Here is a 55,670-nt window from a genome sequence, read left to right as displayed (position 1 = left end):
GCACGCTGTCGACCAGGTCGCCGGCGGTGACCACGTGCGGACGGACGACGACTGATGGCAGTCGTCCACTGGCCGGTGGAGCTGCAGCACGGACAGGTCGGGCTGCGGCCGCTGCGGTCCGGTGACGGCTCCGAGTGGAGTGCTGCACGGCAGCGGAACATCAGCTGGCTCCGGCCGTGGGACGCCACCCAGCCGCCTGGTGCGGACGACGGCGCGCGCACCTTCCGGGCGATGGCTCGCGACTGGAACCGGCAGGCCCGGTACGGGCGGATGCTGCCCTTCGTCATCACGTACGGCGGGGCAGCGGGCGCCGGTGCCCGGGCCAAGTGGCCGCTGGTCGGCCAGCTGACCGTCTCCGGGATCACCTACGGGTCGGCCCGCTGGGCGAACCTCGGCTACTGGGTCGACGAGCAGTACGCCGGGCGCGGGATCGTCCCGACGGCCGTGGCGATGGCGGCCGACCACTGCTGGTTCACGCTCGGGCTGCACCGGCTGGAAGTCGCCATCCGGCCGGAGAACAAGGCCAGTCTGCGCGTGGTCGACAAGCTCGGCTTCCGCTACGAAGGGGAGCGGCCGCGGTTCCTGCACATCGACGGCGAGTGGCGCGACCACCGGATCTTCGCGCTCAACGCCGAGGAGGTCGGGCCGGGTCTGGTGGCCCGGTTGACCTGATCACGCTGCGTGGTTGTTCACACCAGTCACACGAGTCTTCTTGCGACACACCGTCCCACGTACCCCACCTGACCCTTCCGGGGTCTTAGCGTCGTCGCATGGGGACGACAGGACTGATCTATGTGGCGATCGTCGCCGCGTGGGCTGCCTACCTCGTCCCGATGATGCTGAAGCGCAACGACGAGGCGAGCAGGCGCCGCTCGGCGGAGGCGTACTCGTCGTCCGCGGCGCGGGTGCTGTCGCGGACCGACGGAGGCTACGCCGTACGGGCTCCCGGTACGGGAGTGACGACGCAGGCCGGGACAACAGTGACCGGTACGTCGGCGCACGGTGCCACCGTCACCACGACCGGAGCGCCGCAGGCCGAGCCGCCGCCGCCCCGCTACGTCCCCAACCGAGCCCGCCGGGTGGCCGCCATGCGCCGCCGGCGGGTGCTGTCGATCCTGACCCTTTCGCTGCTGTCGATGACGGCACTGGCCGGGCTCGGGATCCTGCTGTGGTGGAGCGTGTCGATCCCGGCCGGGCTGATCGTGGCGTTCGTCGTACTGACTCGCGTCCAGCTGCGCCGTCAGGCGCGGGAGCGTGCGGCCTTCGTCGCCGAGCGCCGGGCGCGAGCCGCTGCTCGCCACGACCGAGGGCCGGCCGTCGCGCCACCGTCGTCGCCGGACAACGAGATGACGGTCGAGGTCAAGCTCCCGGTCGCCGAGCCCGCCAAGCCCGAGCCGAAGCCGATCTCGTCCGAAGGCCTGTGGGACCCGGTGCCGGTCACGCTGCCGACGTACGTGCTGAAGGAGAAGGCTCCCGACCGGACGGTCCGCACGATCAACCTGTCCGGCCCCGAGGTCTTCTCGTCGGCCCGCATCGTCGAGCCGGAGCCCGTCGCCCCGCCGATCGTCCCCGACGAGGTCGTCGAGGAGCCGGTCGTCGAGCCGGAGATCAAGCGCGCCGTCGGCGACTGATTCCTGCTCTCGCCCGGCCGTCCGACACCCTCGCGAACACCCTGCCCGCCGCCTCCCCGCGGCGGGCAGTCGTGTGTCCGGCCCCACCCCGAATCCGATTTCAACTCCAGCGCGTCACCGTGTTAGAGTTTCGCGGTCGCCAGGAACACCGGCGACGTGGTCTGGGGCTGTGGCGCAGTTGGTAGCGCGTCTCGTTCGCAATGAGAAGGTCAGGGGTTCGAATCCCCTCAGCTCCACGAGTGCGATGGGCGATCTGTGTCCGCGGAAAACGCGGACCGGGTCGCCCTCGTCGTTTTGTGCGGCTGCGCTTCGCTTGCCGCGGGCGGGGGCTTTGCCACCCGCACCCCCTGTTTGGTCTGGCCCGACGAGCTGGGCTCCTGCGTTGGCTAGGTGAGCAACGTGATGACCACCTGGCCGGCTGGAATCGTGATCGTCGTGGCGCCCTGGCGGAAGACGGCCGTGCCGTTGGCTGTGCCCAGGCAGTGAAGGTCAGGGGAGTTGAGAGCGGCGGGGCGGGTCTCGGCGGAGCCGAGCCATTGGGCGGTGCAGGGGCGGGACTCGACGTCCAGCACGCGGAGGCCGAGGAAGGTCAGGGGGCGGACCACTCGGCCGGTGGCGGCGGAGGTGGCGGCTCTGTCGACCATCGTCCACGACAGGCGCAGGATGAAGGCCAGGAACAGCAGCGAGAGCAGGCCGGCGAGGATGGCCGAGCGTTTGCGGCCGATGCTCATCGAGGGGCGTTCGGTGAGGGTGGCGCTGATCAGCGCGCCGGCGAACCGGCTGTGGCGGCGGAGTTTCTCGAGGTCGGGCTTGGAGTGCGGGAAGGCCTTCTGGAAGAAGTGCTGTGTCCATCGCTGGACGACGAAGCTGTACGCCAGCAGGAGCTGCGAGTACACGACGCCGACGACGAACAGCGTGCAGATCAGGGCGACCACACCGCCCACCGCGCGGGAGATGACGGCGGTGCGGTCGAGGCCGACGTCGCTGGGCTCGATGCCCAGGCGGGAGTAGAACTTGTCGTAGTAGATCGACAGGATCACGTAGAGCACGGCGGCTGCGGCACCGCCGGCTTCCAGCAGCGAGCGCAGGCTGACGCGCCCGCCGGTACCAGCGGGCGCGGTGCGTGGGCCGCGGCGGCCTGCGATGGCCGGTGCGCTGCGAACGGTCATGGTGGATCCCCCCTTGTCGTCGGCGGCGTCCCACCCCAGGACGGTCACCAACAGTCACAGCGGCAGCGTGACACGACCCGGCGTACGGCGGAAGAGGTCGCCTCCGGCGCAGGTCGGAAGATGTTGCTGACGGCAATGGCTAGGAGTGGTTCTGCCACGGGGTGAGATGGCTGCGGCCGGTGTGTTGGACGGGCGGGGGCAGCTGGGGGCGGTGGAGCGAGCCGAGCGGGTGGTTGTCCGTCGTGGCGCTCGGGTCGCGGAGGACGGCCCAGTTGATCCGGTCGCCGTTGCGGGTGGGGGAGGAGCCGCAGGCTTTGGCGAGTTCGGAGAGGATGCGGATCCGGATCGGGTCGACGGGTGGGCCGCCGGGGAGAGTGGGGACGTCGGGCGGGTCGGGGCAGTCGTCGGTGACGGCGACGGTGAGGAGGCCTCGGCGGAGCTCGAGGCGGAGGATCAGGTCGCCGGCTGAGCGGTGGAGGGCGGTGCAGACGAGCTCGTTGGCGACCAGCACGGCGTCGTCGAGGAGAGTGGTGCAGCCCCACGTCGTACAGACGTCGGTGACGTACGTGCGCGCGGTGTGCGGGCTGGCCTCGGACGGCGGGAGGATCATCACCGCGAGCCGGCGCAGTGGTGCGCGGCGGGCGGCCACTCGGGCTTGCGTCAGCGTCGGGCAGATGCGGACGAACCGTCCGAGCGTCCGTGCGGCGACGCTCAGCCCGCCGTCGAACGCGGCGCCCGACACGAGGATGAGCTGTACGCCGGACCACAGCGCCGCGCGGCGGGCGACCATGCTGAACACGTTCAGGACGTAGGCCTGCTCCAGCCGCGCCAGGCTCAGGTCGACGACGATCGAGGACGGCTGCTCGGCGATGCACTTCATCAACGTGTCCCGGATCCGCGGCACCGCCGACAGCGACACCGCGCCGGTCAGGGTGACCACCGCGATGCCCACGGTGGAGTCGTCCACCGCGATCATCAGACCGGCCCCACCCGCACTGATCAGCTGTTCCGGCACGCCATGATCCACGGCGAGTCACCCCCGGGCGTTGTCCGCCGGCGTCGTACGGCGCCAACGTGTGAGCCACGTTACACCTGATCAAATCTCAGAGGTTCCCCTGAGTGCGGATCGGCTTGCGGTCCGTGGCGATCTGTCAAAGGCTCGTCAGGTGACGCGAGGCGCAGGCGTGGATGCGGCGGGCTGGGGGTGGCGTGTGCCAGGGTAGGGGCGGATTGGGTGGGCGCGTGGAGGTGAGTGGCGTGAGGCAGCGCGTGGCGGCGGGGCTGTTCGTGGTGGCGTTTGCGATGGCGGGGGTCGCTGCGGGGCATGGCAACGCGGTGGAGGATCGCGTTGAGAGCAAGGGGTGTCAGCTGCTGATCGAGGGGGCGCCGCCGGAGGCCGGGCGGGGGGACGGCGAGGAGCCGCCGTTGATGGTGACGAAGGAAGCGTCGGGGCTGGTGAAGGGGTACGTGTTCACGCCGGCGGCGTTCCTGATGGCGAAGTCGACCTGCCCGGACGCGGGGATGTGGGAGAGCTGGCAGGGGAGTCAGCATCTCGACGGGGTGGAGTTCAGCGGGTCGGATCTGGCCAAGGTGCACGTGTACGACGGGGACCCGATGGGGTTGCGGACCTGGCGGGGGCCGCAGGGCGTCGAGTCGACGCCGGTGGACGTGGACATCCGGCTCGGGACCGACATCCAGTCGATCGCCAGCATCCCGCAGGACGACGGCGGGGTGGAGGCGACGTACGTCGTACTGCGCTACTCGCCGGAGGCCAAGGGGCTCGTTCCGTACGGCGGGGTGGGCGTGACCGTGGAGAAGCGGTGCGGCGACCAGTGGTCGGAGCTCGCGAAGACCGGGACCGATGCCGAACGCGGTGAGTTCACGGTCGCCGTACCGGCGGGGGAGTGTGCGGACGAGCTGCGGGCGACCGCCGACGACGCCGACGACACCTGGGGCCGGCCGATCGTGCTGACCAATTAGCTCCTGATGGATTCGGCCCGGACACCCGTCGACTAGCTCGAGGGGAAGTCGTCGGGGTCGCCGAGGGTGATGCCGAGGGCCGAGGCCATCGCGAGGGTGACGGCGAGCGCGTCGATCGGCGAGGAGTTCGCGATCGTCGCGCCGCCGAGGTTGGCGATACCGCGGGTGCCCTCCCAGGTGCAGTCGACGAAGACGGCGCCGTTCGCCTTCACCTGGGAGAACTCGGCGCCGGTCAGGTCGCAGTGACGGAAGACGGTGCCGGACAGGTCGGCGGAGACGAAGTCGGCGCTCTGCAGGCGGCAGTCGGTGAACTCGGCCCGGACGAACTTGGCGAACCGGAACGAGCTGAAGTCGAGAACGCTGTCGCGCACGGTCACGTGCTGGAGGTTCAGTGCCGGCCCGGCGAACCCGGTCAGGCGGGAGGAGTTGATCTGTACGCGCGTGGCGGAGGCGTCGGACCAGCGGGCGTTGGCGAGATCGCAGTGGTCGAGCACGAGGTCGACCAGGATCGCCTTCTCCAGCTCGGAGCCGCCGAGATCGCACCGGGTCAGCCGGCAGCCGCTGATCTCCAGGTGCTCGGCCTCGAGGTCCCGGAGGTCCACCTCCTCCAGCAGCAGATCGAGCAACCGGTCCTCGTCCTCGATCTCCGCCACGGACGGAGCAGCCGCCGAGAGGTCGTTCCGCAGGCGAGGTGTTGCGATCTTCAGTCCGCTCTTGGTCACCGGCTCACGGTATCCGCCCCCTCGGACAGCTCAGGAAACAGCTCGGACCGCGGTGCCGATGATGGCTGAGTGCTCGGTGTCCTCGGTGACTGTCACGTCGAAGTCGAAAACCTGGCTGACCAGGTCGAAGGCGCCGGAGATGGAGCCGCCGAGGACCGCGCGGGTGGCGCCGAAGCGGGTGAGCCAGGGGGTGAGGGCTTCGGCGAGGACGGTGAAAGCGTCGACCAGGACCTGCTGGGCTCGAGGGTCGCCCGCCCGGGCGGCGTCGGCGACTTCCTTCACGCCGGGGGCGTCGCCGTACGCGCGGAGGATGGCTCGGGAGGAGATCCAGTCCTCGAGCGGCTTGCCGGCGACCGACGTGCGGTAGAGCTCGCCGCCGGGCGGGACCGAGTCACCGGAGCGGACGACCCGGCCGTCGAGCAGGAACGCCGTGCCGATACCGGTGCCGATGGTGACGCCGCAGCAACGCTCCAGGCCCAGCAGCGTCCCGGTGGTCCACTCGCCGACGGTGAAGGCCTCGGCGTCGTTCACGAAGACGACGCGATCGAGGTCGAGCAGCGAGCGGAGCCTTGCGCCCAGATCGAAGCCGTAGAGCGAGTCGAACTTGTCCACCCCGCGGTACCAGGCAACGCCGGTGGCGTAGTCGAACGGCCCCGGCATCGCCAGCGCCAATCCGTTTGCCAACGGCAACTGTGCGGCGGCGGCCGCGAGCTGCTCGACGATCCGGTCGGCCGAGGTCTGCGAGTCCAGCGGCGTCCGCCGAAGCGACGCGACCTCCCACGAACCCGGCGCGACCACCGCCGCGGTCACGTGGCTGCCGCCGACCTCCAGCACGGCGACCCCTGCATCGTTGCTCATGACCCCATCATTCCCGACCGGTCGACGGCGCCAGGCACACTGGTGGGTACGAGCCAGGACGCGCCACCGCGAACTCCGGGCGGCGAGGCTGTGGAACCATGGTTCCCAGGATCGGCCCGGGGTACCGGGGCCGTCCCACCGCCCACGCTAGGAAGTGTGACCGGTTGTGCATGCCGAGCGGACAGCCACGTCCGCGGTCCTGACGCTGAGCGTCGCGGTCGCGGTGATCGGCCATGCTCTCGCCGGCGGAGCCGTCGCGGTCGCTGTCCTGCCGCCGTTGCTCGCGCTGGCGGCGGCGTGCTGGCTGCTCGGTGAGCACCTCGCGCACCGGCAGGAGCTCGCGGTGGTCGTGCTGGCCGCGATCCAGCTGGTCGTCCACTTCTCGCTGGACTCCGCGCACCACATGATGCACGGTGGCCCGGCCGGTTCGCTGACGATGGCGACGACCCACCTGATCGTCCTGCTCGTCGGCATCGGTCTGGTCGACCGCACTCACCAGTGGGTCTCCCGCGTACGGCGTATCGTCGCGCGACTGGTCCCGGCCCTGCCCGCGTCGATCGTGGCGATCCCGGTGAGCGACAGCTCACCGCGCGCCGTGGAAGTCCCGTCGTACGGGCAGCACCGCCACACCTCGAGCGTGTCGCGCCGCGGGCCGCCGGCCGGACGAGCTCTTACCGTCCCGTCCTGAACCGGTCTCGCACGCGCGGGACCGGGGCCCGTGTGTCTGCGAAAGGCTCACCCATGTTCACGAGAGTTGCCCTGCGCGCTGCCGCGATCGCCGCGGCCTCCGCGCTCGTCCTGGTCGGTGCGGCGAACTCCGCCTCGGCCCACGTCGGCGTCTCCTCCCCGGACGCCAAGCCCGGCGGCTACGCCAAGCTGGTGTTCCGCGTCCCGACCGAGTCCGACACCGCCAGTACGACGAAGCTGGTGGTCTCGCTGCCGAAGGACCACCCGTTCGCGTCGGTCGGGGCGCAGGTGAAGGACGGCTGGAAGGTGGTCAAGACCACCGAGACGCTGCCGTCGCCGGTCAAGGTCGGCGACGTCACGCTGACCAAGGCGATCACCACGGTCACCTGGACCGCCACCGGAGCCGGCGTACCGGCGAACGACTTCGACGAGTTCGCGCTCTCGGTCGGGCGGATCCCGGAAGGCGTCGATGCGCTGAACTTCCCGACGGAGCAGACCTACAGCGACGGCGAGGTGGTGAAGTGGGCGGAGATCGCCAAGAGCGACACCGACAAGCCCGAGCACCCGGCGCCGTCGCTGAAGCTGACCGCCGCGATCACGCCGGTCGCCGCCACCACGGACGACGACGATGACGACGAGTCGGGCTCGGACGTCCTGGCGCGGTCGCTCGGTGGGGCCGGCCTGCTGCTCGGCCTGATCGCTCTGGGTCTGGCCGTACGCCGTCCTGGCGCTTCCTCGGGTGAGGCCAAGTAGCCGTGCGTCGCCTACTTGCGGTCCTGGCCGCGACGCTGCTCGTCCTGGTGGGTTCCACCGGGACGGCGGCGGCGCACGCCAAGCTGGAGTCGATGACGCCGGCCGACGGAACGACGATGGCGGTGCCGCCGACGCAGGTGGTGCTGACCTTCAGCGAGCCTGTCGGCAGTACCGGCGCGCAGGTGCAGGTGAAGTCGCCGACCGGTGTGAACGTTGCCCTCGGCGACCTCCAGGTGGTCGACAACACGGTCACCCAACCGGTCGGCGCGATGATCGAGACCGGCCGGTACCAGGTCGACGCCCGGGTCGTCTCCGCCGACGGGCACCCGATCACCGTCACCGGCGCCTTCACCGTGAGCCACGCCGGTCACGATCCCAACAGCCCGGTCACTCCGACGGCGGCTGCTGACGGTGGCAACTCGAACGTCGTCACGATCGTCGCGATGTCCTTGGTGATGCTGGTGGTGGTCGCCCTGGCCATCGTCATCGTCCGCCGCCGCCCGGCCGCATGACCACTACGCCGGCCCCGGCCCGGGAATCGCGCCGGATCGCGGTCGCGGCGGGAATGGTTGCCTTGGGCATCGTCGTCACCGTGGTCGCGTTGCTGGCGGCCGGCGGTGCGCCGAAGCCGCTGCCGGCGGGACTGCACGGAGCCAGCCTGCCCGTGTCCTGGGCGGTTCCGGTACTGCGGTTGCTCGTGGACGGCGCCGCGATCGTCTGCGGTGGTGCGGTGCTGGCTGCTGTCGTGCTGCTGAAGCCGGAGGCGGACGGAAAGTTCGGTACGCAAGGGCTTCGGGCCGTCCAGGACGCGGCCGTGGCGGCCGGGGTCTGGGCGGTCGCGAGCATCGGTGGGTTGGTCGCGACGGCCTCGGTCATCCTCGGGCTGCCGTTGTCCCACCTGGCAGAGCATGCCGAGCTGGCGGGCCAGCTCGATCAGGTGCGCGCGCTGGCAGTCGCCGTAGCGCTGACTGCGGTACTGGCCGTTGTCCTGAGTGGATGCCGGACGATCACCGGCGCGCGGATCGCCTTGGTGCTGACCGCGTTGGCTTTGGTCGGTCCGTTGCTCACCGGGCACGGTGCGATCGAGCGGACGACGTTCTGGTCTGTGCTGGCGACCGCGTCACTGGTCGTCCATGTCTTTGCCGCGACTGCTTGGATCGGTGGTCTCTGGGCGCTCCTTCGCTATCGCGGCGCCGTCGAGACGTTCAGTCGCCTCGCCTTCGTGTGCGCAGTGACGATCGGTGCGACCGGTCTGCTCACCGCCGAGATCCATCTCGGCGGCCGCGAGGACGGCTGGGGGTTGATCACGCAGTGGGTCACCACCGGGTACGGCGCGCTGGTGTTCGCGAAGGCCGCGGCGTTCGCCGTACTGGTGACCATCGGGTGGTGGCACCGCCGCGCGACCCTGCCCGCGCTCGCCAATCGGCCGGCGCTCTTCTACCGGCTCGCCGCGGTCGAGCTGCTGGTGATGGCCGGAACGGTCGGCCTGGCCGTGGCCCTTTCCCGTACGCCGTAACGATCGGTGATCTGTCAACGAACCCGTATGCTTGGTCGATGGGTGAGGTGCAGTGGCTCGATGCGCGTGAGGCGCGACTCTGGCAGACGTACCGCGACTCCTACCGGGAGTTGATGGCCGCTCTGGAGGGCCGGATGACGGCCAACGGCGGTCTGTCCCCGGCCGACTACGCCCTCCTGCACCCGCTGTCGTCGTCCGAGGACGGCCTGCTGCGGACCCGTGATCTCGGCAAGTCCGTCGGCTGGGAGCGCAGCCGCCTGTCCCACCAGGTCAGCCGGATGGAGAAGCGCGGGCTGGTGGTCCGCGAGGAGTGCCCGTCCGACGCCCGTGGCTCGATGGTCCGGATCACGTCCGCGGGAAGGAAAGCGATCGAGGCCGCCGCGCCGGACCACGTCGACGCGGTCCGGACGTACGTGTTCGACCGGCTCTCCCGCGAGGAGCAGGATCTGCTGGCCGGTCTGCTGGACCGCGTCCTGAGCGGCCTGCCGACGCGCGAGCTCTGCAGCACCGACGACTGACCCCGTTCCCGAGCCGTAAGACCCTTGGGTTGACATGTCATCCCGATTTGCTATTTTTGGTGATGCATCACCAAAAACCATCTCGTCTCGAAGGACTGACATGCCCAAGATCGCGATCATCCTCGGCAGCACCCGCCCCGGCCGTAACGGCGCGGCCGTCGCCGAGTGGGTGCTCGACATCGCCAAGCAGCGCGACGACGCCGAGTACGAACTGGTCGACATCGCCGACTACAAGCTGCCGCACCTGGACGAGGCGGTCCCGCCGTCCATGGGGCAGTACACCCAGCCGCACACGCTGGCCTGGGCGGAGAAGATCGCGTCGTTCGACGGCTTCGTCTTCGTCACCCCGGAGTACAACCACTCCACCTCGGGTGCGCTGAAGAACGCGATCGACTTCCTGTTCGCCGAGTGGAACAACAAGGCGGCCGGCTTCGTCAGCTACGGCTCGGTCGGTGGCGCCCGTGCGGTCGAGCACCTGCGCCTGGTCATGGGCGAGCTGAAGGTCGCCGACGTTCGCGCCCAGGTCGCCCTGTCGCTGGCCACCGACTTCAAGAACTACAGCGAGTTCGCCCCGGCCGAGTACCACGTGGCCGAGGTGCAGACCGTGCTCGACCAGGTCGTCGAGTGGAGTGGCGCGCTGGCTCACCTGCGCCGGCCGGCTGCCGCCTGACCTGTTCGTTCCAGCTCCCTCGTTCGCTGCTGCCGTGGCAGCGAACGAGGGAGTTTTGCGTCCGTGGGCGGAAAGGTGGTGGTGACTGCCAGTACTCGGAGGTAGTTGTGCGGTGACACGCCGTCACGGGCAGCGAGGGGTCGATCGGCCGGAAAGAATGAGTCTCGTTCAGATGCGCCTGAATTTGACAACGATTTTCATTAACGGCAGGATCGACGCCGGCGGGGGGAACTCGCCGGACCCATCGCACCGTGAGGGAAAACTGATGTCCGAAGCGCTGAACAGACGTGGGTTCCTGGGGCTGGCCGGGGGACTGGGACTGGCTGCGATCGCCGGCTGCGGGAGCGCCGGCGACCAGGCGGCCGCGCAGCCGCAGCAGGGTGGGCGGCTGCGGGCGGTGTTCGCCGGGGGCGGCGCCAAGGAGGTCCTCGACCCGCATGTGCAGAGCCTGTTCGTCGACATCGCGCGGCACAAGGCGATCTACGAGAAGCTGGTCGAGCTCGGGCCGGATCTCAAGCCGGTACCGCGGCTGGCGGAGAAGTGGGAACCGGACGCGCAGGCCACGACCTGGCGCTTCACGCTGCGGGACGTCACCTGGCACAACGGCAAGTCGCTGACTACCGAGGACGTGCTCTACAGCCTGGCCCGGATGGCGGATCCGTCGGCGCCCGACCGGGTCGCCCAGTCGTCGCTGGCGTCGCTGGACCTCAAGCGCTGCCGTGCGGTCGACAAGCGCACGGTCGAGCTCACGCTGACCGCGCCGAACGCCGAGTTCCCTGCCCTGCTGGCCGGGATCGGCACGCAGATCGTGCCGGACGGCTTCAAGGACCCGACCAAGCCGATCGGCACGGGCGCCTTCACCTACGTCTCCTTCGAGGCCGGCCGGTCGATGGTGGCCAAGCGGTACGCCGACTACTGGGACGGCGTCGCTCGGATCGAGGAGCTGCACCTGTTGTCCGCCGACGCCGAAGCGCGGGCGAATGCGGTGCAGGGTGGCCAGGCGGAGTACGCGAACGACATGACCGCGACGTTCGCGCGGACCGCCGAGGCCGGCCGGACGGTGAAGATCGTCGCGGCCAAGGGCAGCACGATGCAGGCGTTCGTGATGAAGACCGACCGGGCGCCGTTCGACAACCCCGACGTACGGATGGCGTTCAAGCTGCTCGTGGACCGGCAGCGGCTGGTGGACGTCGTACTGGCGGGGCGTGGTGAGGTCGGGAACGACCTGTTCGGCAAGGGCTACCAGTACTACCCGGACGGTCTGGCCCAGCGCGAGCGGAACCTCGACGAGGCGAAAGCGCTGCTGAAGAAGGCCGGACTGGTGAACAAGGAGATCGAGATCTTCACCGCCGACGCGTCGGCGGGATTCGTCGAGGCCGCGACCTTGCTGGCCGAGCAGGCCGGTGAGGCCGGGGTGAAGCTGAAGGTCACGACGGGCAGCTCGCAGACGTACCAGAAGGACCTGCTGAGCAAGGGGGTGATCGGCAGCCACCGCTCCGGCGCGATGCCGATCCCGCAGTACTTCACCGACCGGCTGCTGTCGAAGTCGCCGTTCAACGTGACGCAGTGGCGGCGGCCGGCCTTCGACGCGGCGTTCGCGGCGGCGCAGGTGCTGACCGACGAGACCGCGCGGGCGGCCAAGTACGGCGAACTGCAGAAGACGGTGCGCGACGAGGGCGGGGTCCTCGCCTGGGGACACCCCGACTACCTGATCGCCGTGTCGTCCAAGGTGCAGGGCGTCGAGGCGGTTCCGCCGAACACCCTGGACCAGGGGCGGTTCGACAAGGTGTGGCTGGCCTGAATGCGGGCCTACGCGGCCCAACGGGCTGCCCTCGCGGTGCTCCAGCTCGCCGTCTTGTCGGTGCTGGTCTTCGTGCTGACCTCGTTGCTGCCCGGCGATGCGGCCGACATGCGGTTCACCGAGACGCTGACACCGGAGCAGGTGGCCTCGCTGCGGGCGCAGCTCGGGCTGGACCAGCCGGCGATCGAACGGTTCGGCCACTGGGTCGGGAACGTGCTGAGCGGTGATCTCGGGACGTCGCTGATCAGCGGTGGGCCGGTGCTCGACATCGTGAAGGCCTCGGTGGGCGCGACGCTGGTGCTCACGATCGCGACGCTGGCCGTCGTCGTACCGGTGGCTGTTGCCCTGGGCATCTTGATGGGCACCCGCGAGAACGGGCGGCTGGACCGGACCATCACGTCGATCACGCTGGCGCTGAGCGCGATCCCGGACTTCGTGATCGCGGTGGTGCTGGTGGCGGTGTTCTCGCTGAAGCTCGGCTGGCTGCCGGCGACCTGGGTCGGCGGGGATCTGCTGGCGAGCCCGGTGCTGCTGGTGCTGCCGGTCGGCGTACTGCTCGGGCGGACGGTGTGCCTGCTGTCGCGGCAGGTGCGCGCGGGGACGATCAACGCGCTGCACGCGGACTACGTCGTACAGGCTCGGCGGCTCGGGGTGCCCCGGCGGCGGTTGCTGCTGCGACACGTCCTGCCGAACGCGGCGGTGCCGGGCGTGCAGGAGCTGGCACGGACCGGGGACACGTTGCTTGGTGGGGTCCTGGTGGTGGAGGCGATCTTCGCGATTCCAGGTTTCGCCACGGCGTTGGTCGATGGGGTGGAGACGCGTGACCTGCCGGTGGTGCAAGGGCTGACGCTCGTCCTTGCCGTTGCCGCGCTGGTGATCAATCTGGGGGCGGACCTGGTCTGCAACCGGTTGGTGCCGCGGTCGGAGCTGCTGCGATGAGGGCCCGTACGCCGGTCGCCGTCTCGCTGCTGCTGGTGCTGATCCCCTTGCTGGTGGCCGTTTTCGGGCCGCTGATCCCGGTGGATGCCGCGCCCGGGATGCCTTACGAGCGGGGCGCCGGACACCCGTTGGGGACGGACGGGCTCGGCCGCGACGTCCTCGAGCTGCTGCTCGTCGGCGGGCGGACGGCGCTCGGGATGGCGATCGGCGCGGTCGCGATCGCGTACTTGGCCGGCGGGCTGATCGGGCTGGTGGCGGCGTCCACCCGGCACCGGTGGCTCGACGAGCTGCTGATTCGGCCGCTCGACGTACTCATGCCGCTGCCGTCGTTGCTGGTGATCAGTGTGGTCGCCGTCGGCTGGCGGGCCTCCGCTGTTGCGATCACCTTGGCCGTTGCAGCGGTCAACGTTCCGACGGTCGCACGGCTGGTGCGGGCTGCGGCGCTGGATGCCGCCAGCAGCCCGGTGGTGGAAGCCCTTCGGATGCAGCGGGAGAGCTGGATCGGCATTCACCTCGGGTACGTCGGGCGGGCAGTTCTCGGACCGGTGGCCGCGGACCTCGGGACGCGGATCACGCTGGCGGTGTTTCTGGTGGCGTCGGTGAACTTCCTCGGTCTGGGGTTGAGCCCGACTGCGCCGGACTGGGCGGTGAGCATCAGCCGCAACCGCGAAGGGCTGCTGCTGCAGCCCTGGGCGGTGCTGGCGCCGGCGATCCTGCTGGTGGCGTTCACGCTGGGGTTCAACCTGCTTGCCGACCGGCTGGTCCACCGCACGCGGCGGATGGCTGAGGTTCCGAGGTGAAGAAGCCAGAAGCCGGGCAGCTGGCTCCTTCGGAGCCGCTGGTGCGGGTGCGGGGGCTGGCTGCCACGGCCGGCCCATCCATCCTCGTCGACCAGGTGAGCTTCGAGGTGTGGGCCGGGCAGGTGACCGCACTGGTGGGTGCCTCGGGGTCGGGCAAGACGACCTCGGCGTTGGCTCTCCTGGGGGAGCACGGGGACCGCGTCGTCCTGCGTGGGTCCGTCGAGGTCGATGGAGAAGTTGTCGTCGACGACGACGGGCCGACCGAGGCGGATGTCCGTGGGCGCGTGGTCGCGTACATGCCGCAGCACCCGGGGAGTGCGCTGAACCCCGCGCGACGCATCGGGGCCGGGCTGCGCGAGCTGGAGAAGTTGCACCATCCCGGGCGGGACGTCGTACCGGAGGCTTTGCGGGCGGCCCAGCTGCCGGGGGACCGGAAGACGTTGCGGCGGTTCCCGCATCAGTTCTCCGGCGGGCAGCGGCAGCGGATCGCGCTGGCTCAGGCGTTGACGTGCCGGCCGCGAGTGCTCGTCCTGGACGAGCCCAGTACAGGGCTGGACTCGATCACGCGGCTGCAGCTGGTCGGGGAGTTGCGCGAGTTGGCGGGTGAAGGACTCGGGATCTTGCTGCTCAGTCACGACCTCGATCTCGTGCGGGCGCTGGCGCACCACGTCGTCGTACTGGATGCCGGGCAGGTGGTCGCGTCCGGAGGATCGGAGGTGCTGCCGGCCGGGCCGGAGCTGCGCGTCGTGCACGGATCCGGCCGAAGCGCCCAGCCATTGCTCCAGGCAACGAAGCTGTCCGCGCGGGTGCGCGGGCAGGAACCGATCCTGCGCGAGGTCGACCTCAGCGTGCTGCCCGGCGCCTGTCTCGGCGTGGTCGGACGGTCCGGCAGCGGGAAGACGACGCTCGCGCGGTGCCTGGCCGGGCTGCACGAGCGGTACGCCGGGGAGATCACGTTCGACGGCAAGGTGCTCCCGGTGCTGCGGAAGCGGACCGCGGAGCAGAACCGGCGCGTCCAGTACGTGTGGCAGGAGGTCCGCGGGTCGTTCGACGAACGGCGACCCGTGGTCGACCAGGTCGCGCGGACCGCGGAGCGGCTCCGGGGGTTCCGGCCTCTGGAGGCCAGGGACGAGGCGGTCGCCGTACTGGCTCGGCTCGGGGTGTCGGCGATGGTTGCCGCGCGGCCGCCGAGCCGGTTGTCCGGCGGTGAGCTGCAGCGCGCCGCGCTGGCCCGGGCGCTGCTGGCCGAGCCCGACGTACTGATCTGCGACGAGATCACCACCGCGCTCGACGAGCACGGCACCGGACTGGTCGTCGAACTGCTGCAGGAGCTGAAGCAGCAAGGCACCGCTCTGGTCTGGATCAGCCACGACCTCGGCCTGGTCGCGGCCGTCGCCGACGACCTGCTGGTGATCGACGCCGGCCGGATCGCCGAGCAGGGCCATCCGGCGACCGTGATGTCCCAACCGTCCAGTGAGGTGACCCGGCGGCTGGTGAGGGCCGCCCGGGTCGGACAAGACCCGCCTCCGCCCGTGCCGACCACGAGTTCCGACACGAGGAGCAACCTGCTGTGACGATCCCTGGCCCAGCCCGGCTGCACGACCATCTCGCGGAGGCGATCAAGGACCCGGACCCGATCCGGGTCGGGGACGACCTGATCTGCCTGCGGTTCGAGACGATGAAGGTGTACTCCGCGCTCGGCGCCGTACGGCACCTGCTGGAGACCGGCGCGGTCCGGACCGGTGACACGCTGATCGACAGCTCCAGCGGGATCTACGCGCACGCGCTAGCGCTGGCCTGCCACCGGTACGGGATGAAGTGCCACATCGTCGGCTCGACCACCGTCGACCGGACGCTGAAGGTCCAGCTCGAGATCCTCGGCGCCACCGTCGAGCAGGTGCCGTCGTCGAACAACCTGCAGCTGGACCAGAACCTGCGGGTCCGCCGGATCGCCGAGATCCTGCGCGACAACCCGTCGTACCACTGGATGCGGCAGTACCACGACGACATCCACTACCTCGGGTACGGCGCGGTGGCCGACTTGGTCGACCAGGTCGCCCCGGCCGGGCCGCTGTGCCTGGTCGGCGGGGTCGGGACCGGCGCGTCGACCGGCGCGATCGCGGCGTACCTGCGCGACCGCGGCCGGGACGTGAACCTGGTCGGCGTGCAGCCGTTCGGCAGCATCACGTTCGGCGCCGGGCACACCCAGGATCCGGAGATGATCATCGCCGGGATCGGCAGCTCGATCGAGTTCCGCAACGTCCGGCACGAGCTGTACGACCGGCTGCACTGGGTCTCGTTCGACTACGCGATGTCGGCGGCGGTCGACCTGCTCCGGACGTCCGGGGTGTTCGCCGGGCTGTCCGCGGGAGCGGCGTACTTGTCCGCACTGTGGGAACACAACTGCGACAGCAGCCGGCAGCACGTCTTCCTCGCCGCGGACACCGGGACCAGGTACGTCGACTCCGCTTTTTCCCGGCATGCCGAGGCGCGGCCGATGGACACCATGCGACCGCGCGAGATCGACTCGCTCGACGAGCTCGCCGTGCCGTGGTCGGCGATGTCCTGGGACCGCCGCGAATCGGCGCTGACGCGGCGCGAAGAGTTTCCATCTGCGACTCCGTCGCACTAACCTGAGGACATGTCGGGGTATGTGCTGCTGCCGCAGTTGTTCACGGCAACGGAGGTCGACCGCTTGCGGGACGCGGTCGAGCAGGTGCACGCCGCCGTGGTCTCCGCGGCCGAAGCCGGTGAGACCACGGTGACGGTGTGGCCGGACGGGCACCGGCTCGAGGAGATCGACGGGACGACGATCCACTGGGAGCCGGACGCGCCGGGCAAGGCGGTGCGCTCGTTGTCGCCGGTCACCGGGATGTCCGCGGTGATCGACGCGTTGTGGACCGATCCGCGGCTGACGACGCCGATGTCTTCGTTGCTCGGAGCCCCTTCGTTGGGTCCGTTCGTGGCCAAGCTGAACTTCAAGCGGGCCGGGGTCGGGTCGGAGTTCGCGTGGCACCAGGACTTCCCGTACTGGTACTGCTGCGCCGGCTCCTCGGCGTACGACATTGCCACCGCGATCGTGATGCTCGACGACAACACGGTGGCGAACGGCGCGATGACGCTCGTCCCGGGGAGTCAGCTGAACGGTCCGGCCCCGCGGGATCCGCGCGATCCGACGGGCCTGCTGGTCGATCCTGCCGGCATCGGCTCGGCGACGGTGACGGTCGAGGCGCCGGCCGGGTCGGTGCTGATGTTCCCGAGCCTGATGGTGCACCGGTCGGCGCCCAACCGTACGGCGACCGACCGGCGGTCGCTGCTGTTCTGCTTCCAGCCTGCCGGCCGTCCTGAGTTGTCCGCCCTGACCTACGACGCCGAAAGGCTGGCCTCACTGCCTTGATGACTTCTGTCGCCGCTCTGACTTCTTCCGTTCTCGCCGGGGAGCGGGGGCCTGCGCCGGCCTCGTTGCCGGTGATCAGCGCGTTCTGGTTGCACAACACGACGCGGCTGCCGGGGGCCGACGTCACGTACAAGAACTACTACGTGCTGCTGCGCGTGGGGGAGGTCTTCGGGGCGTGTGCCTTCGAGGAGGGTGAGCTCGATCCTTCGTTCTGCGCCGACACCTCGGGGCTTTCCGTGGAAGACTTGCTGAGGCAAGCGCCGCTGCCTGTGCGGATCGCCGCGCTGGATGCGTACCTGGCGTCGGTCGAGCCGCACCACACCGCCTCCGGAGCCGAGGAGATCGTGCTGCCCGCCGGTACGCCGGACGTCCGGGCCCGCGCGCGCGATGCGGCCGTCGCCGGGCTGCTGGACGTTGCTCCCGGCGCCAAGGTCGCGCTGATCGGGGTGGTGAACCCGCTCGTCGACGCGATCACGTCACGCGGTGGTCTCTGTCTGCCCTGCGACTTCAACCTGCGCGAGACCGCCTCCGGACTGCCGGTTTCCCGCGACATGACGGAGGTTCTGGACGCCGCCGACGCGGTCGTCGCGACCGGAATGACCTTGAGCAACGGGAGTTTCGACGTCATCCTCGACCGTTGCCGTGAGCAAGCGAAGCCGCTGGCCGTCTATGCTCAGACCGGAAGTGCGGTGGTCCGCGCCTTCCTCGGCTCCGGCGTCACCGCGGTGTCCGCCGAGCCCTTTCCCTTTTCCCAGTTCAGCTCCCGCCCGACGAGCTTGTACCGCTACCACCTCCAGGACGGAGCATCCCGCACGTGAGCACCGACAGCCGCAATCCAGCTGCGCCCTCGTCCACCATCGGATCGCCGGACGTGCACCACTCAGCAACCGGTGACGAAGGGCGGGAGTCACGCTCGGCGGCGCCGACGCAGGGCGCGGTGCGGGGGTTGGTGAGTGGTGCAGGTCCGCTCCCGACGTCGGATGGCATGGGGGCCAGGGATGCGGCCGACGCGGTTCCCGGTGATCTGGCGATGGCGCGCCGGCTGTGGCCGTTCCTGCTGGCGTCGACGGTGAGCCTGATCCCGTTCACGGTGTTCGGGATGTACCTGGTGCCGATCGCGGACACGGCGGGCGGCAGTGTGGCGGAGATCGGCGGGTTGCGGGGGCTCGGTGGTCTGGCCGCGCTGGTGGTTGGCTTCGCGCTGGCGCCGTTGATCGATCGGCTGGCGCGTGAGCTGGTCGCGGCCGGTGGGCTCGCACTGCTGGGTCTGTCGGCGCTGTTGGGTGCTGTGGGCAACGTCTTTGCGTTGGCCGCGTTCTGTTTGTTGATCGGGGCATCGACCTCGATCCTCGGCCCGTCGATCGGCGCGGCCGCGGCGGACCGGTTCAGGTCACCGGCCGCGGCCGGCCGCGCGGCGACGCTGGTCTCGGCGACCACGTCGATGATGGCGATGCTCGCGGCGCCGGTGCTCGCCGTACCGGGGATCGTCTGGGGCTGGCGCGGCAACCTGATCGCCGCCGCGGTGATCTCGCTCGCGCTGTCCGCGGCGTTCTTCTGGCGCGGGTGGGGGCGCAAGGCTCCGCTCCGCGCAGACGGTGCTTCGCGGATGAGCTACTTGGCGACGTACCGGGCTCTCGCGCGGATCCCCGGCGCGGTCCCGCTGCTGGCCGTCGCGATGCTGCGGACGGCGGCCTTCATGGGATACCTGGCGTATCTTGCGGCCTTCTACGACGAGAAGTTCTCGCTGGAGCCCGGCTGGTTCGCGCTGGTCTGGTCGCTGTCGGGGGCGTCGTTCTTCCTCGGCAACCTGTTCGCCGGCCGCTTCCTCGCGCTCGACCGGACCTGGCTCGGCCCGGACAAGCTGCTGCTCGCCGGTGTCGTCGTCGCGCTCGTCAGCGTCACGGCGTTCTACTTCTCGCCGACCCTGCCGACGACGCTCGTCCTCACCGCGCTGATGGGCGCGAGCCACGCGACCGTCGCCGCGTGTGTCACCACGCTGCTCGTACGGCGAAGCGGTGAGCTCCGCGGCTCCGCACTCAGCGTCAACGCCGCGGGCATGTCGCTGGGCGTCTTCCTCGGCGCTGCGATCGGCGGCCTCGGTCTCGGGATCGGTGGGTACCCCGGAACGGCCGCGGCCTTCGCGGCCATCACCGGACTCGCCCTCGTCTTCGCCCTGCGAGTCCGCGCCACCGACGGCTGACCGGCCCCGCCACCCGCTTCTGCCCCGGCTTCCGCGTTCCCACCCGCCCTGCGGCCCGCTCCGGCCCTCGCCACCCGTTCCCGCCCACGCTCCCGCTCCGGCCCTCGCCACCCGTTTCCGCCCGCGCTCCCGCTCCCACTCCCGCTCCCGCGTGTCTGCCCTTCGCACCTTCGACTTTGAGCACCGGCCAGCCAGAAATCGCGCGCTCGGACGGTTGGTGGGTGCTCAAGGTGGAGGGGTGGTTGAGGGGGCCGTGTCTTTGTGCGCGGGCCGGTCAGGGATCGAGGGGCGGGGCGGCTGGTGGGTGCTCAAAGTGCGGTGGTGGGGCCGGGAGGTGAGCAAGGTTCTCGGGGGGATCCCCGAGTGCGTCCCTGGGGTCCGGCGCGGGGACCCTGGATCGACGGAATTCGCGTTCCGGGTGGACGGAGCGAGGGCTATCGTTCCGGGTTATGGAGAATCTGCCCGAGCGCCAGAACCCGCACGCGCACCTGCGGGCGTCCGACACCGATCGCGACCAGGTTGTCGAGGTGCTGCGGGATGCGCTGATGAGCGGGCGGCTGTCGCAGGAGGAGCACTCCGAACGGCTGGAGCAGACGCTGAACGCGCGCACCCTGGGCGAGCTCGAGCCGATCACCGTCGACCTGGCGATCCCGGGGCAGCCGTTCCGGCCGGCCGCGGCGATGGCGGTGCCGGCCACCGGGCGGGTGCCGATCGAGGAACCGACCGGCTCGCAGGACAGCTTCGAGCTGGTGGTCGGGGTCTTCGGCGGCGCCGAGCGCAAGGGCCGTTGGCGGGTGAAGCGGCGGACCAACGTGCTGGCGATGTTCGGCGGGTGCGATCTCGACATGAGCAGTGCGGTGTTCGAGGGTCGCGAGGTGACCGTCTACGCGTTCGCGATCTTCGGCGGCATCGACATCACCGTGCCGCAGGGCGTCGAGATCCGGAACCAGGGGTTCGGGATCATGGGCGGCTACGGCGTGTCCGGCGGGCAGGACGAGATCGACCCGACTGCGCCGGTCGTCGTCCTGAAGGGACTGGCGCTGTTCGGTGGCGTCGGGGCGAAGGTGTTCAAGCCGAAGAAGAGCAAGAAGAAGGACCAGCTCGGGGAGTGAGTACGGCGGGCCGCCGTACGGGCCTCGGCTATCTCCAGGCCTCGGCTAGATCCAGGACTTGAACCACATCCGGTTGAGCCAGTCCGGGTGCGGCAGGACCTTGTCGGTCAGGATCGGCCAGATGTAGGCGAAGTTGAGCACGACCAGGACCACGAACGCGCCGACCACCGCGCTGCCGATCAGGCGGCGTGGGGTCGCGGCCTGGAAGGCGGTCTTGGCCGGGCCGAGGATCTTGCCGAGGACGAGCGCGACCGCCATCACCGTGAACGGGATCATCGTCACGGCGTAGAAGAAGAAGATCGGCCGGTCGTCGAAGAAGAACCAGGGCACCCAGCAGGTCAGGTAGCCGACGATCGGGATGCCGAAGCGCCAGTCGCGCTGGGCGATCCAGAGGACCAGCGCGGCCAGCAGTGCCAGGGCGCCGCCCCACCAGAGCAGCGGCGTACCGACGGCGGAGATCACCGACAGGCAGTTCGTGCCCGCCTTGGCCTCGCAGCCGCTGGTGCCGGGCTTGATGTCGTTGACCGCGTCGAAGCCGATCGGGCGCGCGATGATCGGCCAGCCGGCCGGGTGCGACGAGTACGGGTGGGTGGCGTTCTTGATGTAGTCGCCGGTGTGGAAGGCGAGCACTTCCTGGTGGTAGTGGATCAGCGAGCGGAAGTCGTCCGGCACGACCTTCATCACGCCGTGCGCCGGGTTCTTCGAGGCGTAGTCGTGGTCGTAGGCGTTGTCGTGCAGCAGCCAGCCGGTCCAGGTCGCGGTGTAGGTGACGAGGGCGACCAGGACGATGCTGAGGAACGCCGGGATGCCGTCGACGACGGCGGACCGCCAGAACGCGTGCCGTACGCCGAGCGCGCGGCGGGCGCCGACGTCCCAGGCGAACACCAGGAGGCCGAAGCCCGCGATCACCCAGACCGCCGACCACTTGGTACCGAGCGCGAGGCCGAAGCAGACGCCGGCCGCGATCCGCCAGGGGCGGAGCAGCAGCAGCCGGCCGACCGCACGCCGTACGCCGGGACCGGTGCCGTCGTCGAGGGACTCGGCGTGCCGGCGGCGGGTCCAGTCCCGGTCGGCGACCAGGCAGGAGACCGCCGCGACCAGCCAGAACGCCAGGAAGATGTCGAGCAGCGCGACCCGCGACATCACGAAGTGCAGGCCGTCGACGGCGAGCAGCAGCCCGGCGATCGCGCCGATCAGCGTCGAGCGCGTCATCCGCCGGACGGTCCGGATCACCAGCAGCACGGTCAGCGTGCCGAACAGCGCCGGCATGAACCGCCAGCCGAACGTGTTCATCCCGAACAGGTGCTCACCGGCGGCGATCATCCACTTGCCGACCTCGGGGTGCACGGTCAGGCTCGGGGTGTCCTTGAAGACGTCGAGGTTGCCGGCCAGGATCTGCTTGTCGGCGATCCCTTCGGGCTTGTCGATGAACTGCCGGGCGTACCCGAACTTCAGCAGCGAGTACGCGTCCTTGGCGTAGTACGTCTCGTCGAAGACGAACTTCACCGGGTTGCCCAGGTTCCAGAACCGCAGGATCGCCGCGAACGCCGTGATCGCCAGCGTCGCGATCCAGCCGCCCTCGAAGTCCCGCGGCATCGGCGGGTACAGCCGTTGCCTCACCGGCGGCAGCTCCCGCCCGAACGCGTCCCGTCCGAGCGTCTCCCGCGCCGGCGCGGCACCCGCACCCTGGTCATCGATCACGGCAGTCACGCCCGCCATCGTACGGAGCCCCCGGTCAACCGTCTCCCCACACTGCCGTCGGCGTGGTCCGGCCACAGCCTGTGGATATCCCCACGGCGCCGGTCAGACCTTCTAGACTCGACGTATGAGTACGCCACGCGAGGAGCTGCACGCTCTCATCGACGAGCTGCCGGACGACGCTGCGGCTGAACTGCTGCCGGAGCTCCGGCTCCTGAAGCTGCAGGCTGAGGCGCGCGCCGAGCGACCGCGTGGCTCAGGCACGTGGCCACCGGCCTGGTTCGGATCGATCGAGGGCAGCAGCACCGATATCTCCGAGCGCGCTGACGAGATCCTCCGGGCAGAGCTGGGGCGCAGCCCGCAGTGATCGTTGTCGACACCGGTCCGCTGGTCGCAGCAGCGATCGCAGCGGACAAGAACCATCATCAGTGCGTCGAGCTGTTCGCGTCTCTGCGGATGACCAACGAGCGGTTGGTCATCAGCCCGTTCGTGGTGACAGAGGTCTGCTATCTGTTGGCGCGGCAGGGCGGTGCCAAGCCAGAGGCTGCCTTCGTCCGCTCACTGGTGGCTGGAGATTTCACCGTTGTTCCCTCGACGCTGGACGGACTCGAGCGAACTGCCGATCTGATCGGTCAGTATGCCGACCTGCCACTCGGCCTGGTCGATGCCGCTGTGATCACTCTGGCGGAGCAGCTGGGGGTGGGGGAGATCGCGACGCTCGACAGGCGGCACTTCAGCGTGGTCAGGCCCAGCCACGTCAACGCTTTCACCCTTCTCCCATGACTGGGCGACTGATCTTGGCGGGGACTCCGATCGGGGATCTGGGGGACGCGACGCCTCGGCTGGCTCGGGTGCTGGGGGCTGCGGACATCGTGGCGGCGGAGGACACCCGGCGGTTGCGGCGGTTGACGTCGGAGCTGGGGATCGTGGTTTCGGGGCGGGTGACGAGTTTCTTCGAGGGGAACGAGCGGGAGCGCACGCCTGAGTTGGTGGCGGCGCTGGTCGAGGGGCAGACCGTCGTCGTGGTGACCGACGCGGGGATGCCGAGCGTGTCGGACCCGGGGTACCGGTTGGTGGCCGCGGCGATCGAGGCGGAGGTTCAGGTGACCGCCGTGCCGGGGCCGTCGGCGGTGCTGACGGCGGTGGCGTTGAGCGGGCTGCCGGTGGACCGGTTCAGTTTCGAGGGGTTCCTGCCGCGGAAGGCGGGGGAGCGGGGGAAGGTGCTCCAGGAGCTGGCGCAGGAGCGGCGGACGATGGTGTTCTTCGAGGCGCCGCACCGGCTGGCTGCCTCGCTGGAGGCGATGGCCGAGGCGTTCGGGACAGACCGGCGTACGGCGGTGTGCCGGGAGCTGACCAAGACGTACGAAGAGGTGAAGCGCGGGCCCGTCGGCGAGCTGGCCGAGTGGGCTGCCGACGGCGTGCGCGGGGAGATCACCGTCGTGGTCGCCGGGGTCGACCCGTCGGCGCGACAGCTGGGACCGGAGGAGCTGGCCGCCGAGGTGGCCGTCGACGAAGAGGCCGGTACGCCGCGCAAGCAGGCGATCTCCGACGTGGCCAAGCGGTACGGCGTACCGAAGCGGACCGTGTACGACGCCGTACTGGCTGCCCGCCAGCCCCGGTAAAACACGCTGGCCCGGCGCACTACGCTTGAGCCATGTCGGAGAAGCCCTACTACGTCACCACACCGATCTATTACGTGACCGCCGCACCGCACATCGGCAGCGCGTACACGACGGTCGCCGGAGACGTCCTGACCCGCTGGCACGCCCAGCGCGGCGAGCGCAAGTGGTACCTGACCGGTACCGACGAGCACGGCGAGAAGGTGCTGCGCAGCGCCCAGGCCCAGGGCATGTCGCCCCAGGAGTGGACCGACAAGCTGGTCGAGGAGGCCTGGAAGCCGGCCTGGGTGGACGTCGACATCGCGTACGACGACTTCATCCGGACCACCGAGCCGCGGCACACCGAGCGGGTCCAGGAGTTCGTGCAGGCGCTGTACGACCAGGGCGACGTCTACAAGGGTGAGTACGAGGGCCTGTACTGCGTCGGCTGCGAGGAGTTCAAGCTGCCGGCCGACATCCGGACCGACGAGGACGGCACCCAGCGGTGCATGATCCACGGCACCGAGCTGGAGACGGTCTCGGAGACCAACTACTTCTTCCGGCTCTCGGCGTACGCCGACCGGCTGCTCGCGCTGTACGAGTCGCAGCCCGACTTCGTCGCGCCGGCGAGCGCCCGCAACGAGGTCGTCTCGTTCGTCAAGCAGGGCCTGCAGGACCTGTCGATCACCCGGTCGACCTTCGACTGGGGCATTCCGGTTCCGTGGGACAAGGACCACGTCCTGTACGTGTGGGTGGACGCGCTGCTGAACTACGCGACGGCCGCCGGCTACGGCAAGGACCCGGAGCGCTTCGCCGAGCTCTGGCCGGCCGACGTGCACCTGGTCGGCAAGGACATCCTCCGCTTCCACGCGGTGATCTGGCCGGCGATGCTGATCGCCGCCGGCATCCCGGTCCCGAAGCAGGTCTTCGCGCACGGCTGGCTGCTGGTCGGCGGCGAGAAGATGAGCAAGTCGAAGCTGACCGCGATCGCCCCGAAGGAGATCACCGACCACTTCGGCTCCGACGCCTTCCGGTACTACTTCCTGCGCACGATCCAGTTCGGCTCGGACGGCTCGTTCTCCTGGGAGCACCTGAACGCGGTCTACACCTCGGAGCTGGCCAACGGCCTGGGCAACCTGGCGTCCCGGATCGCGGCGATGGTCGGCAAGTACTTCGACGGCGTCCTGCCCGAGCCGACCGACCACGGTCCCGCCGAGCAGGCGCTGGCCGACAAGTTGGCCGAGACCGTCACGACGGCGGACCAGGCGATCGACACGCTCGCCTTCCACGACGCGCTGGCCGCGATCAACGACCTGGTCGGCGCGGTCAACGGCTACGTCTCCGAGCAGGAGCCCTGGAAGGTCGCGAAGGACGAGGCCCAGCGCGAGCGCCTGGCCACGATCCTCTACACGTCGGCCGAGGTCCTGCGGGCGGTCGCCGTACTGCACCACCCGACGATGCCGAAGACCGCCGCCAAGCTGTGGACCCTCCTCGGCGCCGAGGCCAAGCTCGGCCCCCTCGCCGACCAGCACGTCCAGGACGCCGGCACCTGGGGCCAGCTCCCGGCCGGCTCCACCCTCACCAAGGGCGACGCGCTCTTCCCGCGCTTGACCGAAGAGGCCTGAGGCAAGCTCGTTCTTCTTCCGTGACAGCGTGGGCCGGGTGACTTAACCAGTCGCCCGGCCCACGCTGCGGTTCTACAGTCGGGCCATGACGCACATCCTTGCTGCGGTGGCTTGGCCCTATGCGAACGGGCCTCGGCACATCGGGCATGTTTCCGGGTTCGGTGTTCCTGCGGACGTGTTCGGCCGGTTCCAGCGGATGATGGGTCACGACGTGCTGATGGTGTCGGGGACCGACGAGCACGGGACGCCGATCCTGGTGCAGGCCGAGCGTGAAGGGGTCAGTCCGCGGGAGCTCGCCGACCGGTACAACCGGGTGATCGTCGAGGACCTGCAGGGCCTCGGGCTGTCGTACGACCTGTTCACCCGGACCACCACCCGCAACCACTACGCCGTCGCCCAGGAACTGTTCAGAACCGTTCACCGCAACGGCTTTCTGGTACCGCGCACGACGATGGGCGCGATCTCGCCGTCGACCGGCCGCACGCTGCCGGACCGCTACATCGAGGGCACCTGCCCGATCTGCGGGTACGACGGCGCCCGCGGCGACCAGTGCGACAACTGCGGCAACCAGCTCGACGCCACGGACCTGCGTAATCCGCACAGCCGGATCAACGGCGAGACTCCGCAGTTCGTCGAGACCGAGCACTTCTTCCTCGACCTGCCCGCGCTGGCCGACCAGCTCGGCTCCTGGCTGCAGACCCGGACCGAGTGGCGCCCGAACGTGCTGAAGTTCGCCCTCAACCTGCTCGACGACGTCCGCCCCCGCGCGATGACACGCGACATCGACTGGGGCATCCCCGTCCCGCTGCCGGGCTGGGAGGACAACCCGGGCAAGCGCCTGTACGTGTGGTTCGACGCGGTGATCGGCTACCTCTCGGCGAGCATCGAGTGGGCGCGCCGCTCCGGCGACGACGACGCGTGGCGCGCCTGGTGGTGCGACCCGGATGCGCGCTCGTACTACTTCATGGGCAAGGACAACATCACCTTCCACGCCCAGATCTGGCCGGCCGAGCTGCTCGCGTACAACCGCACCCCCGGCCAGTACGGCGTACTGAACCTGCCGACCGAGGTGGTGAGCAGCGAGTTCCTCACCATGGAGGGCCGCAAGTTCTCCTCGTCCCGGTCGGTCGTGATCTACGTCCGCGACGTGCTCGAGCGGTACGGCGCCGACGCGCTGCGCTACTTCATCGCGGCGGCGGGGCCGGAGACGCAGGACACCGACTTCACCTGGGCCGAGTTCGTCCGTCGCAACAACGACGAGCTGGTCGGCACCTGGGGCAACCTGGTCAACCGGACGGCCTCGATGATCGCCAAGAACTTCGGCGCGATCCCGGCGGCCGGCGAGCTGACCACCGCCGACCACGACCTGCTCGCGCGCAGCCGGACGGCGTACGGCGTGGTCGGTGAGCACCTCGAGCACCAGCGGCTCCGGCAGGGCATCGGGGCCGCGATGCGAGTCGCCGCGGACGCGAACCAGTACCTGTCCCAGCAGGCGCCCTGGAAGGAGTCCGACCCGGAACGCAAGGGCACGATCCTGCACGTCTCCGCGCAGGTGGTCAGCGACACCAACCGGCTGCTGGCGCCGTTCCTGCCGCACGCGGCTCAGCAGGTGCACGAGACGCTCGGCGGAACCGGTTCGATCACCGATCGCCCGGAGATCCGCGAGGTCGCCGACCTCGACGGCGGCCCGGCGTACCCGGTGATCACCGGCGACTACTCCGGTACGGCGCCGTGGGCGCCGCAGCCCGTCGTACCGGGCACGACGGTGGCCGCGCCGCGCCCGGTGTTCGCGAAGCTGGCGCTGTCGGTGGTGGACGAGGAGCTCGCCCGGCTGGCGTGACGCTTTTCTCCAAGACCCCCGATGGGTACGGGCTTACTGTCGGGGGGAAAGGAGTTGAGACCTATGGCCGGACACGTGGCCACTGCGCGAGTCGAGATCGAGGCGTCGCCCGAGCGGGTCTGGGAGGTGCTGCTGGACCCGGTCGCGACCAAGGAGTTCATGTTCGGGGCCGAGGTCGAGACCGACTGGAAGCCCGGGAGCGCGATCACCTGGACCGGCGAGTACGAGGGCAAGGCGTACCAGGACAGGGGCGAGGTGCTGGAGGTCGAGCCCGGTCGGCGGCTGAAGGTGACGCACTACAGCCCGCTGGGCGGGCAGCCGGACGTCCCGGAGAACTACCACACGCTCACGTACGAGCTCTCCGGCGACGGCCCGACCGAGCTGTCGCTGAGCCAGGACAACAACGCTTCCGAGGAAGAGGCCGAGCACTCGCGCGGCATGTGGGAGATGCTCGTCCAGGGCGTGAAAAAGGTTGCCGAGTCAGGCTGAGGACTGCCGTGTCGGGGCCCGTTCAGGGGTTCGTTAAGCTGCGACGACTTGTTGTCTGGTGGGAGTAGCAGAAACCTCTGATGTCCGCGCGTGTGCTTCGGCCCGCCCTGTGGATCGCCCTGCCCGTGGTGACGGTGCTGACGATGGAAGGGGTCGGAGACCCGGTCACGGAGACCATCAGGTACCTGATCACCTGGCTGCTGACGGTCCTCGTGCCCGGCGTACTGATCTGGCGTGTGCTGGCCGGCGGGCGGTCCCTGCCGCAGGACCTCGGTTTCGGGGCCGTGATCGGCATCTGCTGGCAGCTGCTCGTCTGGGTGGCTTGTACGGGTCTGGGCGTGCCCGGTCTGCAGTGGCTGCCGGCGCTCGGGTTCTACGTCGTCTTCTTCGCCGTACCAGGGCTGCGGCGGCGGGTGACCTGGCAGCCGGGGCCGGGGTGGTGGCAGCCGGCCATGGCCGTGCTGTTGCTGCTCGCCGTCGTGCGGACCGTCGTCGGTCTGCTCCGGGTCTGGCCGCTGCCCCCGATCGCGTTCGACCGGCACCAGGACTACTGGTACCAGCTCGGCCTGATCCAGATGCTCAAGCACGACATCACCCCGCCGGACCCCTCGGTGCTGGGCGAGCCGCTGATCTACCACTGGTTCGCGAACGCCTCGATGGCCGGTCAGTCGGTGATGGCGAACGTCGAGCCGTCCCACGTGCTGATGCACCAGTGGCAGATCACCTTCGTGATCAGTCTGGTCCTCGCAGGCTGGGCCGCGGGGGAGGCGCTGACCGGCAAGACCTGGGTCGGAGCTGTGGCCGGCCTGCTGACCGGTGCGCTGCCCGGCACGCTCCAGCTCGCCGCCAAGCCCATGGTGGAGGTGTCTCCTGCTCAGGTCGTGCAGGGTCCGACCGGTGCGCTGGCCGTCCTCGTGATGCTCGGACTGGTCGGCCCGACGGTGCTGATCCTGCGCAAGCAGGCCACGCGCGGCACCTGGCTGGCCATGGCCCTGATGATCGCGCTGGCGACCGGTACCAAGCCGACCGTGCTCCCGATCATGCTGGCCGGCTCGGCCGTGGTCGGTCTCTTCGCCTGGATCACCGAGCGCAAGCTGCCCTGGCGGATCGTCGCGCTCGGTGCCATGGCCGGTGCGTTCTTCCTGGCCGCCACAGTCGCTCTGACCGGCAGCACGGGCGGCAGCCGGATTCAGATCCTGGCGGCCCTCCGTGTGCAGCCCTACTACGCGTCGGTCTCCGGTGACCACTCCTACCCGGCGACCGGGGGCTGGGTGCTGCCGTCGATCGCCACCGGTGAGCCGCGGCTGCTGCTGTTCGCCGCAAGCCTGCTGGCCTACTACCTGCTGATCAACTCGGCCCGCCTGCTCTCCCTGCTCAGTACGACGACCAGCCCGTCGCGCCGCGACCCGGCGTACTGGTGGCTGTCGGGCTGTGTCGTCGCGGGGACCGGCATCACGCTGGTGTTCTCCCACACGGGCTACTCGGAGTACCACTTCCTCCGGACCGTCACAGCGATCGGAGTGGTCGGCACGGTCGCCTTTGCCTCGACTCTGGTCGACGGGACGACCCGGTGGCGGCCGGTCCTGGTCGCCGCGGTCGCGGGCTTCGCCACGGCTCTGCTGATCCGGCTGCTGTGGTTCCACGTCCCCGACGTGCCGACGACCGTCGGCCGGGCGATCGTCGCGCTGGTCGTGCCGTTCCAGGTGCTCGCGGTGGTCGGCCTGGTCGTGGTCTTCCTGACCAGACGGCGCTCCAAGTCGCTGGTGATCCTGCAGGTGATCGCACTGGTCCTGGCCGCCGGTCTGCCGAACCAGGTGATCGAGCTGTCCAGTAACCTGTACCGCTCGGTCTCCGGCCGCCCGGTCGTCGCCGACGAGAAGGACCGCACCTACCTGACCGAGAACGAGCAGCAGGCGATGATCTGGCTCGACCAGCACGCCGGACCCGGCGAGGTCGCGGTCAGCAACGTCTTCTGCATGCCGTCGCGCTTCCGCCCGGGCTGCCCGGACGACGCGTTCTGGACCTCCGGGCTGAGCGGCGTCCAGCAGTACCTCGGTGCCTGGGCCTATGCCCCGAAGAACCTCGAGGCGACGCAGAACAAGACCAGCTTCCTGACGCAGCCGTCGCCGTGGCCGGACCGTCTCCAGCAGAGCCTGGACGCCGTACGCCGGCCGACGCCGGCCCTGCTGACCAAGCTGCACCGGGAGATCGGCGTCGACTGGATCATCGCCGACCTCCGCGCCGGCCCGGTCTCACCGGCTCTCGACCGCCTGGCCGAGCGGGTGTACGCGAACCCGGACATCCGGATCTACCGCCTGCGGTGATGGCAAAAGCTGCAACCTGACATCACGGCTTGGCAACAGGAGCAAGCATTTCCGCTGCTCGAGCATCTATCAGGTATGACGGCCTCCGGATTCGCGAGACGCCTGGCGCAGCTCGCCGGGTGGTCCGTTGTGCCGCTGGTCGTGATCGTGCTGCTGGACGACCTCGGTCATCCAGCGGACGCGACCGCGCGGTACCTGGCGGCGTGGTGCGTGCTGGTGCTGCTCCCCGGCACGCTGCTCTGGCGGACCCTCACCGGCGGCCGCTCGTGGGCGCAGGACCTCGGCTTCGGGTCAGTACTCGGCCTGGCCTGGGCGCTGGGAGTCTGGGCGGTCTTCACCGGACTCGGCTACCCACGCCAGCAGTGGATGGCCACGGTCGGCCTGGTGATCGCGCTGCTCCCGCTGCTCCGCCGGAGGTCGCCGGAGCCGATCACCTGGTTGCCGGTGATGGTGCTGGGCCTCGTACTGGCCGCCGTCCGGGTGTTCGTCGAGTTGCTCCGGCTGACGCCGCTGCCGCCGGCTCCGTTCGGCAGGCACCAGGACCTGTGGTTCCAGCTCGGGCTGGTTCACGCGCTCGAGCGGCACGTCGTACCGCCTGATCTGTCGGCTGCTGGTGAACCGCTGATCTACCACTGGTTCACCAACGCGCTGATGGCCGCGCACGGGCAGGTGTCCGGCGTTGGCGCGCCGGAGGTCCTGCTGCACCAGTGGCCGATGACCATGGCGCTGACCTTCGTCCTGGCCGGCTGGGCCGCGGGGGAGCTGCTCAGCGGCACCAGGTGGGCCGGACCGGTCGCCGGACTGGTGTCAGGTGTCTTTGCCGGGGGCCTGCGACTGACCGACGAGCCCGGTGTCGACATGGCCGGTGCCCTGAGCATCCAAGGGCCGACCGGGACGCTCGCGGCCGTCGTCATGCTCGGGCTGGTCGGTCCGACGGTGCTGATCCTTCGCAGGCAGGCAGGAAAGGGCACCTGGATCGCACTGGTGATGCTGCTCGCCCTGGCCTGCGGAACGAAGCCGACGCTGCTACCGATCATGGCGGTCGGCTGCGCGGTCGCCGGAGTCGCCTGCTGGCTGGTGGATCGCCGTTTCCCCTTGCGGGTGGTCGTTCTGGGCCTGCTGTGCGCGGGCCTCTTCCTGGCCGGAGCCTCCACGCTGACCGGCAGCACCGGCGGCAGCCGGATCCAGTTCCTCGCCGCGCTGAGGGTGCTCCCGTACTACGGAGTGGTGACCGGCGACCGGTCCTTCCCGACGTACGGCGGGGTGGTGGTGCCGGGGATCGCGGACGGCGGGCTCTGGCCCTTCGCTGCGGTACTGGTCGCCTGGTACTGCGTGCTGAGCCTGCCGCGGCTGCTCGCGGTCGTCGGGGTCATGCTGCACCCGACGCGGCGCGACCCCGCGTACTGGTGGGCGGCCGCCTGCGTGGTCACCGGTGCCGCGATCACGCTGGTGTTCTCGCACACGGGCTATTCGGAGTACCACTTCCTGCGGACCGTCATTCACCTCGGACCGGTCGTGGTGGTCGCCTTCGTCGCCCGCGTGCTGGGTGAGGAGGTGCGGCACCGCAAGGTCTGGATGCCCCTGGCCATCAGCCTGGCTGGGGGCATCGGTACCGCGGTGGTGCTCAAGCAGGTGTGGCCTGCTGTGGTGGTGAGCAACCAGAAGGAGGCGGCGCTCGATCTGCTCGGCCCAGCTGGGGTGCTGGTCGTTGCAGCCGGTGTCAGCATGCTGGTGATCCGGCGCGTCGTCGCACCGCGGCACTGGCCTCGCGCACTGGTCGTCTACGCGACCTGCTTCATCGCTGCGTCCAGTCTGCCCGCGCAGTCGACGTACCTGGCAGTGGCGTCGTACGGCGCTGTGGTCGACCGGCCGTTCGGCACTGGGCAGGGCACCCGGATCTACCTGACCCGGGCCGAGCAGGAGGCGATGCTCTGGCTGCACGAGCACGCCGGACCGGATGACGTGGCCGTGAGCAACGTCTTCTGCATGCCGACGCGCTATCGCCCTGGCTGCCCGAACGACGCGTACTGGGTGTCCGGGCTGAGTGGGGTCCAGCAGTACCTCGGTGGGTGGGCTTATGCGCCGGAGAACCTGGCTGCGACCCACCACACCAGGAGCTACCTGTCGCTGCCGCCGCCCTGGCCTGACCGGCTTCAGGAGAGCCTGGACGCCGTACGGCGGCCTACTGCGGAGCTGCTTTCCCAGCTGCACAACGAGAAAGGCGTCGACTGGATCGTCGCCGACCTGCGGGCCGGACCCGTCTCGCCGGCGCTCGAGCGGCTCGCCGTACCGGCATACGCGAACTCCGACGTACGGATCTACCGGCTGCGGTAAGTAGGCTGGGCGGCATGTCTGACGGTGTGGAGGTCGAGCGGCCGACCAGGGAGCGTGCGGCGATCGGGGAGGACGGGCGGTCGCGGGACCGGAGCCGGCCGGCGTTGCCCGATCAGTTGCCGATGGCTGTGGTGGACGCGCACTGCCACCTGGACATCGCCGACGGCGAGGACGGGAACTGGCTGAGCGCGGCCGAGGCGATCAAGCTGGCCGCGTCGGTCGGCGTGACGCGGATCGTCCAGGTGGGTTGCGATCTGCCGGGCGCCCAGTGGGCGGTCGAGGCGGCGGACAAGCACCCGAACCTGATCGCCGGCGTCGCCCTGCACCCGAACGAGGCGCCGAAGCTGAAGCAGGCCGGGGAGCTGGACAGCGCGCTGGCGGAGATCGAGCGGCTGGCGTCGAGCTCGGCCAAGGTGCGCGTGATCGGCGAGACCGGGCTCGACTACTTCCGGACCGGTGAGGACGGGCGCGCGGCGCAGCACGAGTCGTTCGCGGCGCACATCGCGCTGGCCAAGCGGCTCGACAAGACGCTGATGATCCACGACCGGGACGCGCACGACGACATCCTCGCGATCCTCGACGCCGAAGGCGTTCCGGACCGGGTGGTGATGCACTGCTTCTCCGGCGACACCGAGTTCGCGCGCAAGTGCGTCGAGCGCGGGGCGTTCCTGAGCTTCGCCGGCGTGGTGACGTTCAAGAACGCGCAGTCGCTGCGGGACGCGCTCGCGGTCACGCCGCTGGACCGCGTGCTGGTCGAGACCGACGCGCCGTACCTGACGCCTTCGCCGTACCGCGGACAGCCGAACGCGTCGTACCTGATCCCGCACACGGTCCGGAAGATGGCCGGCGTGCTGAACATCTCGGTGGCCGAGCTGTGCGGCGCGCTGACCGACAACGCCTTCCGCGCGTTCGGCGGCCGCTGGTAGTGGAGTTCTCCGAGGTCGTCCGGCGGCGCCGGATGGTGCGCGACTACGACCCCTCGCGCCCGGTCCCTTCTGACATCCGGGAGAAGATCCTGGCGAACGGGCTGCGCGGGCCGTCGGCCGGGTTCAGCCAGGGGTGGGCGTTCCTGACGTTGGAAGGCGCTGACCGGGACCGGTACTGGGCGATCACGGCCGCTGATGTCGACGAGAAGTATGTGGGATGGGTCACAGGGCTGCGCCGGGCGCCGCTGCTGATCCTGGCCTTCGCGGACAAGGCCGCGTACCTCGATCGGTACGCCGAGGCCGACAAGGGCCGGACCGATCGGGACGAGTCGCGGTGGGCGGCGCCGTACTGGTTCGTGGACACCGGGATGGCGTCGTTGCTGATGCTGCAGACCGTGGTCGACGAAGGCCTGGGAGCCTGCTTTTTCGGCGTACCGAGCGCTCTGCTGCCGGCGGTGAAGGCGGAGTTCGGCGTACCGGCGGAGCTGGAGTTCGTCGGGGTGATCTCGATCGGTTACCCGGCCCCCGACCGGAGGTCGCCGTCGCTGCGCCGAGGGCGCCGGAGTACGGCCGAAGTGGTGCATCGCGGGCAGTGGGGCCGACACGCCGGGTAGTCGGCCCGTTACACCATTTCCGCCACGCCGGGTTAGAGGATTGGCGCTCTCGGGACTTCTTCGTTACTGTCTCGTGATGTTGGCCGGGATCGGGGAAGGTTCCGGACAGCACGCCCCTCGGCGGAGACCCCTGATCTCCGGGCCCTGCGGCCCGGCGTACGGCGGACCTCGCCTGTGCTGTCGGACCCCGTGCCCGGGTAGCCCTACCTGGGAGCATGAGTGCGTAAGTCCATCATTGCGGTCGTCGGTGCGACGGCTGCGATCGCCGTCGTGGGCGGCAGCGTGGCCTATGCGAGCAAGAGCAAGACGGTGAGTCTGTCGATCGACGGCCAGGTCCAGAAGGTGCACACCTTCGGATCGACCGTGGCCGACGCCCTGAAGGCCAAGGACATCCAGGTCGGAGACCGCGACCTGGTCGCGCCGGCGCTGGACGCCAAGCTGCAGGACGGTCAGGAGATCGCGGTGCAGTACGGCCGCCAGCTGACCGTCAACCAAGACGGCACCAAGAAGAACTTCTGGACCACGGCCGACAGCGTGAACGAGGCGCTGACCGACCTGGGGCTGCGCTACGACGGCGCGTTCCTGTCCACCAGCCGCAGCGCCCCGATCGGGCGCGAAGGGCTGTCGCTGGAGGTCCGGACCCCCAAGACCGTGCAGTTCGTCCGGCAGGGCAAGGTCGTGTCGGTGAAGTCGATGGCGATGACCGTCGGCGAGGCGCTGACCGGCGCCAAGGTCGGCTACGACAAGGACGACCGGATCACCCCGGCGGTCGCGACCGCGCTGAAGCCGGGCGTCAACCGGATCACCGTGGTCAAGGTCGACGTCAAGAAGGTCACCAAGACCGAGTCGATCGCCTTCGACAAGGTCGAGACCAAGTCGGCCACGCTGACCGAGGGCGAGAAGAAGACGACCAAGCCCGGCAAGGCCGGCAGCATGACGGTCGACTACCTGCTCACCTACGTCGACGGCAAGCTGGTCACCACCAAGAAGCTGGCCAGCAAGACCGTCTCCGAGGCGGTCGACGAGCTGGTCACGGTCGGCACCAAGCCCAAGGTCGAGGAAGAGACGTCGGAGGACGAGCCGCCGGCCAGCGGTAACGCCGGCGCCTGGGACCGGATCGCGGAGTGCGAGTCCGGCGGCAACTGGCAGGCCAACACCGGCAACGGGTACTACGGCGGCCTGCAGTTCAGCCACGGCACCTGGGTGGCGTTCGGCGGCGACAAGTACGCCACCAACGCGCACCAGGCCAGCAAGGCGCAGCAGATCGCGATCGCCGAGAAGGTCCGCGCGGCGCGCGGCAGCTACGGCGACTGGCCGGTCTGCGGCAAGCGCGCGTGACGTTCCCGAGCAAGGGCCTGACACACTGACCGGTGTGACCAGCGCTGATTCGTCCACTTCCGCCGGACCGAGGCTTCTCGGTCCGGCGGACGTGCGTTCGCTGGCCGCGTCGCTCGGGATCCGCCCGACCAAGCAGCGTGGCCAGAACTTCGTCATCGATCCGAACACCGTGCGCCGGATCGTGCGCGCTGCCGAGCTCGACGAGGGCGGCGAGACCGTGCTCGAGGTCGGGCCCGGCCTGGGGTCGCTGACGCTGGCGCTGCTGGCCGCCGGGCACGGGGTGATCGCGGTCGAGATCGACCCGGTGCTCGCCGCCGCGCTGCCGTCCACGATCGCGACGTACGCGCCGGGGCAGGCCGCGTCCTTCTCGGTGGTCGAGGCGGATGCCATGCAGGTGTCCGCCGATGTTCTGGGAACGCCGACCGCCTGTGTGGCGAACCTGCCGTACAACGTCGCCGTACCGGTCCTGCTGCACCTGCTCGCGATCGCGCCGTCGCTGCGGCACGGGCTGGTGATGGTCCAGTCCGAGGTCGCCGACCGCCTGGCCGCGCCGCCTGGGTCGCGCACGTACGGCGTACCGTCCGCGAAGGCCGCCTGGTACGCCGACGTACGCCGCGCCGGTCCGATCGGGCGCAACGTCTTCTGGCCGGCCCCGAACGTCGACTCCGGGCTGGTGGCCTTCACCCGGCGGGAGCCGCCGGCAACGACCGCCTCCCGCGAGGAGGTCTTCGCGGTGATCGAGGCGGCCTTCTCGCAGCGCCGCAAGACCATCCGCTCGGCGCTGGCGCGCTGGACGCCGGAGCGTGAACTGCTGGACGAGGTGTTCGCCGCGGCGGGCGTCGACTCGGGCCTGCGCGGGGAGATGCTGGGCATCGCGGAGTTCGCCGCCCTGGCCGACGCGAAGCAGCGACTCTCCTAGCCGTCCCCTGTTGTTTGCGACTGCGAGCAGCCGACACATGTCCTAGGGTGTGGCCGTGCCACCATCAGCCCAGGTCACGGTGCGGTCGCCGGCGAAGATCAATCTCGGTCTCTCGGTCGGTCCGCCGCGCCCGGACGGGTTCCACCCGCTGGCGACGGTCTACCAGGCCGTCGCGCTGTACGACGACGTGACCGCGACCCTGCGCGACGACGCCGACATCACGGTCGAGGTGGTCGGCGACTTCGCCGTCGACGTACCGACCGACGACTCGAACCTCGCCGTCCGGGCCGCGCGGCTGCTGCAGGCGGAGTACGACGTCGAGGTCGGAGTCGACCTGAGCATCCGCAAGACGATCCCGGTGGCGGGCGGAATGGCCGGCGGCTCCACGGACGCCGCCGCGACCCTCGTCGCCTGCAACCGTCTCTGGGGCCTCCAGCTCGCCCAGTCGGAGCTCCAGCACCTCGCCGCGGAGCTTGGCAGCGACGTCCCCTTCTGCCTGGTCGGCCACACCGCCCTCGGCCAGGGCCGCGGCGAACAGGTCACCGAGGTGATGTCCCGCGGCACCTTCCACTGGGTCTTCGCCATCGCCGACGGCGGCCTGTCGACCCCAGAGGTGTACGCCGAACTGGACCGCCTCCGCCCCCTCCGCCGCGTCGACGCCCCCGAGGTCCGCCCGGAGCTGCTCTCCGCCCTTCTCTCCGGCCGTCCCGCCGCCCTGGCGGTTGCCGTCAGCAACGACCTCCAGGCCGCTGCCCTCTCCCTGCGCCCTGAGCTGGCCGCCACCCTCCAGTTCGGCCTCGACCAAGGCGCCCTCGCCGCCATGATCTCCGGCTCCGGCCCCACCTGCCTGTTCCTGGCCGCCGACAGCCGCCGAGCCGTCGACCTCGCCGTAGAACTGGCCGAATCCGGTCTCTGCCGCATGGTCCGCCAAGCCGAAGGCCCGGTCCCCGGCGCCCGCATCCTCCCCGCCCCGGTCAACAGGTAAAAGAGGCAGACCAGCAGCGCGACTGTTGTTCAGGTGCTGTTTGCCGGGTGGCTGATCTGGCGGGGAAGGATCTGGCGCTCAGGGCGTTCGGGGGCGCCGTCATGCGCTGGAGAGGGTCGCCATGTCGTTGGATCGTCGGGCTGTTTTGCGTGGGGCTGCTGTGGGTGGAGTGGGGTTTGCCGCGGTGGGGGCCGTGCCGTCGCTGGCTCAGGCCTCGCCGGTGGAGAAGGGCGGGGTGTTCCGGCAGAACAAGCCGTTTCCGCCGTTGATGGACGACCCCAAGGGTGTGCTGGCGCTGCCGCCGGGGTTCAAGTACACCGTGGTGACGCGGGCGGGAGAGACCAAGCTGAAGTCGGGGCAGCCGACGCCGGGGCTGCACGACGGGATGGCCGCGTTCTCGGACGGGCGCGACTACCTGCTGATCCAGAACCACGAGGTCGGCAGCGGCAACGCGCTCGGCGTACCGCAGGTCAAAGGCACCGTGTACGACGAGGGTGTCGGCGCGGCCGGTGGGTGCACGGTCATCTCGGTCGACCGCAACGGCAAGAACCGTGGTGAGTGGGTCGGCATCTCCGGCACCCTGACCAACTGCGCCGGCGGCCCGACCCCGTGGGGCACGTGGATGACGTGTGAGGAGACCGAGAACAAGGCGAACGGGACGACCCGGCTCAAGGACCACGGGTACGTCTTCGAGGTCTGGGGCGACGGCAAGACCGCGAACCCGGTCCCGCTGAAGGCGCTCGGCCGGTACGCGCACGAGGCGCTGGCGATCGACCACGACCGCGAGCACATCTACCTGTCCGAGGACGCGTCCGGCCCGAACGGGCTGTTCTACCGGTGGAGCGCCCCGCGCAACTACCGGCTCAGCTCGAAGAGCTGGAAGGACCTGGCCGACGTCGACTTCGGCACGCTCGAGGCGATGGCGATCCTCGGGGACGACGGCAAGCCGATCCCGGACGTCGCCTACCTGACCTCCGCCCAGCTGCTGCGCCCCTTCCGGGTCGCGTGGGTCGAGGTGCCCGACCGTGACGCGGTGTCGGTGTCGGTCCGCAAGCAGTTCACCGACGGCCAGGTCACCCGCGGCAAGAAGTTCGAGGGCGTCTACGGCACCCGCGACGGCGTGTACGTCGTCAACTCCTACGCCGAGGCCGGTACGACGGACCTGCCGGGCGACGCGGTCCCGCACGACGGCATGGTCTGGTTCTACAACTACGCCGCCAAGACCATCCAGCTCGTCACGTACTTCCCGAGCAACGACGCCGCCGACCTCGGCGCTGGAGCGCGGTACGTCGACTACAACTTCGACAGCCCGGACAACGTGACCGTCACCCCGTGGGGCTCGCTGGTGCTCGCCGAGGACGGCAACGCCAGCAGCCATGTGCTGAGCTCGACGCCGGGCGGTCCGACGTACGCGATCGCGCGCAACATGCTGAACGACTCGGAGTTCACCGGCCCGACGTTCTCCGCCGACGGCAAGGTGCTGTTCGTCAACATCCAGACGCCGGGCCTGACGCTGGCGATCACCGGCCCCTGGCGCGACTACCTCGGCTGAGCAAGCTCGATCGGGGAGGGCGGCGCCAGCGAGGCGTCGACCTCCTCGATCACCGAGATCCCCTTCGAGCCGTCGAGGCGGTGCCAGTGCTCGGTGAGCGTGAGTACCCCCTCGGCGGTCCGGCCGGGCACGCTGGTCAGGCTGCCCGCGGTCACCGAGCCGTCGGTGGCCAGTTGGCAGTACGTCGCGGTGATGGTCCCGGTCTCGTCGCAGGTCCCGACCAGCCGGCCGAAGTGCAGCCGGCCGCCGCCGAACTCGGCCCAGATCAGGTTGCCATGCTGGCGGTAGAGACCGGTCGGCGAGCCCGGCGGGTTGTTCAGCGGGCGGAACACGCGCCCGTCGTAGTCGACGCTCATCGGCCGGTCAGGATCGAGAGCAGCATCTCGGCACCGGGCGCGCTCGCGGCCAGACCGGTCAGCACAGCCCGTACGGCGAGCGCCGGGTCGAACCGGCGCGGCTCCAGCGCGGCGACTCCCCGCGTCACGTCCGCGGCCGCCAACGCCGCCGGCAGCGTCGCGTCCGAGCGGTCCGGCCCCGACTCGCGCGCCTTGTCCAGCAGCGGCCGCACGTACGCCTCGAACTCCCGGTACGCCGACAGCGTGAAGTCGCTCGCGAACCGGTCCGGCCGGTCCCACGCCAGGTAGAGCCGGACGATGTCCACGTCCTCGTCGGTGAGGAAGTCGTTCGCCCAGATCGCGTGGTTGCGGCTGGTCGAGAACTTCTCCCCGTCGAGGGTGTAGAACTCGTTGACCTGCGCCCCGCCGATCGCGTCCGCGGGCACTCCGGCGGCCAGGTAGACGGCCGGCCAGAACAGCGCGAAGTAGAACCCGTTGTCGATCCCGTTGAAGTGCCACAGCGACGCGACCTCGGACCAGGCCTCCGCCGTCGCCTCCAGCCCGAGCGCGCCCGGCTGCAGCGACTGCGCGACGCCGTACACGGTGCTGAGCCCGACCTCGGCGTACACCTCCAGCCGCAGGCCCTCGTGCGGCCCGGTGCCGCGCAGCCCCCAGTTGGTCGGGTAGGCGATCGGTACGTCGGGCAGCGGGTGCTCGAGGTAGTGCGACACGATCCGGCGCGCGCGGTCGGGCAGCTCGGCGCGCAGCCAGATCTCGACCAGCTCGTCGCGGTAGTTCTCCATCGGCAGTACCGGCACGGTGGCGGTGAACGGGCGGGGTTCGCCACCGCACCGGTTGCACTTGGGGTCGATCAGGTTCTCGGCCGACGTGTAGCCGCCGCAGCCCTCGCACCCACCGCCGGCGGCCTCCGCGCCGCACCACGCGCACTCGCCGACGACGTACGACTGGTGCAGCGTGCGCTCGCAGTCCGCGCAGGCCAGCAACGTCAACTCCCGCAGGGGAAACCGCCCCGCCGCGGTCAGGTCGGCGGCGAGCGTCGTGACGCCGTGCTGGTACGACGGGGTCTGCGGGTTCAGGAACACGTCGTACTGGATCCGGGCCGCGTCCAGCGCGGCGATGATCTCGTTGCGGTACGCCGCCGCGAGCTTCTCGACGTCGACGCCCTCGTTCTCGGCGCGGGTCAGCACCCAGTTCTGGTGCACGTCGAAACCGGCCGTCGTGACGACGCGTTCACCACGGGCGCGGGCGGCGCGGGCGGCGATGTCGGCGGCCAGGTACGGACCGGACAGGTGCCCGACGTGCAGCGGGCCGTTCGCAGTGGCCGGCGGGACGATGACAACGGTGACGCCGGTTCTCGTCGAGGTGCTCATGCGACTCCATCCAGGGGCGACCGGTGGGCTGGGCCGGCCCGGTGACTGTCGCCACCGGGCCGGTCGCAGTCCGCGACGTTACTCCCGTGCTCGCGTCCACGGCGAGACGGAAAACCCTTGAAAACAAGGGTTTCCGGGGCCGAATTGTGAAACGGTCGTTTGTTTTGACCTCAGCGCTGGTGGAAGCAGCAGGTCGCGGTCGCGCCGGTGGCCATGTTGACAACGCCACCGTCCAGCTCCTGGGAGCCACGGATCAGGAACCCGCCGAGGCCGTCGGCGACCAGGAACGCTCCCCAGGTCAGCAGCCACTCCTCGCTGCCGTCGTCGGTCGGGAACACCTCCGGTACCGGCCGGATCCTGCGCTGCAGCACCCACGGGTTGTCCATCGCCTCGCGGACCTTGGCCGTCCAGGTCTCGTCGTCGGTCAGCCAGCCGAGCAGTACGCCGTCGCCGCCGTGCAGGGCGGTCGGCTTGAGCACGAGCTCCTCGCGGTTCGCGAGCGCGTACTCCTCGAGATCGACGGACGCTCCGTCGACGGTGACCGGACCACTGCGGACCATCCGGGTCCACGGCAGGATGCGGTCCAGCACGGCGAGCTCGTCGGCCGGGTAGCGGTCGCGGTACGCCTCGTCGGACAGCAGCGCGAGCGCGCCCTTGCTGCCGTACAGCTCGGCGTCGAGCGGCGTGAAGATCGAGACGTGCCCGCGCTCGGCGGCCTGCAGGACGGGCTCGAGCAGCTCGACCGCGCCCGGCTTGAGCACGTCCTCGATCATGAACAGCCGGAACACCACGTCGATCGCGCGGTCGCCCAGCCAGATCCGGTCGTCGCGGTACTCCAGAGCGTCGACCGGGCAGGGGATCGCGTCGATGCCGAGCGGTTCGAGCATCTGCGCGCTCTTGTGCAGCTGACGTTCCAGGTCGGGGTAGCTGTCGGGGAAGTCGGCGATCGCCATCACCGGGCGGACGCCGGTCGGCACCTTCGCCTCGGTGATGATCGTCCGGACCACCTCGGTCATCGTCTCGGCGTACGTCAGGTCGTTGGCGGCGACGAACTCGGCGATGAACGGGTGCTCCAGCATCGCCGCGTTCAGCACCGGGTTGTCGACGCCGCCGACGGTGCTGCCGAGGTTGATCTCCAGCAGGTGGAAGCCGTCGGCGTCGCGGTACAGGTCCGCGCGGCCCATCCGGCTCGGCGCCGGACCGCGGCCGCGGCAGATCGCCTGGACCTGGGTCTCGGCCATCCCGACCGTGCGCGCGAACTCGGCGAGATCGCCGCCGAAGACCCGCTCGGGCAGCCTGGTCAGCGCCGAGTGCAGCAGGTCGAGGTCCGCGACCAGTTGCCGGTACGGCGCTGCTTCGAGGAAGGTGGGCCGGCTCAGGCACCGGCCGAGGTAGGTGGTGGCGTCGAGCTCGGGAGCGGCAGCGGCGAGAACGGCGCTGGCCTTGGGGCCACGATCGGCGGCCGCTCGGAGGTAGTCGTCCGTCAAAGACATCGAGAACTCCTTGTGTCCACGACGCCCGAGAACCCTTGTTCCGCGAAGTGTTTCAAACAAGACCTGGGCGGCCGTGTGGGCGGCAGGGTACTTGCCGCGACAGGCACTTTGAAAGGGGTCGAAAACCACCTGCGGCCGACGGCGTCGCGGCGTTACGCTCGTCAAACGTTTGTCTTGCCGTGCGAAGGAGCCTGGGATGCGCCGACTTTCGATCCACCCCATCACCCACCGATGGATCGAGAGCTTGGCAGGAACCTTTGAGCACACTGACGATGGGAATCCTGGCGCATGTTGACGCCGGCAAGACCAGCCTGACCGAACGGCTGCTGCACACGGCCGGCGTGATCGACCACGTCGGCAGCGTCGACGCGGGCAGCACCCGCACCGACACGATGGACCTCGAACGCCGCCGCGGCATCACCATCCGCTCCGCGGTGGTGTCGTTCGAGCTCTCCGGGGTGACGGTCAACCTGATCGACACCCCCGGCCACTCCGACTTCATCGCCGAGGTCGAACGCGCGCTGTCCGTGCTGGACGGCGCGGTCCTGGTGCTGTCCGCGGTCGAGGGCGTGCAGGTCCAGACAAGATTGCTGATGCGGACCTTGCAGCGGCTGCGGATCCCGACGCTGCTGTTCGTGAACAAGATCGACCGGATGGGCGCGCGGTACGACGAGCTGCTGCGTGATGTCCGGCGGTTGCTGACGCCTGCTGTGGTTCCGCTGGGGACGGTCGACGACCTGGGCGTTCGGGTCGCTGCTTTCCGGCCGTATCCGCTGGGTGCTCCGGAGGTCGACGAGGTGCTTGCTGAGCGCAACGACAAGTACCTGGCGCGGTATCTGGCCGATGAACTGACTGCTGACGATCAGCTGGTGGAGCTGGCCGATCAGGTCCGGTCTGGTGTTGCGTATCCGGTGTACTTCGGTTCGGCGATCACCGGCGACGGCGTACCGGAGCTGATCGAGGGAATTGTCACGCTGTTGCCTCGGGCAACTGGACTGCCTGAGGATCCTTTGCAGGCTTCGGTGTTCAAGGTCGAGCGGGGTCCGGCGGGGGAGAAGATCGCCTCCGCGCGGGTGTTCGCGGGGACTCTGCGGGCCCGCGAGCCGGTCACGATTCACCGCGGGGGGCGAGCGCCTGCCGCCTCGGCGGTCGCCGCAGGCGGCTCGCCTTTGGGGGCGACGTACTCCTCCAAACCCTCCTCTCTTCTTCTGTTCTCCCAGGGAGAGACCGAGCGGGTTGATGCTGTTGCCGCTGGGCGGATCGTTGCGCTCCGGGGGCTCAAAGAGATCCGGATCGGCGATCAGCTCGGCTCGCCCAGCGGGCGGGGTGGGCAGCTCTTCGCCCCGCCGACATTGGAGACCGTCGTCCGCGCGGGTGATCGGATCAAGCTGTTCCAAGCCCTGCAGCAGCTCGCCGAGCAGGATCCGTTGATCCGGGTTCGCAAGGACGAGGAGATCTCGGTCAGCCTGTACGGCGAGGTGCAGAAGGAGGTGATCGCCAGCCTGCTCTTGGAGGAGTACGGGCTGGAGGTGACGTTCGACCAGACCCGCCCGATCCACAAGGAGCGCCCGGTGGGCGTCGGCGCCGCCGTACGGGAGATGGGTGCGCCCGGCAACCCATGGGTCGCGACCGTCGGCTTCCGAGTCTCGCCCGGGTCCGGAATCGACTACCGCCTGGACGTCGAGCTCGGCGGCCTGCCGCGCGCGTTCCACACGGCGATCGAGGAGTCCGTCCGGCAGACCCTGCTGCAGGGCCTGTACGGCTGGGAGGTGGACGACGTACGGATCGAGTTGACCCACACCGGCTACTCGTCGCCGGTGACGACCGCGTCGGACTTCCGGCGCCTGGTTCCCGTCGTACTGCTGAAGGCCCTCGACCAGGCCGGTACGACGGTTCTCGAACCGGTGAACCACTTCGAGCTCGACCTACCACCGGACGCCGTCTCCCCGATCCTCGGCCGCCTGGCCGAGTCCCACGCGACGGTCGAGACCAGCCAGATCGACGCCGACCACGCCCAGCTCACCGGCCTGATCCCCGCCGGCCGGGTCCACGCCTTCGAGTCCCAGCTCCCGGGCCCCACCCACGGCGAAGGCATCCTGCTCAGCACGTTCGACTCGTTCCACCCGGTGCCGGGCACCCCACCCATCCGTCCCCGAACAGACGGCAACCCCCTGAACCTGAAGGAGTACCTCCTCCACCTGAACCAGCAGTAGCATCGCGCCGCCTGGTTCCTCGCCGTACGCGGGGGATCAGGCGGTGTGCTGGATCCCGTAGGCTGGTCCGGTTATGGCTGCCACCCCTGCACCGAACTTGGTCAACCTCGAAGGCGTCTCCAAAGGCTTCGGAACCCGCATTCTGCTCGACAAGGTGAGCCTCGGCGTCGGCCGTGGTGACCGGGTCGGCGTGGTCGGGCGGAACGGGGACGGCAAGTCGACGCTGCTGCAGCTCCTCGCCCGCCGGCAGGAGCCCGACGACGGCCGCGTCACCCAGAACCGCGACCTCCGGCTGGGGTACCTCGGCCAGAGCGACGACCTCGACCCGGCGCTCACGGTCAGCCAGGCCGTGCTCGGCGACGTCGAGACCTACACCTGGGCCGCCGACCCGCGGGCGCGTTCCGTCATGGAGCACCTGCTCGGCGAGATCGACCACGAGGCACCGATCGGCACGCTGAGCGGTGGCGAGCGCCGCCGGACCTCGCTGGCGCGGCTGCTGCTGACCGACGTCGACCTGCTGGTCCTCGACGAGCCGACCAACCACCTGGACATCGAGGCCGTGAACTGGCTCGCCGCGCACGTGGTGGACCGGGCCGGCGCGCTGATCGTCGTGACCCACGACCGGTGGTTCCTCGACGCGGTCTGCACCGAGACGTGGGAGGTGCAGAACGGCCGCGTCTCGTCGTACGAGGGCGGCTACGCGGCGTACGTGCTGGCCAAGGCCGAGCGCGCCCGCGCCGAGCAGGTGATGGAAGGCAAGCGGCAGAACCTGCTGAAGAAGGAGCTGGCCTGGTTGCGGCGCGGCGCCCCGGCGCGGACCTCGAAGCCGAAGTTCCGGATCGACGCGGCCAACGCCCTGATCGAGAACGAGCCGGCCCCGCGGGACAAGCTCGCGCTGTCGCTGCTGGCGACGTCGCGGCTGGGCAAGGACGTGTTCGACGCGGAGGACGTCAGCCTGGCGTTCGGCGACCGGGTGATGCTCGACCACGTGACGTTCCGCCTCGGCCCGGCCGACCGGATCGGCTTGCTCGGCCCGAACGGCGCCGGCAAGACCACGTTCCTGAAGGTGCTGACCGGTCAGCTCGCGCCGGACTCCGGCCGGGTGAAGCAGGGCAAGACCGTCCGGATCGCGAACCTCTCGCAGACGCTGGACGAGGTCGACGGTCAGTCGACGGTGCTCGCGCACATCACCGACATCCGCCGTACGGCGGCGCTCGCGGGGCACAGCGGCGAGATGGCGTCGTCGCAGCTGCTGGAGCGCTTCGGCTTCACCGGCGACAAGCTGACCACGCGGATCAACGACCTGTCCGGTGGTGAGCGCCGCCGGCTCCAGCTGCTGCGCATCCTGCTGGACGAGCCGAACGTGCTGATCCTCGACGAACCGACCAACGACCTGGACGTCGAGACGCTGACCGTCCTGGAGGACTTCCTCGACAGCTGGCCGGGCGTCGTCGTGGTCGTCACCCACGACCGGTACTTCCTCGAGCGCGTCAGCGACATGGTCTACACGATCATGGGCGACGGCAAGGTCCGGCACCTGCCGCGAGGCGTCGAGCAGTACCTCGACGAGCTCGAGTCCGGCGGTGCCGGCCGTCGAGCCGCTCCCAGCGCGTCGTCACCGGTCCCGCAGGCACCAGCCAGTACGCCGACCGCCGAGGCCGCCGTCGCGGCCCCGGTCGACGCGGCCGCCGCCCGCGCGGCGAAGAAGGAACTGAACCGCATCGAGCGCCAGCTCTCCAAGCTCGCGGACACGGAGAAGAAGCTCCACGACCAGCTGGCCACCCACGCCAGCGACTACGGCCGCCTCGCGGAGCTCGACACGGATCTGCGCAAGCTCAAGGACGAGCGCGAAGAGCTGGAACTGGCCTGGCTGGAAGCCGCCGAACGCGCGGAGAGCTAGCGATTCCGGAAGTTACCCGGAAGTCAATAAGACGGCATTCCGGACAATGTATACATGATCAAATGTTTGAGCACGTGAATCGCGGCGTACTCTCCCATCCCCTGTGATTGGGAGGTACGCCGCGATCACTTGGGAGAGCGGGTCCCGTTGTGGTCGACGTTGTCCGGGCCCCGAGCCCCGGACACCACCAACCTCCTTCGGCGAACCACCTCTTGCCGCCGAAAGACACCTTGTTCGCAACGATACGTAGCCGAAAACGTACCGACAGTGAGGACCTTAGTGCGCTGGTCACTCAGTGTCGACAGCCGTCTGCTACAGCACCTTCACGATCCGGTTGCAACTAGCAACGATCGGTACGGGCATTAAGTGACGCACGGTCTTTTCGGATTATTCCGGCACAATTCGGCGCGGTTTCTCCGAGTGCGGATCAGTGCGTTTCCTGGTCGAACGGGCCGACCAGTTCCCGCAGCAGGCGGGCGAGTTTGGCCTGATCCCGGTCGGTGACCGTGGCCAGCAGGGCGCGTTCGTGGGCGAGCAGGTCGGCGAGCGCGGCGTCGACGGCGTCGCGGCCGGCGGTGGTCAGCTGGACCAGGACGCCGCGGCGGTCGGCGGGATCGGGAAGGCGCTCGACGAGGCCGCGCGCGGCCAGCCGGTCGACGCGGTTCGTCATCGTGCCGGACGTGACCAGGGTTTCCTTGAGCAGCCGCCCGGGGGAGAGCTGGTACGGCGAACCGGCGCGGCGGAGCGCGGCCAGGACGTCGAACTCCCAGGACTCCAGCCCGTGGGTCGCGAACGCGTGGCTGCGGGCGCGGTCCAGGTGCCGCGCCAGGCGGGTGACCCGGGACAGCACCTCCATCGGCGCGACGTCGAGATCGGGCCGTTCCCGGCGCCAGGCCTCGATCAGCCGGTCGACCTCGTCTTTCATGGTTCGAGAGTATCCGTCAAGACTCTTGACATCAAGACAAGTGCTGAGCGTAAAGTATCTCGATGTCAAGAGACCTTGGAGCAAGGAGGCAGGATGCGCACCTCGCCGGTGTGGAACCCCCAGCAGTACGGCAAGTACGCCGGGGAGCGCGGCCGCCCCTTCGCCGACCTGGTAGGTCGGATTGATGCGGACGAACCATCGGTGGTGCTGGACCTCGGATGTGGCCCCGGCAACCTCACCGTCGGCCTGCTGGATCGGTGGCCCTCGGCAACCGTCCACGGCGTCGACAGCTCCGCGGAGATGATCGCGGAGGCCGAGAAGCTCCGGGAGGACCCAGCCGTCGCCGCCCGGCTCACCTTCGAGGTGGGCGACCTGCTCGACTGGTCCGCGCCGGAAGGGTCCGTCGACGTGATCGTCACCAACGCGACCCTGCAGTGGATCCCCGAGCAGCTCGACCTCCTGCCGGGCTTCGTCCGCGCGCTCAAGCCCGGTGGCTGGCTCGCGATCCAGATCCCGGGCAACGGCGACGCGCCGTCGCACGCGATCCTGCGCGAGCTCGCCGGCCGTCCGCCGTACGCCCAGTACGCCGCCGGCAAGTCGCTGCGCCCTGACGTCCCGGGCCCGGCCGAGTACGTCGACGTGCTCAGCGGGCTCGGGTGCACGGTCGACGCGTGGGAGACGACGTACAACCATCTCCTCCCGGGTGACAACGCCGTCCTCGAATGGGTGAAGGGCACCGGCGCACGGCCAGTGCTCCAGTCACTCCCGGACGATCTCCGCGAGGAGTTCGAGGCCGAGTACGGCGCCCGCCTGGCCGAGGCCTACCCGCGCCGCGCCTACGGCACGCTGCTGCCGTTCCGCCGGATCTTCGCCGTCGCGCGGAAGGAGAGCTGAATGCGCCTCGACCACGTCCAGGTGTCCTGCCCGCCCGGCGGCGAGGACGTCGCTCGCGCGTTCTACCGGGACGCGCTCGGCCTGAGCGAGATCGCCAAGCCGCCGTTGCTCGCGGCAAGGGGCGGGTGCTGGTTCAAGGAGGGTTCGGCCGAGATCCATGTCGGCGTCGAGCAGGACTTCCGTCCAGCCCGGAAGGCGCACCCGGCGTTCGCGGTCGACGACCTGGACGCCCTCGCGGCGAAGCTCGAAGGCCTCGGCTACCCGATCACCTGGGACAACGAAACGATCCCGGGCCGCCGGCGCTTCCACACCGCCGACGGCCACGGGAATCGGATCGAGATCGTTTGACTACTCGGTAGCTAGCGCCCCCGCCGGTGCGACCTTCGCGGCGCGTCGTGCCGGGAGGACCGACGCCAGCAGACCGGCGATCGCCGCGACCAGCGCGATCGTGATCAGGAGCGTCCCCGGTACGGCGTACTGGACCTTGCCGTCGGTCTGCGAGCTCATCAGCGCCGCCGTACCGGTCCAGCCGTAGACCAGGCCGAGGAAGATCCCCAGACCGGCCGCGACCAGTGCCATCAGCAACGACTCGACGGCGAGCATCCCGCGCAGCTGGCGCCGGGTCAGCCCCATGGCCCTGAGCAACGCGTTCTCCCGGGTGCGTTCCAGCACCGACAGGCTGAGCGTGTTGCCCACGCCGACCAGTGCGATCAGCACCGACACCCCGAGCAGGCCGACGGCAACGATCAGCAGGACGTCGAAGATCTGCGTGTAGCTGCTGCGCTCGGCCAGGCCGCCCTCGACGTTCAGCACCTTGATCGTCGGCAGCGACTGCTGCACCGCGTCGATCACCTCGGGACCGTCCGCCTTCGGGTCCGACGCGAGCCAGAACCCGGAGACCGCCGCGGTCGGCGCGAGCTTCTGCAGATCCGCCTGGGTGATCGTGATCGGGTCCAGACCGCCCGCCTGCTGCGCTTTCAGGGTGACCTTGTGACCGGCCGCAACGAGCGTGACGTCGGCGCCCTCGGTGAGCTCGAGCATGCGCATCGTCGGCCGGTCGAGCAGCGCGACCCCGGGGCGCAACTGGCCGACCAGTTGCGGGTTGTGGATGACCGACCCGGCCCGCGCCTGGTCGATGCCGGTGATGGTCAGCGTCTGCTCACCCGTCTTGACGTCGACGGTCCGGATCGGGACGACCTGGGTGATGCCCTTGATGTCCCGCAACTGCTGCTCGGCGCTGGCCGGCAGCTTCTCGTCGTACGTCCGGACGGTCAGGTCGACCGGGTACTCGCCGTCCATCGTGACGTCGAACGTCTTGCGGACCGAAGCGATCCCGACGCAGGTCAGGCTGATCAGCGTGACGCCGATCAGCAACGCCGAGGTCGTGGCCGCCGTACGGCGTGGGTTGCGGACCGCGTTCGCGACGGCGATCCGGGCCGGTACGCCGCCCTTGCGGGCCGGGAGTGCGCCGAGCAGCCGGACCAGCGCCGGGACCAACAGGGAACCGAGCGCCAGGACGCCGACGAAGGAGATCACGCCGCCGGCCACGCCGACGACGACCTGCGCGCTCGCAGCGCTTGCCGCCAGCAACAGTCCGCCACCGGCCAGCAGCAGGAAGCCGAAGATGATCCGTACGACGCCACGCTTCGACGCCGCGGCCGGTGCGTCGGCCGGACGCAGGGCGGCCAGCGGCGCGACCTTGGTGGCCCGGCGGGCCGGGACGATCGCGGCCAGGACGGTGGCGACGGTCCCGAGCAGCAGCGGCACGAAGATCGACGCCAGGTCGAGGTGCAGGCTGATCGGCGGCAGTTCCAGGTCGAACTCCCGCGACAGGGCCAGGCCGAGCGCGGACAACGCGACCCCGACGACCACACCGATCGCCGAGGCGACCAGACCGACGATCGAGGCCTCGGCCAGGACCGAGGAGAACACCTGCCGGCGGGACGCGCCGACGCAGCGCAGCAGCGCCATCTCGCGGGTGCGCTGGGCGATCACGATCGTGAAGGTGTTCGCGATCACCAGGCAGGCGACGAACAGGGCGATCACGGCGAACATGCCGAACACGCCGCCGAGCACGTCGATCCCGTTGGTGAAACCCTTGACCTCGTGGTCGATCCAGGCGGCGCCGGTGTAGACCTGCAGGCCGGGGACGACCTTGCCGACCGCCGCGGCCAGGGCTTCCTGGTCGGTGCCGGGCTGCGCGCTGACCTTGATCTGGTTCACGTAGCCCTGCGGCTCGAAGATCTTCACCGACTGCGCCGTCGCCACGGCCGACGCGGCGCCGAAGCTGGTCGAGTCGTCCAGGATGCCGACGACCGTCACGGTCCAGCGCTTGTCGTCGTACGAGCTGAGCTGGAGCTTGCTGCCGAGGGCGACCTTGTTCTTCTCGGCCGTCCGGGCGGGCAACGCGATCTCGAGCGTGCTGTCGGGCAACCGGCCCTGGCTGGCCTTCGGGCCGGCGATCTTCGAGGTGTCGTACAGGGCCTTGACGCTGAGGTACGTCGGGCGGACCTGTCCGGCCCACTGGACCTGCAGGTACGCGCCGGTGTCGACGACGACCGACGCGGCCTGCGGCAGCTTCTGGACCGCGGCCACGTCCTTGGCCTCGATCGAGCGCTCGGCGCTCTCGACGACGGTGTCGACGCCGGCGTTCGACTTGCCGATGGTCTCGTCGATCCCGTGCGACGCCGAGGCGTGCACGCTCAGGGCCAGGGTGCCGAAACCGACCCCCAGCACGATCGCCAGGCAGGCGGCGACCAGGCGGCCCAGGTGGGCGCGCAGCGAGGAGAGGATGGAGCGTCGCACGGTCAGGCCCCCAGCTGCCGCAGGGCGCCGAGCACGGTCTCCGGCGTCGGCTCGAGCAGCTCGCCCGCGAGCTTGCCGTCGGCGAGCAGGACCACGCGGTCGGCGTACGACGCGGCGAGCGGGTCGTGGGTGACCATCACGACGGTCTGGCCGAACTCGCGGACGCTGCGGCGCAGGAAGCCGAGGACCTCGGCGCCGGAGCGGGAGTCCAGGTTGCCGGTCGGCTCGTCGGCGAAGACGACCTCCGGGCGACCGACCAAGGCGCGGGCGACGGCGACGCGCTGCTGCTGACCGCCGGACAGCTCCGACGGGCGGTGCGTGAGGCGGTCCTGCAGTCCGAGTACGTCGACCAGCGTGCCGAGCCACTGCTGGTCGGGCTTGCGGTTGCCGAGTTCGAGCGGCAGCAGGATGTTGTCCTTGGCCGAGAGCATCGGGAGCAGGTTGAACGACTGGAACACGAACCCGATCCGGTCCCGGCGGATCCGGGTCAGGTCGGCGTCCGGCAGCGTGGTCAGCTCGGTCTCGCCGAGCAGCACCTGCCCGCTGGTCGGCGTGTCGAGGCCCGCGAGGCAGTGCATCAGGGTCGACTTGCCGGAACCCGACGGACCCATGATCGCGGTGAACCGCCCGACGCCGAAGTCGACGGAGACCCCGTCGAGCGCCGCCACCGCGGTGTCGCCGTGGCCGTAGATCTTCCGCAGCTCGTGGGCCCGGATCGCGGTCCTGTCGGCGGCGTCCTGCGGCAAACGGCCGAGCGGTAGCTCGCCGGTCTGGATGGTCATCGGTGTCCTCCGGGGGCTTGTCGGCGGGACCGTTCCCGCCACCCTCCAGAAGTTAGTGATCCGCGGCCGGGTTCTCGTCGGACCACGGCATGCAATCGGCGTACGACCTGGGTCGTACTCATTGCCTTCTGCAACAGCCTTTTCGTCAGGTCAGGGGCTTGCGCAGGAGGTCGCAGAGGGTGGAGTAGAGCGTGCCGTCCTCCTGCGTCCAGGACTCCGTCTGCTGCCCGTACGCCGTGTAGCCGAGCCGCTCGTAGAGCGCGCGGGCGCGCGGGTTGTCGACTTCGACCGCCAGCTCGGCCGCCGCGAGTCCCCTGGCGCGGATCCGTTCCTCGGCCGCGCCGATCAGGTAGGTGCCGATCCCGCGCCCCTGCAGCGCGGGGTCGACGGAGAGCTGCCAGAGCGTGCCGGCTCCGGGGGTGATCGCGTAGTCGATCCCGCCGATCGCGACCGGGAGGTCGGACGTCGTACAGACGGCGAGGTAGTCGACCTCTCCTTGGGCCGCCCGCAGCAATTGGCGGCGTACGTCCGTCAGATGATGCGGCGAGCCTGCGAACGAGCAGTGGGGGAGATCCTCTTCGCGGAGCTCGCGACTGTGGAGCGGGGTCATCGCAGTTCCTCGGCGAGGGCGATGATGACGCCTTCGGGGCCGCGCAGGTAGCACATCAGGTAGGTGTCGTTGTAGTTGACGACCTCGCCGACGAGTTCGGCCCCGTGCGTGCGGAGGCGGCGCAGCGTGTCCTCGAGGTCGTCGACGGCGAACATCAGGCGGCGGATGCCGAGGGTGTTCGCCGGTGGGTTCTCGGGGGTCGGGGTGATCATGTCCGGCGTCCGGTAGCTCATCAGCTCGAGCCGGGTGTGGCCGTCCGGCGTACGCATCATCGCGATGTCGACCACCTGCCCCGGCAGCCCGACGATCCGCGCCGCCCAGTCCTCGTCGATCGTCATCTCTCCGTCGAGCTCCAGCCCGAGCTCACGGAAGAACGCGATCGCCGCTTGAAGGTCGGCGAACACGATCCCGACGTTGTCCATCCGCTTGACCGTCATGCTCCCGAGCCTAGGTACGGCCGGGGGCGTTGTGCCACACTCGCGCTGTGAAGGCCCTCTCGCTGTGGTCCGAGAACTCGTTCCTGTCGATCGCCAGCCGCAACTCGGTCCTGTCGATCGGCTCCGCCGGCTCGGTCCTCTCCGTGGGATCAGTCGGCTCGGCCCTGTCGATCGGCTCGGTCGGCTCCACCTTGTCCGCGTTCTCCGCGGGCTCGGTCCTCTCCGTCGGCTCAGCCCTCTCAGCCCGCTCCCGCTGGTCGGTCCTGAGCAGCGAGGGAGACCGCGCCATCCTCCGCAAACCGCGCGCGTTCACCGCTGGCGGAGTCGCGCTCGCCGTGCTCCTGGCCACCCTCACCCACCGCCGCTAGCCCTCGGACGCCCAGCGGGTGATCTCGTACGACGCGCTGCCCGGCTCGGGACGACCGCCGGAACTCAGCTCGGTCGAGGTGGGTTTCGGCGCCAAGAAGGCGAACGCAGTCGCGCCGTTCCGCAACTGCACGACGAGGCCGAAGTAGTTGAAGTGCGCCGAGGCGACATCGCTACGACGAAGCCTTTGCGAACCGATCGGGTAGCGGATGAGCAGTTCGTCTCCGCTCAACCGCACGGACGGCCGCATCATGAGGCCCGCCACCACGGCAAGCACCGGGAACACCGGCCACATCTCGCGAATCGGCCAGTTGGCGCTGTCGACGACGACAAGCACGCCCACCGCCGGCAAGGGCATCAGGATCAAGGCACGGCTCCAAACGCTGCTGCCCCACACCTGCTCAGGCCGACCTCGCGGCGGTACGCCGTCCACCCCCGCAGTCTTCCACGATCCGCTTGTCGGAGGCCTGTGCCAAGCTGCGGACATGGCTGGAACGAGACTCGAGCACGCCCGCGCGAACGTGGCCGACCTCGCGGCGGCCGTCGAGTGGTACACGACGGTGCTCGGCTTCGAGGTCGAGTCGTACTGGCCGCCCGAGGCCCCGAACTACGTCCACTTCGTCACCGCCGCCGGCGCGACCTTCGCACTCATGGAAGCCGAGGGCCGCGGCGCCCGCTTCAACTTCACCGTCGACGACCCGGACGCGCTGTGGGCCCGGCTCAAGGACGTCGCCGTGGTGATCGAGCCCCTCTTCGACACGGCGTACGGCACCCGCAAGTTCACCATCGCCGACCCCGACGGCAACGAACTCGGCTTCGTCCGCAACGGCTGAGCTTTGTCGGTGGGGCCTGGCAGCCTTCTCCGCATGGTGATTCCCAGGGCAGCCGCTGTTGTCGTCGACGGTCGTCGAGCACTGCTGATCAAGCGCTACCTGCGGCTCGGACCAAGCCGCGAGTGCGCCATGTGCGAGGCCGCCGACTGGGGCGGTCCCGAGTGTCCCGGCCACCAGTACGCCGTACTGCCCGGCGGTCACGTCGAGGACGGCGAGACCGCCGAGACGACAGCGCTGCGCGAGCTGACCGAGGAAACCACGCTGACCGCCCGCATCGACCGCCTGCTGTGGACCGGCAAGCACAACGGCCGGCCGGCGTCGTACTTCCTGATGACCGAGGTCACCGGCACACCGCGCCTGTCCGGCCCGGAGGCCGAGGCCCACCGACCGAACAACAGCTTCGAGCTGATCTGGGCAGGGCCCGAGGAGTTCGACGAGCTGGGCTTGTACCCCGCCGACGTCAGGCCGCCGCTGACCGAGCTATTGATCGACCTAGGGTGACGCCGTGGAGATGAACGAGTACCAGCAGGCCGCGCTGCGCACGGCTGCACCCAAGGACAAGCCGAACGAGGTGTTCCACCTGCTGCTCGGGCTGGTGGGGGAGACGGGCGAGATCGCCGAGAAGGCGAAGAAGATCGTCCGAGACAAGAGCAGCGACTTCGCGCAGTGGGACGTCGAGGACCTGACGAAGGAACTCGGGGACACGCTCTGGTACGTCGCGGTGATCGCCGACTACTTCGCCATCCCGCTCGACGACGTCGCCCAGCTCAACATCGCGAAGCTCGCGGACCGCCAGCAGCGAGCGGTACTCGGCGGCAGCGGCGACAACCGTTAGTTTTTGCGAGATTCGCTGACCAGACCGGCCTCTAGGATCAGCAGGGTGACCCGCCAGTTTCCGCCTGCGACGGCTGACGAACGCGAGATGCTCACGGGCTGGTTGGATCGCCAGCGCGCGACGGTCAGGCTGAAGTGCACGGGCCTGTCCGAAGAGCAGGCCGAACTCGCCGTACTGCCGGCATCTCCACGGATGACCGTGAAACCCTGGTGGGGCACCTCAGGCATGTCGAACTGGGGTGGTTCGAGACCAGCTTCCTCGGTGTCCAAGCTGTAGGCATCCACCTCGACGCCATGCGTGAACTGATCGACGGCACGACCGGCTACTGAGTTCCCTGTCGACGAAAGGTGCCCGTACGTCGTCCTCCGGGCCCAGCAAAATCACGAGCGCCCGGACCGCGGCCGAGCCGATGATGGTGCGATGCCTGAAAAACACTCCCGCCCCGTCCCCGGCGGCCGCGCATTCTTCTGGACCGAACGCCTGTGGAAGCTGTCGGAAGGTCTGCCCGTCGAGTCGGTGTCGATCGACGACATCCAGGAGTTCGACGAGAACTGCTGGTTCGGCGACGGCCCGGTCACCTGCCGCATGGTCGCCCGGCACGCCGGCCTGATCGAGAAGGCCGATCTGCGCTACCCGGTGATCCTCTCGGCGGACGGCCGCCTGATGGACGGCGGCCACCGAATCTCCAGAGCCTGGCTCGACGGCAAGACGACCATCGACGCCGTCCGGTTCCCCGTCGACCCGGAACCGGACTACTTCGAGTGGGACACGGCGCCTGAATCCAGCTGACCTGTCGTCCGTCGTACGGACACCTGCCAGAGTGATCGAATGCTGAACGAGGTGGCCGACGGCGTCT

Annotated in this window: 58 protein-coding genes and 1 tRNA gene (2 of these 59 only partly in view); 45 read left to right on the top strand and 14 right to left on the bottom strand. The window is 69.8% G+C overall.

Going from position 1 to position 55,670, the window contains the following annotated elements:
• From ABD235_RS31235 to ABD235_RS31220, 4 genes are all read left to right on the top strand, one after another.
• A protein-coding gene (locus tag ABD235_RS31235) for a MogA/MoaB family molybdenum cofactor biosynthesis protein (RefSeq protein ID WP_344180696.1) crosses the window boundary here: on the top strand, positions 1–55 show its 3' end. 434 nt of this gene lie to the left of the window's left edge; only the last 55 of its 489 coding nucleotides appear in the window; its start codon lies beyond the left edge, outside the window; its stop codon occupies positions 53–55.
• Entirely contained in the window at positions 55–672 is a 618-nt protein-coding gene (locus ABD235_RS31230) for a GNAT family N-acetyltransferase (RefSeq protein ID WP_344180694.1), read from the top strand. Before ABD235_RS31235 ends, ABD235_RS31230 begins: the two co-directional genes overlap by 1 nt.
• A gap of 98 nt (positions 673–770) precedes the next feature.
• Complete coding sequence (gene sepX / locus ABD235_RS31225; RefSeq protein ID WP_344180693.1) at positions 771–1,631, top strand: divisome protein SepX/GlpR; 861 nt, start codon at positions 771–773, stop codon at positions 1,629–1,631.
• Positions 1,632–1,794: 163 nt separating this feature from the next.
• Positions 1,795–1,867: transfer RNA gene (locus tag ABD235_RS31220), tRNA-Ala, on the top strand.
• Positions 1,868–2,017: 150 nt separating this feature from the next.
• On the opposite strand, the gene ABD235_RS31215 is transcribed toward ABD235_RS31220, so the two are convergent.
• Positions 2,018–2,800, bottom strand: coding sequence for a hypothetical protein (locus ABD235_RS31215; protein ID WP_344180691.1), 783 nt, complete (start codon positions 2,798–2,800; stop codon positions 2,018–2,020).
• Between the two features lie 139 nt (positions 2,801–2,939).
• Entirely contained in the window at positions 2,940–3,815 is an 876-nt protein-coding gene (locus ABD235_RS31210) for an STAS domain-containing protein (RefSeq protein ID WP_344180689.1), read from the bottom strand.
• A 242-nt stretch (positions 3,816–4,057) separates the two neighbouring features.
• Here ABD235_RS31210 and ABD235_RS31205 point away from each other — a divergent pair, with 242 nt between their 5' ends.
• Entirely contained in the window at positions 4,058–4,780 is a 723-nt protein-coding gene (locus ABD235_RS31205; protein ID WP_344180687.1) for a hypothetical protein, read from the top strand.
• Positions 4,781–4,812: 32 nt separating this feature from the next.
• Here ABD235_RS31205 and ABD235_RS31200 read toward each other — a convergent pair whose 3' ends face one another.
• Together ABD235_RS31200 and ABD235_RS31195 are read right to left on the bottom strand one after the other, a co-directional pair.
• Complete coding sequence (locus tag ABD235_RS31200) at positions 4,813–5,502, bottom strand: pentapeptide repeat-containing protein (RefSeq protein WP_344180685.1); 690 nt, start codon at positions 5,500–5,502, stop codon at positions 4,813–4,815.
• 30 nt (positions 5,503–5,532) lie between these two features.
• The gene (locus ABD235_RS31195) at positions 5,533–6,360 is read right to left on the bottom strand and encodes an ROK family protein (RefSeq protein WP_344180683.1); all 828 of its coding nucleotides are present in this window, start codon (positions 6,358–6,360) and stop codon (positions 5,533–5,535) included.
• Between the two features lie 166 nt (positions 6,361–6,526).
• Between ABD235_RS31195 and ABD235_RS31190 the strand changes: the two genes are divergently transcribed.
• The 15 genes from ABD235_RS31190 to ABD235_RS31120 all read left to right on the top strand — a co-directional run bounded on the left by ABD235_RS31190 (position 6,527) and on the right by ABD235_RS31120 (position 20,753).
• Entirely contained in the window at positions 6,527–7,048 is a 522-nt protein-coding gene (locus ABD235_RS31190) for a hypothetical protein (protein ID WP_344180681.1), read from the top strand.
• Between the two features lie 53 nt (positions 7,049–7,101).
• Entirely contained in the window at positions 7,102–7,800 is a 699-nt protein-coding gene (locus ABD235_RS31185) for a YcnI family copper-binding membrane protein (RefSeq protein ID WP_344180679.1), read from the top strand.
• Between the two features lie 2 nt (positions 7,801–7,802).
• On the top strand, positions 7,803–8,312 hold the full coding sequence (locus ABD235_RS31180; RefSeq protein ID WP_344180677.1) for a copper resistance CopC family protein: 510 nt from the start codon (positions 7,803–7,805) through the stop codon (positions 8,310–8,312).
• Positions 8,309–9,316 (top strand): CopD family protein, encoded by a 1,008-nt coding sequence (locus ABD235_RS31175; RefSeq protein WP_344180675.1) that lies wholly within the window; start codon positions 8,309–8,311, stop codon positions 9,314–9,316. Before ABD235_RS31180 ends, ABD235_RS31175 begins: the two co-directional genes overlap by 4 nt.
• Before the next feature lie 38 nt (positions 9,317–9,354).
• A complete protein-coding gene (locus ABD235_RS31170; RefSeq protein ID WP_344180673.1) occupies positions 9,355–9,834 on the top strand; it encodes a MarR family winged helix-turn-helix transcriptional regulator in 480 nt (159 codons plus the stop codon).
• Positions 9,835–9,934: 100 nt separating this feature from the next.
• Positions 9,935–10,504 carry an NADPH-dependent FMN reductase gene (locus tag ABD235_RS31165; protein WP_344180672.1) on the top strand — a complete coding sequence of 190 codons (570 nt, stop codon included), beginning with the start codon at positions 9,935–9,937 and terminating at the stop codon, positions 10,502–10,504.
• Positions 10,505–10,769: 265 nt separating this feature from the next.
• Positions 10,770–12,305 carry an ABC transporter substrate-binding protein gene (locus ABD235_RS31160; protein WP_344180671.1) on the top strand — a complete coding sequence of 512 codons (1,536 nt, stop codon included), beginning with the start codon at positions 10,770–10,772 and terminating at the stop codon, positions 12,303–12,305.
• On the top strand, positions 12,306–13,244 hold the full coding sequence (locus tag ABD235_RS31155; RefSeq protein ID WP_344180669.1) for an ABC transporter permease: 939 nt from the start codon (positions 12,306–12,308) through the stop codon (positions 13,242–13,244).
• A complete protein-coding gene (locus ABD235_RS31150; protein ID WP_344180667.1) occupies positions 13,241–14,044 on the top strand; it encodes an ABC transporter permease in 804 nt (267 codons plus the stop codon). Before ABD235_RS31155 ends, ABD235_RS31150 begins: the two co-directional genes overlap by 4 nt.
• Entirely contained in the window at positions 14,041–15,618 is a 1,578-nt protein-coding gene (locus ABD235_RS31145; RefSeq protein WP_344180665.1) for an ABC transporter ATP-binding protein, read from the top strand. The genes ABD235_RS31150 and ABD235_RS31145 overlap by 4 nt, the downstream gene beginning before the upstream one ends.
• Positions 15,615–16,676: a pyridoxal-phosphate dependent enzyme gene (locus ABD235_RS31140; RefSeq protein WP_344180663.1), complete on the top strand. Its 1,062-nt coding sequence runs from the start codon at positions 15,615–15,617 to the stop codon at positions 16,674–16,676. The genes ABD235_RS31145 and ABD235_RS31140 overlap by 4 nt, the downstream gene beginning before the upstream one ends.
• 9 nt (positions 16,677–16,685) lie before the next feature.
• Positions 16,686–17,441 carry a phytanoyl-CoA dioxygenase family protein gene (locus ABD235_RS31135; RefSeq protein WP_344180662.1) on the top strand — a complete coding sequence of 252 codons (756 nt, stop codon included), beginning with the start codon at positions 16,686–16,688 and terminating at the stop codon, positions 17,439–17,441.
• On the top strand, positions 17,441–18,259 hold the full coding sequence (locus ABD235_RS31130) for a Rossmann-like domain-containing protein (protein WP_344180660.1): 819 nt from the start codon (positions 17,441–17,443) through the stop codon (positions 18,257–18,259). The genes ABD235_RS31135 and ABD235_RS31130 overlap by 1 nt, the downstream gene beginning before the upstream one ends.
• The gene (locus tag ABD235_RS31125; RefSeq protein WP_344180658.1) at positions 18,256–19,641 is read left to right on the top strand and encodes an MFS transporter; all 1,386 of its coding nucleotides are present in this window, start codon (positions 18,256–18,258) and stop codon (positions 19,639–19,641) included. The genes ABD235_RS31130 and ABD235_RS31125 overlap by 4 nt, the downstream gene beginning before the upstream one ends.
• A gap of 449 nt (positions 19,642–20,090) precedes the next feature.
• Positions 20,091–20,753: a DUF1707 SHOCT-like domain-containing protein gene (locus ABD235_RS31120; RefSeq protein WP_344180656.1), complete on the top strand. Its 663-nt coding sequence runs from the start codon at positions 20,091–20,093 to the stop codon at positions 20,751–20,753.
• A gap of 45 nt (positions 20,754–20,798) precedes the next feature.
• Here the strand turns inward: ABD235_RS31120 and ABD235_RS31115 are convergent, their stop codons facing one another.
• Positions 20,799–22,349: a dolichyl-phosphate-mannose--protein mannosyltransferase gene (locus ABD235_RS31115; protein WP_344181348.1), complete on the bottom strand. Its 1,551-nt coding sequence runs from the start codon at positions 22,347–22,349 to the stop codon at positions 20,799–20,801.
• Positions 22,350–22,578: 229 nt separating this feature from the next.
• Between ABD235_RS31115 and ABD235_RS31110 the strand changes: the two genes are divergently transcribed.
• The 14 genes from ABD235_RS31110 to ABD235_RS31045 all read left to right on the top strand — a co-directional run bounded on the left by ABD235_RS31110 (position 22,579) and on the right by ABD235_RS31045 (position 38,995).
• Positions 22,579–22,818, top strand: a complete 240-nt coding sequence (locus ABD235_RS31110; RefSeq protein ID WP_344180654.1) for a hypothetical protein — start codon at positions 22,579–22,581, stop codon at positions 22,816–22,818.
• On the top strand, positions 22,815–23,234 hold the full coding sequence (locus tag ABD235_RS31105; protein WP_344180652.1) for a type II toxin-antitoxin system VapC family toxin: 420 nt from the start codon (positions 22,815–22,817) through the stop codon (positions 23,232–23,234). Before ABD235_RS31110 ends, ABD235_RS31105 begins: the two co-directional genes overlap by 4 nt.
• A complete protein-coding gene (rsmI, locus tag ABD235_RS31100; protein WP_344180650.1) occupies positions 23,231–24,073 on the top strand; it encodes a 16S rRNA (cytidine(1402)-2'-O)-methyltransferase in 843 nt (280 codons plus the stop codon). Before ABD235_RS31105 ends, rsmI begins: the two co-directional genes overlap by 4 nt.
• A 32-nt stretch (positions 24,074–24,105) precedes the next feature.
• Positions 24,106–25,674, top strand: a complete 1,569-nt coding sequence (metG, locus tag ABD235_RS31095; RefSeq protein WP_344180648.1) for a methionine--tRNA ligase — start codon at positions 24,106–24,108, stop codon at positions 25,672–25,674.
• A gap of 85 nt (positions 25,675–25,759) precedes the next feature.
• Positions 25,760–27,514: a methionine--tRNA ligase gene (metG, locus tag ABD235_RS31090; protein ID WP_344180646.1), complete on the top strand. Its 1,755-nt coding sequence runs from the start codon at positions 25,760–25,762 to the stop codon at positions 27,512–27,514.
• 63 nt (positions 27,515–27,577) lie between these two features.
• A complete protein-coding gene (locus tag ABD235_RS31085; protein WP_344180644.1) occupies positions 27,578–28,003 on the top strand; it encodes an SRPBCC domain-containing protein in 426 nt (141 codons plus the stop codon).
• 80 nt (positions 28,004–28,083) lie between these two features.
• Positions 28,084–30,327: a hypothetical protein gene (locus tag ABD235_RS31080; protein WP_344180642.1), complete on the top strand. Its 2,244-nt coding sequence runs from the start codon at positions 28,084–28,086 to the stop codon at positions 30,325–30,327.
• Positions 30,328–30,402: 75 nt separating this feature from the next.
• The gene (locus tag ABD235_RS31075) at positions 30,403–32,661 is read left to right on the top strand and encodes a hypothetical protein (protein WP_344180640.1); all 2,259 of its coding nucleotides are present in this window, start codon (positions 30,403–30,405) and stop codon (positions 32,659–32,661) included.
• A gap of 14 nt (positions 32,662–32,675) precedes the next feature.
• Positions 32,676–33,587 (top strand): TatD family hydrolase, encoded by a 912-nt coding sequence (locus tag ABD235_RS31070; RefSeq protein WP_344180638.1) that lies wholly within the window; start codon positions 32,676–32,678, stop codon positions 33,585–33,587.
• Positions 33,587–34,201 carry a nitroreductase family protein gene (locus ABD235_RS31065; RefSeq protein ID WP_344180636.1) on the top strand — a complete coding sequence of 205 codons (615 nt, stop codon included), beginning with the start codon at positions 33,587–33,589 and terminating at the stop codon, positions 34,199–34,201. The genes ABD235_RS31070 and ABD235_RS31065 overlap by 1 nt, the downstream gene beginning before the upstream one ends.
• A gap of 219 nt (positions 34,202–34,420) precedes the next feature.
• Complete coding sequence (locus ABD235_RS31060) at positions 34,421–35,539, top strand: resuscitation-promoting factor (RefSeq protein WP_344180634.1); 1,119 nt, start codon at positions 34,421–34,423, stop codon at positions 35,537–35,539.
• 34 nt (positions 35,540–35,573) lie between these two features.
• Positions 35,574–36,458 carry a 16S rRNA (adenine(1518)-N(6)/adenine(1519)-N(6))-dimethyltransferase RsmA gene (rsmA, locus tag ABD235_RS31055; RefSeq protein ID WP_344180632.1) on the top strand — a complete coding sequence of 295 codons (885 nt, stop codon included), beginning with the start codon at positions 35,574–35,576 and terminating at the stop codon, positions 36,456–36,458.
• Between the two features lie 49 nt (positions 36,459–36,507).
• Entirely contained in the window at positions 36,508–37,443 is a 936-nt protein-coding gene (locus ABD235_RS31050; protein ID WP_344180630.1) for a 4-(cytidine 5'-diphospho)-2-C-methyl-D-erythritol kinase, read from the top strand.
• A 193-nt stretch (positions 37,444–37,636) separates the two neighbouring features.
• On the top strand, positions 37,637–38,995 hold the full coding sequence (locus tag ABD235_RS31045; RefSeq protein WP_344180628.1) for an alkaline phosphatase PhoX: 1,359 nt from the start codon (positions 37,637–37,639) through the stop codon (positions 38,993–38,995).
• Here the strand turns inward: ABD235_RS31045 and ABD235_RS31040 are convergent.
• From ABD235_RS31040 to ABD235_RS31030, 3 genes are all read right to left on the bottom strand, one after another.
• Positions 38,983–39,351, bottom strand: a complete 369-nt coding sequence (locus tag ABD235_RS31040) for an avidin-fold protein (protein WP_344180626.1) — start codon at positions 39,349–39,351, stop codon at positions 38,983–38,985. The genes ABD235_RS31045 and ABD235_RS31040 overlap by 13 nt on opposite strands.
• The gene (locus ABD235_RS31035; protein WP_344180624.1) at positions 39,348–40,721 is read right to left on the bottom strand and encodes a class I tRNA ligase family protein; all 1,374 of its coding nucleotides are present in this window, start codon (positions 40,719–40,721) and stop codon (positions 39,348–39,350) included. Before ABD235_RS31035 ends, ABD235_RS31040 begins: the two co-directional genes overlap by 4 nt.
• Before the next feature lie 170 nt (positions 40,722–40,891).
• On the bottom strand, positions 40,892–42,214 hold the full coding sequence (locus ABD235_RS31030; RefSeq protein WP_344180622.1) for a hypothetical protein: 1,323 nt from the start codon (positions 42,212–42,214) through the stop codon (positions 40,892–40,894).
• 257 nt (positions 42,215–42,471) lie between these two features.
• Between ABD235_RS31030 and ABD235_RS31025 the strand changes: the two genes are divergently transcribed.
• Both ABD235_RS31025 and ABD235_RS31020 read left to right on the top strand, forming a co-directional pair.
• Positions 42,472–44,427 (top strand): GTP-binding protein, encoded by a 1,956-nt coding sequence (locus tag ABD235_RS31025; RefSeq protein ID WP_344180620.1) that lies wholly within the window; start codon positions 42,472–42,474, stop codon positions 44,425–44,427.
• A gap of 73 nt (positions 44,428–44,500) precedes the next feature.
• Entirely contained in the window at positions 44,501–46,327 is a 1,827-nt protein-coding gene (locus ABD235_RS31020; RefSeq protein ID WP_344180618.1) for an ABC-F family ATP-binding cassette domain-containing protein, read from the top strand.
• 427 nt (positions 46,328–46,754) lie between these two features.
• Here the strand turns inward: ABD235_RS31020 and ABD235_RS31015 are convergent, their stop codons facing one another.
• Positions 46,755–47,252 carry a MarR family winged helix-turn-helix transcriptional regulator gene (locus tag ABD235_RS31015; protein WP_344180616.1) on the bottom strand — a complete coding sequence of 166 codons (498 nt, stop codon included), beginning with the start codon at positions 47,250–47,252 and terminating at the stop codon, positions 46,755–46,757.
• A gap of 93 nt (positions 47,253–47,345) precedes the next feature.
• Between ABD235_RS31015 and ABD235_RS31010 the strand changes: the two genes are divergently transcribed.
• Positions 47,346–48,146, top strand: coding sequence for a methyltransferase domain-containing protein (locus ABD235_RS31010; RefSeq protein ID WP_344180614.1), 801 nt, complete (start codon positions 47,346–47,348; stop codon positions 48,144–48,146).
• Complete coding sequence (locus tag ABD235_RS31005; protein ID WP_344180612.1) at positions 48,147–48,494, top strand: VOC family protein; 348 nt, start codon at positions 48,147–48,149, stop codon at positions 48,492–48,494.
• Here the strand turns inward: ABD235_RS31005 and ABD235_RS31000 are convergent, their stop codons facing one another.
• The 4 genes from ABD235_RS31000 to ABD235_RS30985 form a co-directional block, all read right to left on the bottom strand.
• Entirely contained in the window at positions 48,495–50,951 is a 2,457-nt protein-coding gene (locus ABD235_RS31000; RefSeq protein ID WP_344180610.1) for an ABC transporter permease, read from the bottom strand.
• 2 nt (positions 50,952–50,953) lie between these two features.
• Positions 50,954–51,733, bottom strand: a complete 780-nt coding sequence (locus tag ABD235_RS30995; RefSeq protein ID WP_344180608.1) for an ABC transporter ATP-binding protein — start codon at positions 51,731–51,733, stop codon at positions 50,954–50,956.
• Positions 51,734–51,878: 145 nt separating this feature from the next.
• Entirely contained in the window at positions 51,879–52,343 is a 465-nt protein-coding gene (locus tag ABD235_RS30990; RefSeq protein ID WP_344180606.1) for a GNAT family N-acetyltransferase, read from the bottom strand.
• A complete protein-coding gene (locus ABD235_RS30985) occupies positions 52,340–52,780 on the bottom strand; it encodes a VOC family protein (RefSeq protein WP_344180604.1) in 441 nt (146 codons plus the stop codon). Before ABD235_RS30985 ends, ABD235_RS30990 begins: the two co-directional genes overlap by 4 nt.
• A gap of 47 nt (positions 52,781–52,827) precedes the next feature.
• On the opposite strand from ABD235_RS30985, the gene ABD235_RS30980 reads away from it, so the two are divergent.
• Entirely contained in the window at positions 52,828–53,148 is a 321-nt protein-coding gene (locus tag ABD235_RS30980; protein ID WP_344180602.1) for a hypothetical protein, read from the top strand.
• Here the strand turns inward: ABD235_RS30980 and ABD235_RS30975 are convergent.
• Complete coding sequence (locus ABD235_RS30975) at positions 53,145–53,579, bottom strand: PH domain-containing protein (protein WP_344180601.1); 435 nt, start codon at positions 53,577–53,579, stop codon at positions 53,145–53,147. The two genes, ABD235_RS30980 and ABD235_RS30975, sit on opposite strands and share 4 nt — an antisense overlap.
• A gap of 52 nt (positions 53,580–53,631) precedes the next feature.
• Between ABD235_RS30975 and ABD235_RS30970 the strand changes: the two genes are divergently transcribed.
• The 6 genes from ABD235_RS30970 to ABD235_RS30945 all read left to right on the top strand — a co-directional run.
• Positions 53,632–53,979 carry a VOC family protein gene (locus ABD235_RS30970; RefSeq protein WP_344180599.1) on the top strand — a complete coding sequence of 116 codons (348 nt, stop codon included), beginning with the start codon at positions 53,632–53,634 and terminating at the stop codon, positions 53,977–53,979.
• Between the two features lie 33 nt (positions 53,980–54,012).
• Positions 54,013–54,480, top strand: coding sequence for an NUDIX hydrolase (locus ABD235_RS30965; protein WP_344180597.1), 468 nt, complete (start codon positions 54,013–54,015; stop codon positions 54,478–54,480).
• Between the two features lie 10 nt (positions 54,481–54,490).
• Positions 54,491–54,814 (top strand): nucleoside triphosphate pyrophosphohydrolase family protein, encoded by a 324-nt coding sequence (locus ABD235_RS30960; RefSeq protein ID WP_344181346.1) that lies wholly within the window; start codon positions 54,491–54,493, stop codon positions 54,812–54,814.
• A 45-nt stretch (positions 54,815–54,859) separates the two neighbouring features.
• A complete protein-coding gene (locus tag ABD235_RS30955) occupies positions 54,860–55,090 on the top strand; it encodes a DinB family protein (RefSeq protein WP_344180595.1) in 231 nt (76 codons plus the stop codon).
• 144 nt (positions 55,091–55,234) lie between these two features.
• A complete protein-coding gene (locus tag ABD235_RS30950) occupies positions 55,235–55,603 on the top strand; it encodes a hypothetical protein (protein ID WP_344180593.1) in 369 nt (122 codons plus the stop codon).
• Between the two features lie 39 nt (positions 55,604–55,642).
• Positions 55,643–55,670, top strand: partial view of an MBL fold metallo-hydrolase gene (locus tag ABD235_RS30945; RefSeq protein WP_344180591.1) — the beginning only. It continues 704 nt past the right edge of the window; only the first 28 of its 732 coding nucleotides appear in the window; the start codon lies at positions 55,643–55,645; its stop codon lies beyond the right edge, outside the window.

The sequence above is a fragment of the Kribbella lupini genome, assembly GCF_039529595.1.
GTDB lineage: Bacteria > Actinomycetota > Actinomycetes > Propionibacteriales > Kribbellaceae > Kribbella > Kribbella lupini.
This window is presented reverse-complemented; position numbering and strand designations above follow the sequence as displayed.

Bases quoted from the DNA above. Each gene is read 5' to 3' on its own strand.
- ABD235_RS31040 (WP_344180626.1), bottom strand. From the start codon at position 39,351: ATGAGCGTCGACTACGACGGGCGCGTGTTCCGCCCGCTGAACAACCCG.
- ABD235_RS31165 (WP_344180672.1), top strand. From the start codon at position 9,935: ATGCCCAAGATCGCGATCATCCTCGGCAGCACCCGCCCCGGCCGTAAC.
- ABD235_RS30990 (WP_344180606.1), bottom strand. From the start codon at position 52,343: ATGACCCCGCTCCACAGTCGCGAGCTCCGCGAAGAGGATCTCCCCCAC.
- metG (WP_344180648.1), top strand. From the start codon at position 24,106: ATGTCGGAGAAGCCCTACTACGTCACCACACCGATCTATTACGTGACC.
- ABD235_RS31035 (WP_344180624.1), bottom strand. From the start codon at position 40,721: ATGAGCACCTCGACGAGAACCGGCGTCACCGTTGTCATCGTCCCGCCG.
- ABD235_RS31170 (WP_344180673.1), top strand. From the start codon at position 9,355: ATGGGTGAGGTGCAGTGGCTCGATGCGCGTGAGGCGCGACTCTGGCAG.
- sepX (WP_344180693.1), top strand. From the start codon at position 771: ATGGGGACGACAGGACTGATCTATGTGGCGATCGTCGCCGCGTGGGCT.
- ABD235_RS31185 (WP_344180679.1), top strand. From the start codon at position 7,102: ATGTTCACGAGAGTTGCCCTGCGCGCTGCCGCGATCGCCGCGGCCTCC.
- ABD235_RS31010 (WP_344180614.1), top strand. From the start codon at position 47,346: ATGCGCACCTCGCCGGTGTGGAACCCCCAGCAGTACGGCAAGTACGCC.
- ABD235_RS31110 (WP_344180654.1), top strand. From the start codon at position 22,579: ATGAGTACGCCACGCGAGGAGCTGCACGCTCTCATCGACGAGCTGCCG.
- ABD235_RS30970 (WP_344180599.1), top strand. From the start codon at position 53,632: ATGGCTGGAACGAGACTCGAGCACGCCCGCGCGAACGTGGCCGACCTC.
- ABD235_RS31020 (WP_344180618.1), top strand. From the start codon at position 44,501: ATGGCTGCCACCCCTGCACCGAACTTGGTCAACCTCGAAGGCGTCTCC.
- ABD235_RS31015 (WP_344180616.1), bottom strand. From the start codon at position 47,252: ATGAAAGACGAGGTCGACCGGCTGATCGAGGCCTGGCGCCGGGAACGG.
- ABD235_RS31085 (WP_344180644.1), top strand. From the start codon at position 27,578: ATGGCCGGACACGTGGCCACTGCGCGAGTCGAGATCGAGGCGTCGCCC.
- rsmI (WP_344180650.1), top strand. From the start codon at position 23,231: ATGACTGGGCGACTGATCTTGGCGGGGACTCCGATCGGGGATCTGGGG.
- ABD235_RS31230 (WP_344180694.1), top strand. From the start codon at position 55: ATGGCAGTCGTCCACTGGCCGGTGGAGCTGCAGCACGGACAGGTCGGG.
- ABD235_RS30995 (WP_344180608.1), bottom strand. From the start codon at position 51,733: ATGACCATCCAGACCGGCGAGCTACCGCTCGGCCGTTTGCCGCAGGAC.
- ABD235_RS31115 (WP_344181348.1), bottom strand. From the start codon at position 22,349: ATGCCGCGGGACTTCGAGGGCGGCTGGATCGCGACGCTGGCGATCACG.
- ABD235_RS31030 (WP_344180622.1), bottom strand. From the start codon at position 42,214: ATGTCTTTGACGGACGACTACCTCCGAGCGGCCGCCGATCGTGGCCCC.
- ABD235_RS31135 (WP_344180662.1), top strand. From the start codon at position 16,686: ATGTCGGGGTATGTGCTGCTGCCGCAGTTGTTCACGGCAACGGAGGTC.
- ABD235_RS30965 (WP_344180597.1), top strand. From the start codon at position 54,013: ATGGTGATTCCCAGGGCAGCCGCTGTTGTCGTCGACGGTCGTCGAGCA.
- ABD235_RS31070 (WP_344180638.1), top strand. From the start codon at position 32,676: ATGTCTGACGGTGTGGAGGTCGAGCGGCCGACCAGGGAGCGTGCGGCG.
- ABD235_RS31195 (WP_344180683.1), bottom strand. From the start codon at position 6,360: ATGAGCAACGATGCAGGGGTCGCCGTGCTGGAGGTCGGCGGCAGCCAC.
- ABD235_RS31160 (WP_344180671.1), top strand. From the start codon at position 10,770: ATGTCCGAAGCGCTGAACAGACGTGGGTTCCTGGGGCTGGCCGGGGGA.
- ABD235_RS31150 (WP_344180667.1), top strand. From the start codon at position 13,241: ATGAGGGCCCGTACGCCGGTCGCCGTCTCGCTGCTGCTGGTGCTGATC.
- ABD235_RS31075 (WP_344180640.1), top strand. From the start codon at position 30,403: ATGACGGCCTCCGGATTCGCGAGACGCCTGGCGCAGCTCGCCGGGTGG.
- ABD235_RS31215 (WP_344180691.1), bottom strand. From the start codon at position 2,800: ATGACCGTTCGCAGCGCACCGGCCATCGCAGGCCGCCGCGGCCCACGC.
- ABD235_RS30960 (WP_344181346.1), top strand. From the start codon at position 54,491: ATGAACGAGTACCAGCAGGCCGCGCTGCGCACGGCTGCACCCAAGGAC.
- metG (WP_344180646.1), top strand. From the start codon at position 25,760: ATGACGCACATCCTTGCTGCGGTGGCTTGGCCCTATGCGAACGGGCCT.
- ABD235_RS31120 (WP_344180656.1), top strand. From the start codon at position 20,091: ATGGAGAATCTGCCCGAGCGCCAGAACCCGCACGCGCACCTGCGGGCG.
- ABD235_RS31155 (WP_344180669.1), top strand. From the start codon at position 12,306: ATGCGGGCCTACGCGGCCCAACGGGCTGCCCTCGCGGTGCTCCAGCTC.
- ABD235_RS30950 (WP_344180593.1), top strand. From the start codon at position 55,235: ATGCCTGAAAAACACTCCCGCCCCGTCCCCGGCGGCCGCGCATTCTTC.
- ABD235_RS31130 (WP_344180660.1), top strand. From the start codon at position 17,441: ATGACTTCTGTCGCCGCTCTGACTTCTTCCGTTCTCGCCGGGGAGCGG.
- ABD235_RS31005 (WP_344180612.1), top strand. From the start codon at position 48,147: ATGCGCCTCGACCACGTCCAGGTGTCCTGCCCGCCCGGCGGCGAGGAC.
- ABD235_RS31080 (WP_344180642.1), top strand. From the start codon at position 28,084: ATGTCCGCGCGTGTGCTTCGGCCCGCCCTGTGGATCGCCCTGCCCGTG.
- ABD235_RS31175 (WP_344180675.1), top strand. From the start codon at position 8,309: ATGACCACTACGCCGGCCCCGGCCCGGGAATCGCGCCGGATCGCGGTC.
- ABD235_RS30985 (WP_344180604.1), bottom strand. From the start codon at position 52,780: ATGACGGTCAAGCGGATGGACAACGTCGGGATCGTGTTCGCCGACCTT.